Below are 47,419 nucleotides of genomic sequence, written 5' to 3' on the forward strand. Positions count from 1 at the left end.
CCCTGACACCATCACCCGCGTCTCGCCGTCACGGCACCAACATCGAAAACGTCATCGGTGGATCCGGGATAAGGCACCCGCTCGCCGTCGCCGCTGCGGCTCAGCCGCCCCCCGTCGACCTCGAGGCCCTGGGTGCGAGCCGACCCAGAGCGGGCTTGGCGAATATCGAGCAGGAAGCCCTGGCCATCACCGAGTTCGACCATCTGCGCGATCGACGCCGGCCTGCGCCGGGCCCAGGACACACCCGTGCGCAAGGTGGCAGCCGCTCCGGATGCGCTGTCGCGGAGAGAGATTCGTTGCACGATCGAGGCCAGCTCCGTGAGTGAGACCTGAGCACCGCATGAGCCGTAGACATCGTGACGGCCGACGTCGAGGGTGAAGACACGGCCGCTTCGGGCTCGGCCTCCGAGGGGTCCATGGCGCAACAGCAGACCGGAACGCAGGGTCATCGAACCCGTCAGCGGCGAGCCGGTCGCCCGGAGAAAGAAGTCGCGGCCCGCGCGTCGCGAAGCGTTCAGTTCCAGCTCCTGGCGGCCGGCCTGCACGACCGCGCTGCACACGGGCGCCGGGAGGGCGCTTGCGTCGGGCACGGTCACGCGCACGCTTTCGCCGGTGACAAAGGTTCGGATCGCCCTCAAGGCAGCGTCCTTCCGTATTCGTCGCGCACGATCGCGGCGACCGACGCGGGTCCGCCGACAACGGTCCCTCGGACCTCTTGGAGCCGTTCGAGGCCATCGGCGATGACGGCGGGGAGCCGACGCCCGCTCGTCAGCAGCAGCGGTTCGTGGCGTGCTCCGGCTAGGGCTGCGCCAAGGATGGCGTCGGGGAAGACTTCGCCGGAGGCCAGGTAGCTGCCCGTCAGGGCGCCAGTACCGAATCGGGCGGCCACCTCGGCCGACACGTCATAGCGATCGTCACCGCTGACGCGTGTCACGCTCGCGCCGGTCGCCCGCAGTGCGTCGAGGACCGCCCCGGAGACGGTCCGCGGCCCGCCGACGACGGTGATTGTGCGGGGTGCGAGCCGGCTGACTTCCGTGGCCACCACGGCTGGCAGTTCGTCACCTCGGGTCAGCAGCAGCGGGCTGGCGGGCGCGGTCTTGGTCGCCCCGGCGGCGAGCGGGGCCGCCGACAAGGCATCGGGGAAGACCTCGCCGGAGGCAACGAAAACTTCTCGTGAGCCGTCGGGGAAGGCGCCCTTGCTGAGGGCTGCTGCCACGGCATACCGATCGGGTCCGGTGATCCGGGTCACCGGACCCGGGGTGTATGCCGACAGCCGCGCCTGGAGCGCCGGGGAGACCGACGCAGGGCCACCGAGAATGACAATCTGCTTGGGGCGCAATCGATTCAGAGCGCGATCAACCGTCGCGGGGATCTCGTCCGGGTGGACGAGGAGGATCGGCGCGTGCCCCTTGGCGGCCACCGGGACGCCGGTCAGTGCGTCGGGGAAGTTATCGCCACGAGCGACATAGGCGGTGCGCGTCCCCGGGGGCGAAAGTGTCGGCAATCGCGGCGGACACGGCATATCGGTCGCTCCCCTCCACCCGCGATGTGGCGTTCGGGGCGCAGGTGAAGAGTTGGATGTTGTCGACATCCCAGCGCGCCGGGATGCCGGTGGTGCGGGTGTGCGAGAACCATGGGGTGAGCCAGCCGTCCTCGTCGTCCACGGCTGAGGTGATATCCGCGACGCGACCCGACCAGCCGCTGGACGGCGGAACGCTGAGCCGGAAGGAGTTCACGGCCATGATGCCGTGCCCGGATCGGAAGGATCCGCGCGAAGCGAACGCGAGATAGGTCGCGCCGCTGGCTCGGCGCGGGGTGAGGAACAAGTAGTCCTCCGGATCGTCGGCTGCGCCGCTGATCGACGATGAGGCAGCGCGCGCGCCCTCGGGCGCCGACGTCCCGATGCTGACCCATCCGTTGGCGAATCCTGGCTCGGGGATGCCGGATTCGAAGCCCTCGCGGTCGATGGTCGCGGTGCGGGACGCGCCCTCGGGGCAGGGTGCTTCACCGGAAGGGTCGGCGGCAAAGGGCGCCACCGGCTCAGCACTGGCGGGGGCGGTGGCGACCCCAAAACCCAGTGTCGAGACGATGACCACCAGCGCCCTGCGCTGTCCTCGCACGTAAAACCCCCGTTTGATCAGGCCGGACCGTCCCGACCCTTCCCAACCTAGGGCACCGGGTGGCCGCCATCCACGACCCCGGCGCGGCGAGTGTGACCGCGGGCGCGGGCTAGACTCATCCGTGGCGCCGCTTTATAGCGGCGCCCCGCAACCGCGAGGGGAAGCCGGTCGAAGTCCGGCGCTGACCCGCAACCGTAGGCCGCCTGGTGGCGGCGAGCCGGACCACCTCGTCGATCGCGGTCGTCCTGTCCACCGCCGAGGTATGCGGTACGCAGGGCCTGGCAGCGGCCCGGCTCGACGTAACGCGAAGGAGCCGGAGAGCCCGTGCAGCGCCTGCCTGTCACCGTCGCCGCGTCGGCTTCCTCCCTGGCCTGCGCTCTCGCGGTCGTCGGCGGCCTGCCGGTCGCGGGGGCGACCCGTGCCTGGGCTGCCACGTCCACCTCAACAGCCACCGGGTCCGGACCGACGCCGACCATCGGGGTCGGCGGTGACGGCGCAGACTTCCTCGTCCGGCAACTGGCCGCGGGCGACGGTCTCCTGGACTACCCCGGCACCGACCAGCCCGACCTCGGCGTGACCGCCGACGCGGTGCTCGGTCTGCTCACGGTGCGGTCCGGGCCGACCCAGGCGGTGGCGTCGGTTGTGGCGGTCGAAGCCCGGCTCGGTGACTATCTCGGGCCGAGCTTCGGCGCCACGGAGCTGTATGCCGGACCGGTCGCCAAGGTGGCCCTCCTCGCGGAATCCGCCGGCCGAGACGCACGCTCGTTCGGGGGGCGCGATCTCGTCGCCGACCTGCAGGGGCTCGAAGCCGCCGATGGGCGGTTCGCGGACCGCACGGCATATGGCGACACCTCGAACACTTTCACCCAAGCTCTAGCCATCATCGCCCTGCACCGCATCGGCGAGAAGCCCTCGGCGTCGGCTGTGGATTTCCTTCTGGCACAACAATGCTCAGACGGTGGCCTGCGTATGACGCCCGGCTCGGAGCCGTGCACCAGCGACCCCGACGCGGCCTCGCTCGGGGCGGTCGCCCTGCTCGCAGACGGCTCCCACGGCGAAGCAGCAGATCGGGCTCTGACCTATCTGACCGCGCGTCAGCAGCCGGATGGCGGGCTGGGCGGCGGGATCGGCGCGACCGGGGTGAATACGAACTCCACCGGCCTGGCGGGCATGGCGTTCAAGGTCGCCGGACGAGACGCACCGCTGCGTCTGGCCCGGGATTACCTCGCGTCCGTCCAACTCGGCTGCGATGCCCCGATGAGTGTGCGCGGCGCCATCGCCTACGACCGGTCCGCATACGACGCCCTGGTCGCGGCCGGCGCGAGCGCCACGGCCAGCGACCAGGAGCGGCGCGCGACCGCGCAGGGGATGCTCGCCTTCGGTGACGACAGCCTGCTGGATGCCGACATCACGCAGGCCGCCGAACCGTTGAGTACGTGTGACCCCGCCCCCACCCAGCCGCCGCCCACCACCGGCGGCAGCACAACGTGGTCGACCGGTCCGGGCTCGACCAGCACCACCTCGTCGACGTCCCCGAGCACGACCAGCACGAGCACGCCGGTGACGACCACTCCTAGCTCGACGGGGACCGGCACGTCCACAACCAGCAGCACGTCCGCGACGAGCAGCCCCGCACCGAGCCCATCGAGTACTCGGTCGGCGAGCAGCCAGCCGATGGGGCCGACCTCGACGCGCGGGCCCGCGCCGACCCCGACGACGACCGAGTCAGCCACGCAGTCCGCGAGCGACACCGCGTCCGTCCCCGCGACGGCCAGCACCACAACACCCGCCACGGCCGCCGCTCAGCCCGCCGCCGCGCAGCGCAGCAACACACCTGCCTTGCTCGGCGCCGCGGGTCTCGCCCTCCTGGGTGCGGCCATTGGTGCCCTCATCCTGCGACGAGAACGGAAGAACCCATGACCCGAGCCATTCCCACCCGATTCATGGCGGCATCCACGGCGGCCGCTGCGATCGGCTTCGGCTTGTCCGCCGGGGCCGGCGCGTCGGCGGGCAGCGATGCCTCCCTGGCGCGACCGGCGGCATGCCCACGCGCTAGTGGAGTGACCGTGGTCGTGGACTTTGGTGCGACGGAACGCATTTCGTGTGCCCCTGGCGACCCGACATCGGGCTTGGCGGCGCTCAAGGGTGCGGGCTTCACGGTCGCGATGGTGCAGCGTTTCCCCGGTGCCGTGTGCCGGATCAACAACCGGCCGAGCCCGACGGTTGAGGCCTGTGTCGTGATGCCGCCCGCCACGAAGTACTGGTCCTACTGGCATGCCCCGCGCGGCGGCAAGTGGACTTATTCGACGTCCGGATCGGGCAGCTACAACCCCAAGCCGGGCACGGTCGAGGGCTGGGCGTTTGGCGCGGGCAAGCCGCCGACAGTGGCGCCGCCGAGATGATCCGACACGCAATCGCCCTCGCGCTCGGCGTGGGCGCCTTTGTCGCTGCCCCTGCCGCCCAAGCCGCCACCTGCACTTCCGCCGACGGCGTGAGTGTCATCGTCGACTTCGGCGGCTCGGTCCAAAGCGGTTGCGCCAGTGGCGATCCCGCGACCGCATGGGCCGCCCTCGAGGCGGCCGGATTCCGACTGGAGGGCACGCAGCGCTTTCCGGGCAGCTTCGTATGCCGTGTCAACGGCTTCCCCGCCCCCGCGGACGAAGCCTGCGTTCAGACGCCGCCTGCCTCGGCATACTGGGCCATCTGGACGGCCTCAGCGGGGGGTAGCTGGAGCTACAGCAACTCCGGCGCCGCCAGCCTGAATCCGGCGCCAGGCCAGGCGATCGGCCTGGCCTTCGGCGCCGGTCGGAAGCCGGGGGTGGCGCCACCGAGCCCCCCCACCACCACGAGCTCCTCAAGCTCCTCAAGCTCGTCGACATCCTCTGCACCGAACAGTTCCTCGACAACACGCCCGCCGGCCAGCACTTCAACGTCGACCGCCGCGCCGACCCCGCCGGCCCTAACGCACTCCCCCACCTCACGCACCACGACGAGCACGTCCACCACGCGCACCACCACGGGGAACCCACCGACCGAGACCACCACCTCGAACGCGCCCGCGCCCGGCGCGAGCGACGGGACCAGCAACCCGGAGCAGGCGAGCAACGGCATACCCGCGTCCACGGGCTCGACACCCGCGGCCGCGATCCTCGCCGGCGGTGGAGCAATCGGGCTTCTCTTTGTCGGGGGTGCGCTGCTGGCGCGCCGGCAGCGGGACCGAGCCCGGCAGTAGTGGTCCGGCACCTGCACCCCGCGGCCTGGTGGATCTGGGCGCTCGCCCTCGCCGCTAGCGCGAGCCTGACGACGAATCCCGTTCTGCTGGCTGGGCATATCGCCGTTCTGACCTTTGTGGTCATGTCGCGCCGCGATGGGTCGCCGTGGGGGCGCGCATTCCGGCTGTATGCAGTCCTCGGCGCCGTCATCGTCTTGACCCGCGTGATCCTGCACTTGGCCGTCGGCCTGAAGTTTGGTCAGCATCGGCTCTTCCCCCTGCCTACGCTCGACCTGCCCTCATGGGCGGCAGGCATCCAACTCGGCGGAACCGTCTACCTCGAAGGCCTGCTGGCGGCGGCTCTCGAAGGCGCCCGGCTCGGCACGATGATCCTCGCCATCGGCGCCGCGAACGCGCTCGCCAGCCCCAAGCGACTACTCAAGGTCTTCCCCGCCGCCTTGCACGAGATCGGCGCGGCGCTCGTCGTCGCCGTGACGGTTGCTCCACAACTGGCGGAAAGTGTGCAGCGGGTCGCTCGGGCGCGGGCGCTGCGCGGCGAAACATCCCTGCGGCTCAGAGCATTTCGAGGGATTGCTATGCCCGTCCTGCAGGACACGCTGGACCGATCGATGGCGCTCGCTGCTGCGATGGACGGGCGCGGGTATGGCCGCCGGACCGCCAGCGCAAGTCGGCTCACGTCAGGGCTCACGCTGCTTGGCCTACTCGGTGCCTGCGTCGGCCTCTATGGCCTCCTCGACAGCACAAGTCCGGCAGCGTTCGGGGTCCCTGTGCTCGCCATCGGCGCTGCCCTGTGCATCGCGGGAATCTGGGCGGGTGGCCGCGCCGTGCCGCGGACGATCTACCGGCGCGACCCGTGGTCCGGCGCCGAATGGCTCACGGTGAGCTGCGGCCTGACAGCGCTCGCCGCGTCTATCGTCTCGCTGCGCACCTCCCCCGGCGCGCTGGCTATGCCGCTGCAGCCGCTGGGCATGCCGAGCTTGCCGATCCCGGTGATCCTCGGACTCATCGCCGCAGCGGCGCCCGCACTCGCTACCCCGGTTCCCCCGCTGACCAGCCAGCGCCCCGAACGCGTGCAGGCGGTGGTGGCGTGACGGCATACGAATCCCTCGGCGCCGCAGTGCGTTTCAGCAATGTCTCGGTGCACTATCCCGAGTCTGCAACCCCTGCACTGACCGACGTGAACCTAGAGATCGATGAGGGTGAACTCGTCCTCGTGATCGGCCGCACCGGTTCTGGCAAGTCGACCCTGCTCGGCACGATCAACGGGCATGTCCCGCACTTCACGGGCGGCCGCCTCTCCGGGCGCGTCGAGGTCATGGGTCGCGACATCGCCACCCACCGCCCACGCGACCTGGCGGATGTCGTCGGCGTCGTCGGCCAGGATCCGCTGGCCGGCTTCGTCACCGACACCGTCGAGGAAGAGCTTGCCTATGGCATGGAGCAACTCGCGCTCCCGCCCGCGACAATGCGCAAGCGGGTCGAGGAAACCCTCGATCTGCTCGGGATCGCCGACCTGCGCGCCGCGCCCCTGCGGGACCTGTCCGGCGGGCAACAACAGCGGGTCGCTATCGGCTCAGTCCTCACCACGCATCCTCGCCTGCTCGTTCTCGACGAACCCACCTCGGCGCTGGATCCGACTGGGGCAGAAGAGGTTTTGGCGACGCTGACCCGCCTGGTGCACGACCTGGGTGTCACCGTCGTCATCGCCGAGCACCGCCTGGAGCGCGTGGTGCAGTATGCCGATCGCCTCGTCGAGGTCGCCGACGGCCGAGTCCGCCACGGCTCTCCCGCCGAGATCCTCGCGGACAGCGCCATCGCGCCCCCCATCATCGAGCTCGGCCGGTATGCCGGGTGGTCGCCCCTGCCGGTCACCATCCGCGACGCCCGGCGCGCCGCGGCCCCCTTGCGTCGCGAGCTGGCGGGCGCGTTTCCCACGGTCGCGGAGGTGGCTCCCCCACCTGACGCACCGGCGTCACCAGCCCCGGGGGTGACGGCGCGCGGCCTGCGCGTCGACCATGGTCGAGTTCGGGCCGTCGCGGATGTCGACCTGGCCGTCGCGGCAGGCAGCGTGACCGCTCTCATGGGACGCAATGGCGCTGGCAAGTCGTCCTTGCTGTGGGCTCTGCACGGCACTGGTGCGAGAACATCAGGCAGGGTCCACCTCGCCGATGGCACGGATCCCGCATCGCTGAAACCACCGCAGCGCCGCAGCCGTGTCGGCTTGGTCCCCCAGTCAGCTACCGACCTGCTCTACCTCGATTCCGTTGGCGCAGAATGCGATCAGGCCGACCAGGAGTCAGGGCAGCCACCCGGCACCTGCTCCGCGCTGCTCGCGGACTTGGCACCCGGCATACCCCACCAGCGGCATCCGCGCGACCTCTCCGAGGGGCAGAAGCTGGCCCTCGTGCTCGCCGTACAACTCACCGCGCGACCCGAGGTGGTCCTGCTCGACGAGCCAACGCGCGGACTGGACTATCCCGCGAAGGACCGGCTCGCCGCCACGCTGCGTCGGCTGGCTCGCGACGGACATACGGTCGTCGTCTCAACCCATGACGTGGAGTTCGTCGCGATCGTGGCGGACGAGGTCATCGTCATGGCCGAGGGCGAAATCGTCGCCCACGGCCCGAGCGCGGACGTCATCGCCTCCTCCCCCGCCTTCGCGCCTCAGGTAGCCAAGGTGCTCGCACCCGTGAGGCTGTTGACCGTTGACCAGGTGCGGGCGGCCCTGCCGCGGAACGCCATATGACACCCACTCCCCACCCTGCCACCGCGGCGATTCGTCTGCGCCCCAAGGCAACCGCCGCCATCGTTCTCGTGTCGCTTGCTGGTCTGATCGCCTTCGGGTGGCCCCTGATCGTCGATCCCGGTTCCGGCATCGCGCACGGCGGTGACGCGCCCTTCGTCTTTGCGCTCCTCCTGCCTCTGCTCCTCGCGGTGGTGCTTGCCGAGATCTCCGAGGGCGGATTGGACGTCAAGGCGGTTGCGCTTCTCGGGGTGTTGTCCGCGGTGGGCGCCGTTCTGCGACCCTTGGGCGCGGGAAGCGCGGGGGTCGAACTCGTCTTCTTTCTGCTGGTCCTGGCCGGCCGGGTTTTCGGTCCCGGATTCGGCTTTGTCCTCGGCGCCACAACACTTTTCGCGTCCGCGCTCATCACCGGCGGCGTCGGCCCCTGGCTGCCCTATCAAATGCTTGGTGCCGCCTGGGTGGGCCTGGGCGCCGGCCTGCTGCCTCGTGCGCGCGGGCGGGTCGAGATCGCCCTGCTCGCGGCCTATGGCGCGGTGGCGGGGCTGGCATACGGCTGGCTCCTCAACTTCTCCTTCTGGCCGTTCGCCATCGGCTCGGGCACCGGTCTGTCGTTCGTCCCCGGCGCCCCCGCACTTGAGAATCTGCATCGCTTCGCGCTCTTCTCACTCGCGACCAGCCTCGGCTGGGATCTCGGGCGCGCGCTCACCAATGCCGTGCTCATCGCGGTCACCGGCACCGCCGTGCTCGGTGCACTGCGACGCGTGGCTCGGCGTGCGGCCTTCGACGCGACCGCGCAGTTCACCCCTGCGCAGGACCAGGCGCCACCCCCGATGGTAGAAACAGCCCCATGACGTCCCCCGACACCCAGAGCCAGGAGTCCTGGCTGAGCCAGGAAGAACTCACCACCGTGCGGGGGCGGATGCCGATCCTGTATGTCGATGCGATCCCCGTCCGCGTCGATGGCGGCGGTAGCGTGACCGCGATCGGTCTGCTGCTGCGCGCGTCCGACGGCGGACGCATCCAGCGTGAACTTGTTTCGGGCAGAGTGCTTTTCCACGAGCGTATCCGCGATGCCATCCTGCGCCATGTCGAGAAGGATCTAGGCCCCGTGGCGTTGCCGCAGGTCCCGCCGAGCCCGCTGCCGTTCACGGTCGCGGAATACTTTCCAACACCCGGTGTGACCGCCTTTCACGACCCCCGCCAGCACGCGGTCTCGCTCGCCTTCATCGTGCCGGTCGCCGGCGACTGTGCTCCGCAGCGCGACGCCCTCGACCTTGCGTGGCTGACCCCGGATGAAGTGCTCGACCCGGCGGTCCTCGCCGAGATGGACGGCGGGCATGGCGTCCTACTTCGTCAAGCCCTCGCCCACCTCGGTCACGCCATCTAAGACACCCCACGAAGTTCTCCCGCGCCGTGCGGGGTGCCTCAGAAGTCGTAGTCGACGCTGACAGGCGAGTGGTCGCTCATACGAACCCCATCGACCTCACGGTCCACCCACGCCCGGGTCGCCGTCCGGGCCAGGCCGGGCGACGCGAAGTGGTAGTCGATCCGCCAGCCGGAGTCCACGGCATATGACGTGCCCATCCACGACCACCAGGTGTACGGCCCGGGCTGGTCCGGGTGCAGCCGACGGACCACATCGACCAACCGGCGCGGCGAGAGCAGATCCTCGAGCCACGCCCGCTCCTGCGGCAGGAATCCAACCGCCTGCTTGGAGCGGCGCCAGGCCGCGACATCTAGTTCCCGGTGCGCGACATTGAAGTCGCCCATCACGATGAACTCCCGACCATTGGCCGCCGCGGCGCGACGCGAGCGATCGAGGTGGCGGCTCAGCCCGGCGGCGAAGCTCATTTTGTTCGCGTATGCCGCGCCGCCATCCGGCGCCTCGCGCATCCGGCCTGGCTTTTGCAGGTGCGCGGGCAGGCCGCCCTTGGGAACGTAGACGGAGGCGACGGTCAGCGGCCGATCCGCAAGGTCGACCTCGAGATAGCGGCCCTGGTCGGCAAAGGGGCGCAACTCGCGGGCGACGGGCACGGCATACCCATCGGGCAACAGGGTCCGCACCGCCGCCGGAGGCTCGCGGGTGAGGACGGAAACCCCGTTGCGGCCGGCGCGGGCCCCGGCATCATAGGCCGCGTGGTAGCCCCCGAAAGCGTCCTGGGGAAGATCCGCCTCCGGGCAGCGAACCTCTTGCAGCGCAACGACATCCGGATTCGTCACGCACAGCCAGGTGCCGAACCCGCGGCGCTGCGCGGCCCGGATCCCGTTGACATTGACACTCGCGATCCGCACCGCGCGATCCTATGCGGGGCGCGGTCGGGTCAAGAGTTGAACTCGTCGCGGGTGCGGGACATATCCCGCAGGTCGAGCGCGGCGGCCGCCTCCAAAGTGGGAGCGGTGCCGCCGAGGCGAGCCGGCAGGTAACGCAGGTCGTCGCCGGTCAGCACGGGGTATGCCGCCTGCTGCCGCGCGAGTTGCTCCTGCATCGCCGCGCGCAATCGTTCGCTGGCTTCGTCGACATTGCTGCCCTTGGGCACCGGGATCGGCTCGCCGACCTCGATGAAGATCGGGATGTGGCTGCGCCCGCGATTCTTCGGCACATCCTTGCTCCACACGCGCTGGGCACCCCACAAGGTGGTCGGCAGCAGCGGCACGCGGGCATCGCGGGCCATCCGCGCGGCCCCCGACTTGAAGGGCTTCAACTCGAAGGAGCGCGACATGGTCGCCTCGGGGAAGACGCCGACAATCTCCCCGGACTTCAGCGCCTGCAGCGCCTCGCGGTAGGACGCGGCGCCAGCCTGGCGGTCGACCGGGATGTGCTGCATGGAGCGCATCAGCGGCCCGGCGATCTTGTGCTCGAAGATCGACTGTTTGGCCATGAAGCGGACATAGCGCTTCGACGGCTGCGCCGCGAGCCCGGCGTAGGTGAAGTCGAAATAGCTCAGATGGTTGATCGCCATGACGGCCCCACCCGTGCGGGGCACATTGTCGGCACCGACGATCGTGAACTTCAGGCCCTGCGCGCGAAAGACCGTCCTGGCTAGCGCAATCACTGGTGCATACACCCGCTCCATGGTCATCAGGCTAGGGGACGGGCGGCGCGGAAGGGCGACCAGGAGGGGCTGTCGGTGCTGGAATCTAAGGTGACTCTCGTGAGCCTCCATCTGCACCGCGCGACGCGGACCGACCTCCTCGCTGAGGGGTTGGCCGGCGTGCTCGCGGTGCCCGCAGGCGATCCGTTCGCGCAGGAGTTGGTGGTCGTTCCGGCCAAGGGCGTCGAGCGTTGGCTGACGCAGCGCCTCAGCCACCGACTGGGCGCCATCTCGGGCGACGATGGCGTGTGCGCGGGCGTGCGATTCCTCTCCCCCAACTCGCTCGTCACGCTCTTGTTGGGGACCGATCGTGATGATCCGTGGTTGCCCGAGCAGCTCGTCTGGCCGCTCTTGGCGACGATCGACGAATCGCTGGACCTGCCGTGGGCGTCCCAACTCGCCGCCCATCTAGGTCACGGCGACGACAGTGTCGAGGGCCGGCTCCGGGCCGGGCGCCGCTATTCGGTGGCGCGCCGGATCGCCGGGCTCTTTCATGCGTATGCCGTGCAGCGCCCTGCCCTGCTGCTCCAGTGGTCCGCCGGCGGGGAGTGGACCGATGGCGCGGGTGGCGCCCTGGATGAGGATCTGGCGTGGCAGCCGCACTTATGGCGTTCGCTCACGGCCAGGGTGCCGGCGGCGACCCCGCCGGTGCGGCATCAGTCCACCGTGGCGGCGCTGCGGCGCGGCGACGCGGACCTGGACCTGCCCGCTCGGCTCTCGCTCTTCGGGCACACGCGCCTCGCACGCACCGAAGTAGAACTTCTCGGAGCGCTCGCCACACATCGCGAGGTGCATCTGTGGCTGCCGCATCCATCGCCGACCTTGTGGCATTCCTTGGCGGCCGTCACCGGTGGCGGGCCGGTCGCGAGGGCTGGGGACCGGTCTGTCTTGAGCGTGCGACATCCACTGCTTGCCTCGCTCGGACGTGATGTGCGCGAGGTGCAGCGCCAGTTGGCGCTCGCGGCGCCGTGGCAGGACGAGAGCGTCGCGAGTGATGACGCATCGAAGCCGGCATCGTGGTTGCACTGGCTGCAAGCCGATCTCATCGCAGACCGGGACCCGAGCCGGGCCGAGGCGGCTGGTCGCGGGATCAGCGCTGCGGATCGATCGATTCAGGTGCATGCGTGCCATGGCGCGGCCCGTCAGGTCGAGATCCTGCGCGAGGTGCTGCTCGGGCTCTTGGAGGACGACCCCACCCTCGAGCCGCGCGACATCGTGATCATGTGCCCCGATATCGACACCTATGCCCCATTGATCCATGCCACCTTCGGATTGGCCGATCTGCGCTTCGATGGGCCGGCCCATCCAGGACACGGCCTGCGAGTCCAACTGGCCGACCGGTCGCGAATCTTCACCAATCCGCTCTTGGCGATCGCCGCGCGGCTCGTCGAATTGGTCACCGGTCGGCTTACCGCCAGTGAAGTTCTGGACCTGGCCGCCACCGAGCCGGTGCGCCGCCGCTTCGCCTTCGACGACGATGCGATCGATCGGCTTGCCCAATGGATCGATCAGGCCAATATCCGCTGGGGACTCGACGGGCGGCACCGCGGGGACTTCTCGCTCGCGGACCTTCAGGACAACACCTGGCGGCTAGGCCTGGATCGCCTGCTGCTCGGCGTCACCCGCGCGGAGGAGCCGCACCGCCGCTATGAGCAGATGTTGCCGCTCGATGATGTCGATAGTGCGAGCATCGACCTGGCGGGCCGCGTCGCGGAGTTCGTCGATCGAATCGCCGCCCTGCGCGAAGCCTGCCTCGATGCATCGACCGCTGCCGGGTGGCTCGCTGCCCTGAGCGAGGGCATCGACGCACTGACGGAGACTCCGTTGGCCGACATCTGGCAGAAGGCGGAGCTCGATCGCGAGTTCGCGGCCGTGAGCGAGGCGGGTCATGGCGCGATCCCGCTCTCGCACAGCGACATTCGGACCCTGCTCAGCAGCCGGTTGGAGTCGCGGGCAACGCGCGCCAACTTCCGAACCGGCAGCCTGACCGTGTGCACGATGACGCCGATGCGATCGGTGCCGCATCGCGTGGTCGCCCTCATTGGTCTGGACGACGGGAGCTTCCCGCGGACCAACAGCCCTGATGGCGATGATGTGCTGGCGCGTTCCCCGCAGACCGGTGAGCGGGACTATCGCAGCGAGGACCGCCAACTCTTGCTCGATGCGATCCTCGCCGCCACCGACACCCTGGTCCTGACCTATACCGGCGCCGATCCGCATACCGGCGCCAGCCGACCGCCATCGGTGCCCCTCGGCGAGGTCATCGACGCGGCCCGGCGCACGGCCGGCCTGGATGTCGGAGCTGGCAGCCCGGTGCGCCGGCATCGCTTGCAGCCCTTCGACCCCGACAATCTCACCCCCGATCCGGTCACGGCAGCGCCCTTCAGTTTCGATCCCCACGCTCCAGACAGCGCTGCAGCCCTCGAGCGCAGTCGTCGAGAGCAGTCCACCTCGACAGATAACGGCCAGGGACGACGGGATAACGGCTTGGTCTTGCCGGGTTTGCTGCCGGCTCGGACCGCTGACGACCTCACGCTCGCCGACCTGACAGCCTTCTTCACCAACCCCACGCGCGGCTTCCTACACCACCGCCTTGATATCGCCTCCCCCTTCGAGGAGGAGATGCGCCCCGACAGCCTGCCGATCGAACTCGACAGCCTGCAGTCATGGGCCGTGGGCGAACGCCTGGTCGGCGACTTGCTCGCGGGCAAGACCACGGCAGAGGCCGGATTGGCGGAATCACAGCGCGGCACCTTGCCGCCCGCAGCCCTTGGACGAATCGTCCTGTCCCGGATTGGACCGATTGCCGGCACGATTGCCAATGCCACCGAGCGCCTCCTCGGCGAGTCGAACCCGCAGTCACGATCGATCGAGATCGATGTCGACCTCGGCGACGGCCGCCGGCTCGGGGGGATCGTGCCCGGAGTGTTCGGCACCAATTTCGTCGTGACGTCATATTCCAATCTCTCGGCCAAGCACCGCTTGGAAGCGTGGTTAGCACTGCTCGCCCTCAGCGCTGGGGCAGCAGGGCAGCCAACCGGCGATCACTGGACGGCGCATGTCGTCGCCAAGTGGGGCAAGGGGTCCAAGGTCGTCTCCTCGCGGACCATCGCCGCCGACCTCGCCCGAACATTCCTGCGTGACCTCGTCGACCTGCGCGACCTGGGCCTGCGCCAGCCGCTCGCCTTCGCGCCCAAAACGTCTTTTGCGTATGCCGAGACCCTGGCCCGCCGCCGCGTCGATGCCACGGCCATGACGGCAGCAGTCAATCAATGGATGGACCGTTCGGACAACAACGATGCGTCCATCGCCCTGCTCTACGGCCCGCACCCCGACCTGGACATCTGGCTCGATCCGCCGCTTGCTGAGCGGTGGCATGATCCGCAGGGCCTCAACCCCGGGCCAACCCGCTTCGCGCACACGGCGATGCGCGTCTGGGAGCCAGCACTCCACTCCGGGCTGGGCGCATGACGGCCTCCCGCGATTTCGAGATCAGCGCCGACATGCCCGCGGGCACAACCATCCTCGAGGCGAGCGCGGGCACGGGCAAGACCTGGGCCATCGCGGCCCTCGTCGCGCGCTTCGTGGCCGAAGGCACGCCGCTGGAGGAATTGCTCGTCGTCACCTTCGGCCGTGCGGCGACGCAGGAGTTGCGCGAGCGCGTCCGCGAGCGGTTGAGCCGCAGCGAGCGCTACCTCCAGGCACTCCTGGACGGCCGCGAGCCCGAGGTGGAGCCGGACACGCTGGAACGCACCTTGTCCGGGGAGGCGAGCGGGGCGGCATACGACCGCCCGGAATTGCAGGAGCGACACCGGAGGGTTCGGGAGGCCCTGGGCGCCTTCGACGACGCGACGATCGCGACAATCCACCAGTTCTGCCATGCCGTCTTGCGTGATCTCGGCACGGCGGGCGACACCGATCCCGGCACCACCCTGGTCGAGGACCTCTCGGACCTGCTCGCCGAGGTCGTCGACGATCTCTACCTCGCGCGCTACGCCCGCGCCGACAGCGCTCCCTTCGCGTATGCCGACGCCCGCGCCATCGCGGCCGCGGTCGTCGGCGACCCGGCCGCCACCATCGGCCCGATCGACGCCGATCCCCGCAGCGTGGATGCCGAGCGGGTGGCCTTCGGGACGGCCGTGCGATCCGAACTCGCCCTGCGCAAGCGGCGCCTGGGCGTCCTCTCGTATGACGACCTGCTGCGTGAACTCGCCGCCGCCTTGGAGAGCCCGGACGCCCCCGCCCGCGCCCGGCTGCGCTCGCGGTGGTCCGTCGTGCTCGTCGATGAGTTCCAGGACACCGATCCGGTGCAATGGGATGTTTTCGAGCGCGCCTTCCACGGACATGGCCGGCTCATCCTGATCGGCGACCCAAAGCAGGCGATCTATGCCTTTCGCGGTGGCGATATCAACACCTATCTCCGCGCCCGACGCGTCGCCGACCACCATCGGACGCTGGCGACCAACCGGCGCTCGGACGCCGGGCTCGTCAGCGCGCTCAGCGCTTGCCTGGCCGGGATGACCCTCGGCGCACCGGAGGTCGAGGTCGTGCCCGTCACGGCGAGTCACTCCACCGCACGCCTGGCCGGTCTGCCGGAGGCAGCGCCATGGCGGCTTCGGCTGGGCACGCGAGCGGACTTCCTCGGCGACGATCTAGAACCCGCCGGGAGCCCACCCACCGTGAAGGTTGGCATTGCCCGGCCGATCGTTGCCGCGGACTGCGCGGCAGATATCGCGCGGGTTCTGGCTAGCGGGGCAACCTTTGCTGGCCGAGCGCTGGTCCCCGGTGACATCGCGGTCCTGTGTCCGACCGGCGTCCAGCTTCGCGCGGTCCAGAGCGCGCTGCGGGCCGCTGGCATCCCTGCTGTCATGGCCACCGACGAGTCGGTCCTCGCGTCCCCGGCCGCCCGGTGGTGGCTGCAGGTGCTCGAGGCCATGGAGTCTCCCAACCGGTCGCGTCGCGTGCGCACCGCGGCGTTGACACCTTTCGTGGGCGAATCGATTGCCTCCCTCGACGCCCGCGGCGACGATGCCACCGACGAGCACGCCGCTCGGATGCGTCGCTGGGCCGAGCAGTTCGCGCTGCGCGGCATCCCGGCAGTGCTCGCCGCCTCGGAGGCGACGGGTTTGGATGCGCGCCTCCTCGCGCAGCCGGGCGGCGAGCGCCTGCGCACCGACGTGCACCACCTCGCCGAGCTGCTCCACGAGGAGGTTCTGCGGGACCAGCTCGGACTCAATGCGACCACGACCTGGCTGCGCACGCAGTTGGTCCAAGAGACCGGTCGAGCTCGGACCCAACGCAGCCGTCGGCTCGAAAGCGACGCTGCCGCAGTGCAACTCGCAACCATCCACGGCAGCAAGGGCTTGCAGTTCCCAATCGTCTATGCGCCCTTCCTGATGGATCGCCATGTCGATACGACCAAGCCTTTCCAGCGCTATCACGACCCGCAGGGCCGACGCACTCTCGACGTGGCGACCGAGCCAAGCGCTCAGGTGAGCGAGAGCGCCCGCGTCGAGGACGACGGTGAGAGCTTGCGCCTGTTGTATGTCGCCCTCACTCGCGCCCAATCCCAATTGGTGACCTGGTGGGCGCCGATGACCAACACCGCATCCTCGACGCTCCACCGCGCCCTCTTCGGCCGCTCCCCAGGGGGCGTCGGCGAACCGGAAAGCTTCATACCCATCCCCAGCGATCGCCTCGCCAGGGATTCGCTATTGGCGTGGCAGGCGGCCGGCGGCCCGCGGGTGGAGCCGATGACGAGCCCAGAAACCCCGCCCCGACCATCCCCGGCCGGCAACACTCGACGACTTCGCGCGCGTGCCTTCACCCGCGAGATCGATCTGGAGTGGCGGCGCACCTCCTATAGCGCGCTCACCAAAGCTGCTGAGGCCGACGCCGGCCTGGCGCCGACAACCGAGCCCGAAGTGCCTGTCAAGGACGACGAAGCCCCAGCCGCCGAGATCGTCGCGGCCCTGCCGGCGGCGCTCAGCGCCGATGAACTCGCCGCCCAGCAGGTGCCCTCCCCGATGGCGAACCTGCCGGTCGGGGCGACCTTCGGTTCCCTGGTGCATGCCGTGCTCGAAGAGGCTGATCCGGGCGCCGCCGACCTGCGGGCCGAACTCCTCGCCCGCATCCGGGAGCAGATCGTCCGCTGGCCGGTCGAGGTGTCCCAGGCCGACCTCGCCGATGCCCTGCTGGCCGTATGCCGTAGCCCCCTCGGCCCGCTCGCCCCCGGCATCACCCTCGCCGAGATCGGGCGTGCGGATCGTCTGTGCGAGTTGGAGTTTGAGCTGCCTCTTGTTGGCGGAGATCGTCGGACCGAGGCAGTCGACATCACCCTGGGCGAACTCGCACCGCTGCTCTTGGCGCACCTTGCGGAGGGCGACCCGCTCGTACCCTTTGCCCACGCGTTATCGGCGCCCGAGTTGGGCGGCCAGGTACTGCGCGGTTATCTCACCGGATCGGTCGATGTCGTCTTGCGGGTCGATGGCCGCTATCTCGTCGTCGACTACAAAACCAACTGGCTCGGCCCGCCGGACGCCGATTTGAGCGCGGCTGACTACTCTCCGCGGGCGCTCACTGCAGCGATGCAGCACAGCTCCTACCCCTTGCAGGCGCTGCTGTATGCCGTTGTCCTGCACCGCTTCTTGCGTTGGCGGCTGCCCGGGTACTCCCCCGAGCAACATTTCGGCGGCGTCCTGTACCTCTATCTGCGGGGTATGTGCGGACCGGACACCCCGATCATCGACGGCCAGCCCGCCGGTGTGTTCTCGTGGCGACCGCCGGTCGCCCTAGTCCTGGCCATCTCCGATCTCCTCGACGGGAGCCTGCCATGACCCGCACCGCCACCGGACTGGTGTCAGTGTCTGCCGTCGTAGACCAGCGGCGAGCCGTCCACACGACGGGCCATTGTGACATCGTCCCGGAAATCCCCCGGTCCCACACGGATCGCTCCGGGGATCCGGCCCACCTCTACGAATCCGACGCGGGCATAGAAGTCACCGAGCCCCGAACCGCTTCGGTAGCCCAGCTCGAGCAGTTCCGCGCCATCTCGTCGGGCGGCCCCAATCATCCCGGCGAGCAGGGTCGCGCCGAGATGGCGACCCTGACGGGCCGGGTCAATCATGAATCGATACAGCCAACGACCTTGCGCCAGAAGCGGATTCGGCACTTGGGTCCACCATCCCCAGCCGGTCAACGCGCCATCGGGATCGGTCAGGGACACGGCGAAGGCGTGGCCCGCGGTCATTTCCGCTTCATGCCCAGCCAAGGCTTCCGCGATGCGCTCCCGCGGGGCGCCAGGCAGAAAGCCCACCGAACCACCAGCATCTGTGACGCGTTGCCACAGATCGAGCAGGGACTCTCGCGAGGTCTCCGCGATCTCGTCGACCCGAGCGATGCGCGGCAACTCGAAGACCCAGGATGCTCCCGCCTCCGGGGGATCACCATCAAACTGGCGCTCGCCCACCGCGACCAGCCCGACGGCCTCCGCCGTCCGAACCGAAGGCCAGTGATCGGGCCGGATGACGGCCTCCACGACATGCTCCGGAAACCACTCGGTCGCGTGGGCGACGACCGCCCGCGCGGCTTCCCGGCCGAGCCCGCTTCCGTGCGTCACGGCGGCGAACCGGTAATACAGATTCAGTCGGCCGGCTGCCGCGCGGCGCACCCCGGCGACACCGATCGGGGCACCGCCCTCCGCCGCTTCCACGATGAAGTAGCCGAAGCCTTCGTCACGCCAGTGCTGACGCCACAGCTGCGTCGTCGCGTCCGAGATCGCGCGATCCGTCGTTCGGGCCCAGGGCGCGTGGGCCTACAGCTGGGGATCGGAATGCAGCGCGAAGAGGAAGTCATCATCGGCCGGTGTGGGCGGGCGCAGACGCAGCCGAGGCGTGCGCAGTACGGTGGGCACGGCGCGGTGATCCTCAGATGCTGGCACGCAGGCACGCTACCTGGGTGCCCACGATGAACTCGACCCCACAGGGAGAGGAGTTGGAGCGCTTCGACCGGCGCCGGGCGGCGCGGGCCGGCGGAGTGCTCGGCGAGGCCAACGAACGGGGAATCCTGCACGCCGCCGATGTCCACGTGGCCCGTCGCCTCAGCGCGCTCTCCGGTGAGCGAGACGTCGAGGCCGCACTGGCGCTGGCCCTGGCCACGCGGGCCGTTCGGACCGGTTCGGTGGCGGTCGACCTGACGCAGGTTCACCTCATCGACCCGGATTTTGCGTGGCCCGCCGATCCGCAGGCTTGGCTGCAGCAGGTGCGTGACAGTCGGCTTGTCGCGGCGGGCGTCCTCGTCGAAGACCAGGGGCTGCTGTATCTCGAGCGCTATCACGACCAAGAAATCCAGGTCGCCGCGACCCTCATCGCCCGCCGCGACGCACCCGCGCCCCCGGTCGACGAACAGGTTCTGGGCGCGGGCCTGGCCAGGCTCTTCCCACACGCGGACGACGCGGACCAGCGTGCCGCCGCCGCCCTGGCCACCCGAGAGCGCACGGTCGTCGTGACGGGCGGACCGGGCACCGGCAAGACAACCACGGTGGCGCGCATCCTCGCCCTGCTCGTGGAGCAGACGGCCGTGCGCGGTGACCGGACGCCTCGGATCGCGCTTGCTGCGCCCACGGCCAAGGCCGCCGCGCGGCTGCAAGAAGCTTTCGAGGGAGCCGCCGAGCGCTTACCCGCGCAGGATCGCGACCGTCTGCCGATGCCGGCAGCCTCCACCCTGCACCGGCTGCTCGGCTGGCGGCGGGGGTCCACGAGCCGCTTCGCTCATCACGCGGGAGCCCGGCTGCCGCATGACGTCGTCGTCCTCGATGAGGCATCGATGGTCTCATTGACGATGATGGCGCGCTTGCTGGAAGCGCTGCGGCCCGACACCCGCCTGATCATTGTCGGCGATCCCGACCAGTTGACCTCGGTCGAGGCGGGTGCCGTGCTCTCCGACCTCGTGACCGGCCTCGACCCGAGCCCGCGGCAGATCGTGGCACGTCTGGGGCGGACCTATCGATACGACGGCGCCATCCACGACCTGGCGCAGGCGATCCGGGAGGGTGACGACTCGGCCGCGCTGACATTGCTGGACTCCGGCGAGCCGGCCGTGGAGTTGATTCCCGATGCCACGCCGCGCCGGGCCTTGATGGTCCAAGCGGCGATCGATCTGCGTCATCACGCCCGCGCCGGGGACGCAGCCTCCGCCCTCGCGGCCCTCGGTGAGCACCGGCTTCTGTGTGCTCATCGCAGCGGACCTCGCGGGGTCGGCGCGTGGAATCGCCAGATCCTGCAATGGCTTTCGGAGGAAACCGGCGAGAACTTCTATGTGCCCAACTTCCCCGGACGCCCGCTGCTGGTCACCAGGAACGACTACGCCATGGATCTCTTCAATGGGGACACGGGGGTGGTCTTGCGCCGCGATGGGCGGCTCGTGGCGACCTTCGATTCGGGCGCTTGCCCCCGGGAACTGGCCGCAGCCCGGCTCGCCGACGTCGAGTCGATGTATGCCGCCACCGTGCACAAGAGCCAGGGCAGCCAGGCCCGGCGGGTGACAGTGATCCTGCCGGATATCGACTCGCCGCTGTTGACCCGCGAGCTCATCTACACCGCGGTGACCCGGGCCCAGGAGCAGGTGACGATCATCGGCTCGCCGGAGGCCTTCCGTCTTGGGTTGAGCCAGCGAATCCAGCGCGCTTCGGGCCTCGCCGCCCGGCTGCGGCCCTGACAAGCCGGCCTTTTCGCGCACGCGCCGAGCAGGGATATGTTGGGATGATGGACTCATTGGCCGGCGCCGACTGGCTCGGCGGCCTCACCGATGAGGCCATCCGTGCCCGCGTGGACGCGGCCACCTTTGAGCGGGGCCGGGGGTATGCCGAGTCCGGGATGATCCGCTCCCTTACCAGCGCCGACCGCGGCCGGATGCTGCTCGCGGAGATCGAGGGCTCCAGCGCGCGGCCATACCAAACGCTGATCACCGTCGGCGCGGGGACCCATACCGCGACCGTGTGGGCTTCCCGGTGTAGTTGCCCGGTGCGCACCGACTGCAAGCACGCCGTCGCGCTGCTGCTGCATGCCCGCCAGCGTTTCCGGGATGCTCACGCCGAGCCGACGACACCTGGCTGGGAACGCACGCTGCGCAAGCTCATCGAGGACAAGCAGGAGCCGGTCGACACCGGACCAGGACTCGGGCTGATCATCGACCCGTTGCCGGTGGCCGCCAATTACCGCACGATGATGGGCCCGCCGCGCATCGCGATTCGGCCCACCCGCCAGACCAAGACTGGCACCTGGGCCCGGAATTTCACGTGGGGCGAGATCGCGACGACGAACCCGCGGATGCCCATGAATCGCCGTCAGGCAGCCGCTTTGAAGGCCATCCACGACCTGCATCGCCTCACCGGCGGTCGGGACGGCTACTTCTACTCCCAGAGCGAGATCTACCTCGGAGCCCTCGGCAATCGGCTCTGGCCGCTGCTGCGCCAAGCGGCCGAGGCCGGGGTCGAACTGGTGCCGGGCGGCAATGTGGTCGGTGAGATCGCGCTCGCGCCCGAAGCCGCGCGCATCGTCCTGGATGTCCATCGCGACGACGGTGAGATCGTCCTGACCACCTCATTGGACACGGCCACCGCCTTGGGTGAAGTCCGCGGCATCACCGTGCTCGGTGACCCGCCCCACGGGCTAAGCGTCACGACCCGCGACGGCCTCGTGCTGGTCCCGCTCGAGACCGAGCTGGACCCGAACCTCGCGGAGCTCTTGGTCAACCAGCGCCAATTGCGAATCCCCGGCGCGGACACCGAGCGCTTCGTCAACCTCTATCTCCCCCGGCTGCGCGACCACGCCCGCGTCACAAGTCACGACGACAGCGTGTCCATCCCGGAGCAGCCGCGCCCCGTTCTCCGCATCCGGGTGGGGCAGCCGATGCCCACCCACCTCGAGCTGCGTTTCGATATCGCGTATGCCGCCCCCTCCGGCGCGCTGCTCACGGCGGACGATTCGATCCCCCTCCCCCGTGATCGACAACGCGAGCAGGCGCTCATCGAGAGCCTCGCTGTGCTGGACGCGATCCCCAGCGCGCGGCACCGGCGAGGGACGGCATACTCCGGCTATTGGGATCTGGCCAATCGCGTTGTCCTGCACGGGATGCCAGCCGTGCGCTTCACCACCGAGGTCTTGCCGGACCTGGAGATCGAACCCGATATTCACCTCATCATCGAGGACGAACTCACCGGCTATGAAGAGGCCCGCGAAGCCCCCGTCATCGACATCGGACTGAGCGACACGAGCGACGGACGCACCGATTGGTTCGACTTGCAGGTGCGCGTCAGCGTCGGTCAAGAGTCGGTGCCGCTTGAGCAACTGCTGCGTGCTCTCGCCGCCGGCGATGATGCCCTGCTGCTCGACTCCGGCACCTGGTTCCGCCTCGACGATCCGGCCCTGGACAGCCTGCGCCACCTGGTCGCTGAGGCTCGCCAGCTCGTCGATCCTGGTGCCCCGCTCCGTCTTTCGCGTTATCACGTGGGCCTCTGGGACGAGCTGGCCGAGATCGGCCTCGCCAATGTCGATAGCGCCGCGTGGAATGAGAGCGTCGAGCGCCTTCGCCGCCTGGCCGACGACGCGCCACCGCCGCCGCCCGAGGGTTTGCAGGCCACCCTGCGGCCATACCAACTCGACGGCTATGCCTGGCTCAACGCGATCTGGGAGGCCGGGCTCGGCGGCATCCTCGCCGACGATATGGGACTCGGCAAGACAGTGCAGACGCTCGCGCTGATCGAAAAGGTCCGTGCCGCAGGCGAGCTCACCGATCCAATCCTCGTCGTCGCCCCGACGAGCATGCTCGGCGTGTGGGCCAGCGAGGCGGCCCGGTTCGCGCCTGACCTGCGGGTGGTCGTTCTTGGGGAAACCACCAAACGCCGAGCCATCCCCGTGGGCGAGGTCGTGGCGGAGGCGGACCTGGTGGTCACGTCATATGCCGTGGCCCGCATCGATGGTGAGGAGTTCGCGGGGGTGGACTGGCGCGGGCTGATCCTCGACGAGGCGCAATTCGTCAAGAACCATCAGGCCAAGACCCATCACGTGCTGCGCACCTTCCGCGTGCCCTTCCGACTCGCGATGACCGGCACGCCGCTCGAGAACTCGCTGATGGACCTGTGGTCGCTGCTCGCACTCGTCGCGCCGGGACTTTACCCGCGCGCCGACCGGTTCACCGAGCACTATCGCCGCCCGATCGAGAATGGCGACTCCCCCGAACTCCTCGACCGTCTGCGCCGGCGGATCCGCCCGCTGATGTTGCGCCGCACCAAAGAGACCGTCGCGAGCGATCTGCCGGAGAAGCAGGAGCAGAGTCTCACCGTCCAACTCGGCCCTGCGCATCGCCGGTTGTATGACCAGTACCTCCAGCGCGAGCGGCAGCGCGTTCTCGGCCTGCTCGATGACCCGGTGGGCAACCGGGTGGCGATCCTCGCCGCGTTGACCCGACTGCGGCAGTTGGCGCTCGATCCGGCTCTTGTCGATCCGGAGAAATTCGCCAATGCGGCGCCGCCGGCCAAGGTCGAGGCCTTGGTCGAGCAGCTGCTGGAGTTGCAGGCCGAGGGACATCGCGCCTTGGTGTTCAGTCAGTTCACCTCCTTCCTGCATCGCGTCCAGGACCACCTAACCGACGCGGGGATCAGCACCGAGTATCTGGACGGCTCAACGCGAAACCGCGCCGAGGTCATCAATCGCTTCAAGTCCGGCGAGGCGACCGCCTTCTTGATCTCCCTCAAGGCAGGCGGCGTCGGATTGACGCTGACCGAGGCCGACTATGTCTTCGTGCTGGACCCGTGGTGGAATCCCGCAGCGGAAGCACAGGCGATCGACCGGGCGCACCGGATCGGTCAGACCCGGATGGTGATGGTCTATCGGTTGATCTCCGAGGGCACGATCGAGGAGAAGGTCGTCGAGCTTCAGCGCCGCAAGAAGGACCTCTTCGACCGGGTCATCGACGATGGCGGCTCGATGTCCGGGCAAATCACGGCCGACGACATCCGCGCTCTGCTCGAGTCTGACTGAGCGTGCATGGAGCCGAGTGGCTACCTGTCCTGGTGCGTGATCCTGACGGACGTCTTGGCTGCGGGGAGTACCGTCGATTCAAGATCCGCTGGGCCGTCAATGGCGACGAGAATTCGATCGTGAGGCGGCGAGGCCAGCTCTTCTTTCAATGTCGCGTAGGGACTTGATCCTAAATTCTTGACGGGCTTTCGAGGATCCTCGTCGGCGATGATCCACCATTCCAACGATCCAACGTCTCCGCTGTACGCGTGCGGCCCGGCGGGTGTCTTCGGGTCACCTGATAATGGAAACCCATCATTCCATCACTTACATCGACACAAGAGTCACGGAACTCTGCCGAGTGCGTGCTAGCCCCACCCATGGGTCAGAAACTCTTCAAATCCTAGTCAGTGCAGGTTTTGGTATCCCATCGTTCCTGATCGCTCAACCGGCGCTAAGTCACGCCTACTCGTGCACTTTCTCAAAGACTACTGAGGAAGACAAAGCGCGCCCGGAGCAGGACGGCATCCAGCATCGGCTCGGTCAGGCGCCCGGTGAAGGTGTTCTGCTGGCTGACGTGATAGCTGCCGAGCAGCGTAACGCTCACGCCATCGGCCCGCACCAGCGTTGCCTCGGCGCCGTGGCCGAAGCGCGGCTTGGGTCGGGGCACCTGCCACCCCAGCCTGCGGGCCGCCGAAAGCGTTGCATCCCAACCGATTCCTCCAAGCGCGACGATCGCGCGCACGCTGTCCGCGAGCTCGAGTTCGCGGTCGAGCCACGGTGCACACGTCTGCTTCTCCAGCGTCGTCGGCTTGTTGTCCGGGGGCGCGCAATGCGCGGTCGCCGTGATCCGGATGGCATGCAGCATCAACCCATCCCCCGCGGCCACAGACGTGGCCTGGTTGGCGAAGCCGGTGCGGTGCAGGGCCGCATACAACCAATCCCCGGAGCGGTCGCCGGTGAACATTCGACCCGTCCGGTTCGCGCCATGGGCAGCCGGGGCGAGCCCGACGATTAGGACGGACGGTTCGGGATCGCCGAAGGACGGCGCGGGCCGGCCCCAATAGGGCTGCCCTGCGGATGCGGCCCGCTTCTGCTGCGCGACCGCCTCTCGCCACGCGACGAGGCGCGGGCAGGCGCGGCATACCGACACCCGCTCGGCCAACTCCTCGACAGTGCCGCACCCACCTGCCGCGGTCAGCACCGCACCCCCGGTCGCGGCCACCGGCGTCTCGGCTGTCGCCGGATCCCCCGGCCACCCGGTCCCCGGCGGGACCGGCGACCGGAAGCCTTGCCCAGTCAGCGGGTGGGGCAGCACCTCGTCCATGAGCGCACCATCTTACGCCCACGGCGGCCCAAAACTGGTCGAGGGCACGGCATACGGGATGAAAGAATCGCGAACCATGACCACCCCTGCCCCGCAGCCCCCTGCCCTCCCCGAGCGGCCCACGCTCGACGGCCTGGAGGAGAAGTGGGGCGCCGTATGGCGTGAGCAGTGCACCTACGCATTCGACCGGGACGCCGCCCTCGCCGGGGAGCGCTCAAAGGTCTTTTCCATCGACACCCCGCCGCCCACTGCGAGCGGCAGCCTGCATATGGGGCACGTCTTCAGCTACACGCACACCGACTGCATGGCGCGGTACAAGCGGATGGCGGGCTACAACGTCTTCTATCCGATCGGCTGGGACGACAACGGCCTGCCGACCGAGAAGCGCGTGCAGAACTACTACGGCGTGCGCGGCGACGCTTCCCTGCACTATGACGCCGGCTTCGAGCCGCCGCACCGCGGCACGGCGACCTCGACCAAGGCCGCCGACGAGAAGCCGATCAGCCGACAGAACTTCATTGAGCTGTGCGACGAGCTGACGGTTAAGGACGAAGAGGCCTTCGAATCCCTTTTCCGCAGAATGGGTTTCAGCCTTGACTGGTCGATCAGCTATCGCACGATCGACGACCACTCGCGCGCGACGAGCCAGCAGGCGTTCCTGCGCAATGTCCAGCGCGGCGAGGCCTATCAGTCCGAGGCGCCGGGCCTGTGGGATGTCACCTTCCAGACCGCGGTCGCGCAGGCGGAGCTGGAGGCGCGCGAGTACCCCGGGCACTACCACCGCGTCGCCTTCCACAGCGCCAACGGACCGGTCTACATCGAGACCACTCGCCCCGAACTGATCCCGAGCGTCGTCGCGCTCATCGCCCACCCCGACGACGAGCGGTATGCCGCCCTCTTCGGCACCACCGTCACCTCACCCCTGTTCGGGGTCGAGATCCCCGTGCTCGCCCACCCGGCCGCCGAACCGGACAAGGGTGCCGGCATCGCGATGTGCTGCACCTTCGGTGACCTCACCGACGTGATTTGGTGGCGCGAGCTGCAACTCCCGACGCGCTCAATCGTCACCCGCACCGGCCGACTGCAGCAGGACACCCCGGCCTGGCTCGTGGGCACCCCCGGCGAGACGTTGTATGCCGAGCAGCTCGCCGGCAAGACCGCCTTCAGTGCGCGGGCGGCCATCGTCGAGGCGCTGCGCGAAAGCGGCGATCTCGACGGCGAGCCGACACCCACCAAGCGGATGGCCAATTTCTATGAGCGCGGCGACAAGCCCCTCGAGATCGTGACCAGCCGCCAGTGGTACATCCGCAATGGCGGGCGAGAGGCTGACCTCAACGCCAAGCTCATCGGCATGGGCCAGACCGTCGCCTTCCACCCGCCCTTCATGCAGGCCCGTTACAGCAACTGGGTCGCCGGCCTCAATGGCGACTGGCTGGTCTCGCGCCAACGATTCTTCGGCGTGCCGATCCCGGTCTGGTACCCCCTCGACGGCGAGGGTGAGCCGGATTACGACCACCCGATCCTGCCCGCCGAGGCCGACCTGCCCGTCGACCCGGCCGCGAACCCGCCAGCGGGATATGAGGAGGAGCAGCGCGGCATACCCGGCGGCTTTGTGGGCGACCCGGACGTGCTCGACACCTGGGCCACGTCCTCGCTGAGCCCGCAGATTGCCGCCGGTTGGCGCACCGCCGACGGCACGGGCAGCGACCCGGTCTTCGAGAAGGTCTTCCCGATGGACCTGCGTCCGCAGGCGCACGACATCATCCGGACCTGGCTCTTCGCCACGGTCGTCCGCTCGTTCTGGGAGCACGGCACGGCGCCGTGGACCAATGCCGCGATCTCCGGCTTCATCCTCGACCCCGAGCGCAAGAAGATGAGCAAGTCCAAGGGCAATGTCGTCACGCCCGAGGATGTCGTCAAGGAGCACTCCGCCGATGCGGTGCGTTACTGGGCGGCCAGCGGCCGGCTCGGGACGGACGCGGCATACGACATCGGCCAGATGAAGGTCGGCCGGCGCCTGGCGATCAAGCTGCTCAACGCGAGCAAGTTCGCCCTCGGCTTCGGAGAACCCGACCTCGCCCCGCGCCAGGGACTGGCGTCCGTGATCACCGAGCCGCTGGATCGCGCCATGCTCGCCACGCTCGGCAAGGTCGTTGCCGACGCGAGCGTGGGTTTCGAAAACTGGGACTACACCCGCTCGCTCGACACCACCGAAACCTTCTTCTGGACCTTCTGCGATGACTACATCGAGTTGGTCAAGGACCGTGCGCATGCCGGGGATCCGTCGGCGCGCGCCGCGCTGCGGCTGGCGCTCTCGGTGCTGCTGCGCCTGCTCGCGCCCTTCCTCCCGTATGCCACCGAGGAGGTCTGGTCGTGGTGGCAGGAGGGCTCGGTGCACCGCGCCACCTGGCCGAAGGCTGAGGAACTTGCGCTCGGCCAACCCGGCGATCCGGCCGTCTTGACGACCGTCGGCGCCGCCCTCGGTGCCGTGCGCAAAGCGAAGTCCGAAGCCAAGGTTGGCATGCGGACCGAGGTCTCGCAGATCCTCATTGCCGGCCCCTCGGCGACCCTCGACAAGCTGCGCGCCGGCGAAGGCGACCTGCGCGCGGCCGGTCGGATCACCGGAGAGGTGACCTATGCGGAGGGCGAGGAGCTCGCCATCCGCGATGTCATGCTGGTGGCCCCGACACCCTGACGATCGGAGGGGCGATGCCTCGCTCGCGCAGCACCGCGCTGTGGTCCCTGGGTGTCGTCCTGCTGCTGGCGCTTTCCCTGTGGACGGCTGGTGCCGGCAGTGTCTTCGTGGTCGGCAAGGCGTATGAGGCCGGTCAGGAGCTGTCGCCGCCGTCGCAATCGACAGCGAATCCGAACGACCCGCCGGCCACGCCGAGCGTCCCCGGCGAGGCCCGGCCAGCCGGAGCGGAGTTCCCCATCCGAGTCGTCTTGACCGTGCTTGCGGTGGCCGTGGGCTTGTGCGTCCTCGTGCTGCTGCTTCGCGAACTGCGCGGGCGCCGACTCCCGGAACCGCCTGTGCTGGAACGCCCTTCGGTTGCTGAGGCGGTGCTCGCGGGGGCTCCGGACCAGCTGGCCAGCTTGCGTGAGGACATCCCTAGCAATGCGATCATCGCCTGCTGGCAGGAATTGGAGAGCGCCATCGCGGCGGCCGGGCATCCGGCGCTGCCCTGGGAGACGCCGGCCGAGGTGACGCGCACCGTCCTGCGGCGCTTCGAGATCGACCAAGACGCCATCGAGGGGCTCGCCGAGCTCTACCGCGAGGCGCGCTTCAGCGGTCATCCCCTCACCGAGGCTGACCGGGCCCGCGCCATCGAGTGCCTCACCGCCATCCATGACGGCCTGCACGAGCAGGTTGAGGTATGACGCGGCGCATCCCGACCTGGCCACCCGGCCCCCGTCTGCCGCTCATCTCGCCGGCCCTCGTCATCGGGCTGCTCCCCCTCGGTCTCTTCGTCATGGCCATCGCGTGGTATTCCTTCGCACCGGCCCCGAACTTCCTGCTGCTCGCGGCGATCCTGATCGCCTCCTGGGTCCTGCTGTGGCTCGTGATCCGGGCCATTCCAGCGGGTCATCGACATAGCTGGAGCACCTACCAGGACCTGCCTCGGCGACAGCGCGGCCGCGACTCGCGCGTGGCCCTCCTGCGCGCCGCCCTCAGTGGCGAGACACCCGCCGATGTCGAGTCCCTGCAGCGGCTGCTGCGCACCCTCGTCGCCGACCGGCTGCGAAGGCGCGGGCTGAACCCGGACCGTCTCACCGAGGAAGCCCAGGCCCTCCTCGGACCCGAGCTGCTGACATACCTCCAGGCACCTGTGGGGTCCGCGCGCCGCTCGGCCCACGACATCGACCGCTATCTGCAACGCATCGAGAGGATCTAATGGATCTGCACGAGACATCAGCCCGGGCGGCCGCCATCCTCGACGAAGTCGAGAAGGCCGTCATCGGGAAGCGGGAGCCGCTAACTCTGCTCTTGGCCGGCGTGCTCGCCGGCGGGCATGTCCTGCTCGAAGATTTCCCAGGGCTCGGCAAGACCCTCGCCGCGCGCTCGCTCGCCACGGCGCTGGGCCTCGACTTCACCCGCGCCCAGTTCACGCCGGACCTGCTGCCGGCCGACCTGACCGGCTCCTTCATCTTCGATCAGCGCACGTCGACCTTTGAGTTCCGCGAAGGCCCGCTCTTCACCGGGCTCCTCCTCGCCGACGAAATCAACCGAACTCCGCCGAAGACCCAAGCCGCATTGCTCGAGGCGATGCAGGAACATCAGGTGACCGTCGAGGGACGAACATTCTTGCTGCCCAAGCCTTTTCACGTGCTCGCCACCGCGAATCCCATCGAATATGAAGGCACCTATCCGCTGCCGGAAGCCCAACTCGACCGCTTCCTGATGCGCCTGGGTTTTGGCTATCCGAGTGCCACCGAGGAGTGGCAGGTGCTCACCGATCGCCTGGGCCGCCGGACCGAGGACCACAGTCTGCAAGCCGTCACCGACCCGGCCGGACTGCTCGCCATGCAGCAGGCGGTCGAGACCGTCCGGGTCGACGACACCGTCGGGCAGTACTGCATCCGTCTCGCGCGCGCCACCCGGCAACACGCGCACGTCCTCGTCGGCTCGTCTCCGCGCGGCTCGCTCGCGCTGCTCCTGTGTGCCCGGGCGTATGCCGTGATCTCCGCCCGCGATTACGTCACCCCCGAGGACGTCAAGAAGGTCGCGCGGCCGGTCCTGGAACATCGCGTCACGCTGCGCCCCGAACTGTGGGCCAGTGATGTGACGGCGGCCTCCGTCATCGACGACATCCTGAACTCGGTCTCGACACCGACCAGCGGCCGCACGTGACGACTCCCGGCGACACCGCCGACGGCCACGCCGACTGGCGCCCCACCGCGGCCCAGGTCCGAGCTGTCACCATCGGCGCCCTGGCCCTGCTCATCGGGGTGCTGAACCGGCGGCTCGACCTAATCGTGTTGGCCGCGCCCTTTGTCATCGCGGCGGCCTGGGCGGCGCGCACTCGACCCGCGGAGGTGCCCACCGCGCGGATGACGTTGACGCCGTCCGTCGTGACCGAGGGCGATCTTGTGACCTGGCAGGCAGATCTGCGGGTGCCCCCGGGTGCGCGCGATGTCGTCGCCGTGCTGGCACCGACACCCTTTGTCGTCGCGGACTCGCCCGCCGGCGAAATCGCCGCGCTCACGCTCGGGGCGGGGCAACGGCATACGTCCTCGGTGCGGATCTCGACGACCCGACGCGCCCGCCGTTGGGGGCTTTATGACACCGGCGCCGCCGTCCTGTCAGCGACCACGGTGCTCGGCGCCTTTCGGTGGACGCCGGGACAGATCCGGCCGACTCCGCTGGTCGTGCTGCCGGACAAGGCCGGCTTCCGGGCGCGCACCGGCATGCCGCACCCCGACGGCGTCGTTGGCCTCAACCGAGGCCGAGCGCGCGGCGAGGGCAGCGACTTCGCGACGCTGCGCGCCTATGGTCCCGGCGATCGGCTCTCCCGCATCAATTGGCAGCGCTCCACGCGCTCTGGCGAGTTGCAGGTCAGCGCCACCCATGCCGACCTGGACACCCACATCACGATCATCGTCGACGCCTTCCACGACATCGGCCTCGCCGACGGGATCGGTTCGGCCAGTAGCAGTTTGGACACCTCCGTGCGGGCGGCAACGGCGCTGGCCGAGCACTATCTGCGCGCGGGCGAGCGCGTCGGACTGCTCATCCTGGGATCCAAGGGCGCGCTGCCGCTTCGACCCCGAGCCGGCCGGGCGCAGGTCCGGCGCATCCAGGACAACCTGGCCCGAATCCGGCCGGGCACCCTCGTGATCACCGACGACGAGGCGACGGCGACCGCCATGGCACAGGTGCGGCCCGGCGCCGTCGTGCTGATCTTGACGCCGGCCATCTCGCGGGCCGCACTGGCGCAGGCGATGCGGCTTGGGCAGCGGGGCACCACCGTCGTGGTGATCGACACACTGCCGCCGAGCACCCGCCAGCCGCTCGCACTGACCGAACGCGATCTTGACGCCCTCGCCCCGATGCGCACCCGACGCGACCTCGCGATCACCCGAACGGCGTGGCGGCTGCGGATGCTCGAGCGGGACGGCGAGATCCACCGGTTGGTGCGAAGCGGCGTGCCGGTGGTGCCGTGGGTTCGACACGGCTCGCTGGATGAGGTGCTGCGGCAACTGCAGCGGCGGGCTCGCGCCCCGCGGGCGGCCCGCCGATGATCGCCTGGGCGCTCAATCCCCTGCGGCGTCAGGGGTCGGTCCGGCTTGTGTTGATCTTGCTTTTTCTGGTGGCGCACGCCGGCGTGACCGTGCTGGTGCCGAATGACGCATGGTTGACACTCATCGCGTCGGTCTGGGTGCTCGTCCTGGTCGCCGTCGCTCGCCCGGACGGCGCCGCGCCGCTGATGGCAACGCTCGGCCAGCTGACTGTGTGGCTGGTTTGGGTGCCTCGCCCGGAGCGGGCAGCCGATCTGCTGCCGGCCTTCGCAGCTGCCCTATTGCTGCTCATGGCGCACGTCTGCGCGTCCGCGCTCGGCGTATGGCCGCCCGCCACCGTGGTGCCGAACCGGGCCCGCATCACCTGGGCGCGCGATTTCGGCCTGCTCGCTGCGGCGACGGCCGGGGTCGCCGGCGTCGGTGCCCTGGTGCTCTCCGCGCGCCTGCCGGGCAGCACCTGGCTCTCGCTCGCCGCGCTCCTGGCGCTCGGGGTGGCAGCGGTCCAGGTGTGGCGGCATACCGCCTGATCACCGCCGTCGGGCACAATGGGCCCGATCCCCGGCTCCCCCCGAAAGGCCGACCCATGCCCTCCGTGCACTTCTACGGCTCTGCCCTGGCCGTGGCCGTCGGCCTCTCGATGGCCGGTTCCGCGGCGACTTCGACGCCCGCCGCCCCTCTGAAACAGCAGGCGGCGGCGAGCACCGGGTGCACCGGAACTGCGCACGTGTATGGCGTGCGGCGGGACGGCACACTGACCTACGCCCCGATCAATGCGGCGACCAACACCAAGGGCCGCGGTCTCGTGGGGGCGAAGCTGCCGTGGCCAGTGCGCTCGCTCGCCGCGCTGAGCCACGACACCCTCCTCGTCACCACGACCGGGGGCGCGCTCTATCGGGTCGATATCACCAGCAAGACCAAGACGTTGAAGTTCGCCACGCCAGTGCCGATGGCCTACACCGGTTGGACCTACGACAAGCTGGCCACCGATGGCGCCGGGCACCTCTTCGCCACCCTCGGCACGAATGGCCAACTCTTCCGCTGGGATCTGCTCGCCAAGAAGCCGACCGGCGGCCAGATCGCCAACAAGGTCCGGATGGGCTCCGGCGTTCTCGTCTCCACCCTGACCGGCGTCGCGGGCAGCAGGCTCATGGGCACGACCACCTCCGGAAAGTTGATCGGCATCAACACCCCCGGTGCGGGTCGAATCACCCAGAGCACGCTGGCCTCCACTGGGTATGACGGTGTGGGCGGCCTCGCCTCCGCCGGCGGCGGCCTGTTCTTCTCGCGCACCGCCGCCACCGAGGCGCTGACCACCCGCAAGGACGCCAATATCGCCGACGGCGTCGGAACCGACATCAGCCTTATCGGCAGCGTCGACACCTCGGGCTGGACCCAAAAGCTCATCAGCGCCGCACCACGCAATGTCGTCTGCCCCAGTGGCGGCATCACCTACGACAACCTCGTGACGATGTTCGGCCAGAGCTGGGTCGGCGAGCGGTCAACCGTCGAAGCCGGACTGCCTTCGCTGCAGGCCGAGATGGTCAAGGGCCAGGTCAACAATCCCGCGCGCAAGGCGGCCTTCCTGGCCACCCTCGTCAGTGAATCGGCCATGCGTTACAACGCCGACCAGGGCGGCAGTTTCACCTACCGCGGGCGCGGCTATATCCAGCTGACGAATGACTTCAACTACAAGGATGCTGGCAGCTACTTCGGCATCAACCTGCTGTCGAGCCCCGACCTGGCCAAGTCGCTCCAATACAGCGCGCCGATCGCCCGGTGGTACTGGACGGTCGCGCGCACGACGACCAACACCTATGCCGACAATCACGACATGAATGGTGTCAACCGCAATATCGGCTTCGCGTGGAACTACGAAGAGGCCACCAAGCGCTGTGAGCGGTTCAAGTCCGCATACAAGTTCTTCACCGGCTCCTACCCCTCCAACACCATCTGCTATCCCGCCCGCCTCCCGGCCCCTGGCGACCGTGAGTGGTACGCCCACCCGGAGCGCTCGGCGTCATGACAGCCGCGCCGTCGCCGAGCGAGTTGCCCTTCGGCACCTGGCCGTCGCCGATCACGACGGCGAGCCTGACCGCCTCGGAGGCGCGACTGGACGACGTCGCCGTCGACGGCGCGGATACCTACTGGATCGAGGGTCGACCCTGGGAGGGCGGTCGCTGTGTGCTGGTGCGCCATGACGGGGCGACCGGCGCCACGGTCGATGTCACCCCTGCACCGTGGAATGTCCGCTCCCGCGTCCATGAATATGGCGGCGGGCCATATGCCGTCCGCGACGGCCTCGTCGTCTTCAGCGACTTCGCCGACGGACGGTTGCGACGGCTCGACCCGGGATCGTCCGAGCCGGTCGCGATCACCCCGGAGGGGGCGGTGCGCTTCGGTGGGCTGGTCCTCCAGGGCGATCATGTGTATGCCGTGCGCGAGGACCACCGCTTAGGCGGGGAGCCGCGTAATGAGTTGGTGCGCTTGGATATTCGCGGTGAGAATCCCGACTTCGGGCAGGTGCTCGCGACCGGGACGGACTTTGTGTCCCGCCCGGCGGTGTCCGATGACGGCAGCCGGATCGCGTGGATTTCGTGGGATCACCCGAATATGCCGTGGGACTCCACCGTGCTGCGCCAGGCCCGGCTAACCGAGTCGGGCTGCACCGATGAGCAGATCGTCACCGGCGGGCCGGGCGTTTCGGTGTCCCAGCCGATCTATGACGCCGACGGGCGACTCTGGTTCTTCAGCGACCAGACGAACTGGTGGAATCCATGGATTTGGGATGACGGTGAGGCGCGGCAGGTCCTTGCCGTCGCTGCCGACCTGGCCACCCCGCAATGGGTGCTTGGCAAGCGCGATATCGCGATGCTCGCCGACGGCCGTGCGGTGCTGCGCGATCCGTCGGGCCAGGGCTTGATGGTGGTGGATCACCGCGGTGCGCGCACGCAGCTCGCTCTCGGGGCGACCGGGACAAACCAGGTCTGCGCCACGGGCGCACGCATTGCCCTGGAGCGTGGCTCGGCCGACCGACTCCCCGACATCGTCACGATCGACCTGGCAACCGGGCGCACCGATGTCTTGGCCGCCGCATCTCCCACGGCACCCAACCCCGCAGATGTCTCGCGCGCAGAAGAGGTCAGTTGGACAAATGGGGCGGGGCTGACGGCATATGGCAACTTCTATCCGCCGGCGAACGCGCGGGTGACCGGGCCCGCCGACCAGGCCCCACCGTTGCTCGTCCTCGTCCACGGTGGCCCGACCGCACAAGCCGAGCGATCCTTCCAGACCGGGATTCAGTTCTGGACGACTCGCGGTTTCGCGGTGCTCGATGTCGACTATGGCGGCTCGACGGGTTACGGCCGCGAGTATCGCGAGCGTCTGCGCGAGCAGTGGGGCGTGGTCGATATCGATGACTGCGTCACCGGGGCTGCCGCGATGGCCCGGGAGGGCCGCGTCGATGGCGCGCGCCTGGCCATTCGGGGCGGCAGCGCGGGCGGCTACACCGTCATGCGGGCCTTGACGACGAGCACCGTCTTCGCGGCCGGCACCAGCTACTACGGCATCAGTGATCTCGCCGCGCTTGTCGCCGACGACCACAAGTTTGAGTCGCAGTACACCTTCGGCCTGATTGGGCCGTGGCCCGACGAGACGGGGGTGTATGCGGACCGCTCCCCCATCCATCACATCGAGGACCTGCACGGCGACCTGCTGCTCCTGCAGGGCACTGACGACCTCGCCGTGCCGCTCGCGCAGGCGCAGGGCATGGCCGACGCCATGCTCGCCGCGGGCAAGGATGTCGAGTTGGTCGTCTACCCCGGCGAGGGCCACGGCTTCCGCGCCGCCGCGACGATCGAGGATGCCTACACCCGCGAATTAGCCCACTACCAAAGGGTTTTCGGCCTGCTTGGGTGAGTCGCCCTAGGCCGGCACGGCGTCCGCGGGCCAGTCGAAGACGCGCTCGCGCAGCTGACCGGTCGGCTGGACGCAGAACCACGGGACATCCCAGCCGGCGATCGCGATCCGGCGGGCGACGAAGGCGGCGCGGGTCAGCTCAGTCACCGACCCGGCATACGGATCGTAGATTTCCAGATTACCGTCACCACGGTCCGGCAGGATCAGCAGAACATGCCGCGGCAGCTTAGCGTCACCGACATACAGCAGCCCCGGCTCGCCGTCGGAAACCAGTCGCAGCAGCCGATCGAAGTGCTCCCCCAGCCCGTCGGTGTCGAGATGGCGCAGGACCTCGATGTCGTATGCCGTCCCCCGGCGCGCCGCACCGAACTCCAGTTCCTTCTTCGCCCCCCACGGCGGGGTGCCGAAGAATCGGGGCCAGGGCAGGTTGAGGCGACCGCCGCCGGCATACAGCCCATTAGTGCGGGTGTGCACGATCCGCTCATAAGCGGCGAAGCGGAGCGCGAGCGTCGGGCCGTCGCTGACGCCCGGGCGGGGGCCTTCGCCGGTGAGCACCCACCGCGCGAAGAGCGGGTCGACGAGCATCCGGGCGACGGTCAGGCAGGCGGAGCCGCAGGTCACCTGGCTCTGCTGCTTGGGCGCCTGGTCGCCGCTGTGCAGCCGGTATGCCGTGGGCACGCCGCCTTCTCCTCCTCGCCGCTGGCGTCGGTCAGGCCGAGCGCTTGCGGGGGGCGCGCTTGCGCGGCTGCGGCGAGGGCGCTTGGCGCACGATCGTCGGCAGGACATTGTCGAGGACGGTCTCGCGGCTGACCACGACGCGGGCGATGTCGTCATCGCTCGGCACATCGAACATCACCGGCATGAGGACTTCTTCCATGATCGCCCGCAGGCCGCGGGCGCCCGTGCCGCGCTTGAGGGCCTGCTCGGCGATCGCGTCGAGGGCTTCAGGGGTTAACTCCAACTCCACGCCGTCGAGCTCGAACATCTTGGCGTACTGCTTGACCAGGGCGTTGCGCGGCTCGGACAGGATGCGCACGAGTGCGTCGCCATCGAGCGGGCTGACCGTGGTGATGACCGGCAGGCGGCCGATGAACTCGGGGATGAGCCCGAACTTCATCAGGTCTTCGGGCATGACCTCGCTGATCGACTCGGCGAGGTCCTTCGGCGTGTGCAGCTCGGAGCCGAAGCCGAGGCCCTTCTTGCCATTGCGCGACTCGATGAGTTTCTCGAGGCCGGCGAAGGCGCCGCCGACGATGAAGAGCACATTCGTCGTGTCGATCTGAATGAACTCTTGGTGCGGGTGCTTGCGGCCGCCCTGCGGCGGGACGCTCGCGGTCGTGCCTTCGAGGATCTTCAGCAGCGCCTGCTGCACACCCTCGCCGGAGACATCGCGGGTGATCGAGGGGTTCTCGGACTTGCGGGCGATCTTGTCGATCTCGTCGATATAGATGATCCCGGTCTCGGCCTTCTTGACGTCATAGTCGGCGGCCTGGATCAGCTTGAGCAGGATGTTCTCGACGTCCTCGCCGACATAGCCCGCCTCGGTCAGCGCGGTGGCATCGGCGATCGCGAAGGGGACGTTGAGCATCTTGGCGAGGGTCTGCGCGAGGTAGGTCTTGCCGCAGCCGGTCGGGCCGATGAGCAGAATGTTGGACTTGGCGATCTCGACGTGCTCGGCATCGCGCCGGCCACCGGCCTCGCCGGCCTGGATGCGCTTGTAATGGTTGTAGACCGCGACCGCGAGCGCCTTCTTGGCGGTCTCCTGGCCGATGATGTAGGTCTGCAGGAAGTCGAAGATTTCCTTCGGCTTGGGCAGCTCATCGAAACCGAGGTCGCTGGACTCGGCCAGCTCTTCCTCGATGATCTCGTTGCACAGATCGATGCACTCGTCGCAGATGTAGACCCCTGGCCCGGCGATGAGCTTCTTGACCTGCTTTTGGCTCTTGCCGCAGAAGGAACACTTCAACAGATCGCTGCTCTCGCCTACGCGTGCCATCTGACTGCCTCGTCCCTTCGTGGCTGACTTGGTGCTGCGGCGCCGACCCGCTGTCGGCCGGGCGCCTCTGGTGGTGACGCTACCTGCCGGCACTCCCGGATACGACCATTGAACCGGACATGTCGCCCCCGCGGCGGCGGTTCCGCTGACAGCCGAATCAGTCGTTGATGGGTCGGCGTATGCCGTGCGCCCTGCGGTCCGGCCAGGTCGGCGGCTTAGTCCAGGAGCGGGGGTGCGACGGAGAGGTACGTGTGGCCGGTGGGGGTGGTGACCTCGGTGGCATGGGTATGCGGGCCGGCTCCGTGCTCTTGCTGCGGCTCAAGCATCCGGGTGGTGAAGCCATCGAGTTCTTTGGTGTAGTTGCAGCGGGCGCAGAGTCCTTGTCCGTTGTGCAGTGAGGTGGGTCCGCCGTCGGCCGCTGATCGGATGTGGTCGGCGTGGCGGATGGTGGCGTCGCAGTATGGCGTGCGGCAGGTGTCGTCGCGCAGGATCAGGGCGGCGCGGAGTCGGGGTGGGAAGAGCCGGGCGATGGCGTCGAGCGCGAGGAGGTCGCGGCCGTCGGGGCTGGTAAAGACCCTGGTCAAAAAGACGTGCGCCGGTTCAGATAGTCCAGTGCCGCCCCGGGTGGGGGTCGGCGGTGGCGAGTCGTGTTGGGGTGACGCGGTTTTCACTGGGTCGGGTGGTTCGCAGCCGTGGAGCAGCAGGCGCCTGGCGAGCGCGGCCGGGAGTATGCCGTGTCCCGGGATCCGGGCGGGTGTCTCGGTGCTCCGCGGCCCGCGCGTAGCGGTAAGTCCTGGAGTCGGGTGGACGCTGTACGCCGGGTCAGGCTGGGCGCCGGCGCCGCTGGTGGCCCGGCCGGTTGCGGTCTCGTCGCTCGTCGCGGTCTCACCAGTGGCGGCGGAGTCGGTAGTCGTTGTGTTAACGGTCGCGGGCTGCGTCGCGAAGAGGCTTTCGGCGGGCATGACGAGGTTGAGGGCGACGGGGCAGGCTTGGCCGGGGGTGAGTCCGGCGAGCCAGCGCAGGGCGGCGTCGGCCATCACTTGGGCGTGGGTCCGCTCATCCAGCGGATCCGCCGGCGTGTCGGGGGTGTCGGTTTCGTGATGGCCGGCGACCACCGCGGTGGCGTGCCGGTGCAAGGACGCGTACGCGCCGACGATCCCCGTCAAGGGTCCGAAGATCGACAGGTACGCCATCCCGTCGGGTGCGGGGCGGGTCCACACACCCCGTTCCGACATTGCGCGTTCGTGTTTGGCCACGACAGCGGCGGGGTCGAGTTCCGCGGCGTAGCGCGCGGCGGCACCGGTGAGTTGTTTCAGACTCGATGTCGCCAGCCGTGGCGCGATCAACTCATCCACCCGGGCCCGCAACTCCGGGCTGAGGACATTGGTTTCGCGGACGATCGCGGCGGCGGATCGTTCGTCGATGATCCCGGCAGTCAATGCCGCCTGCGTGTGCGGCATGCCCGGCAGCGCCCGCGCGAGCCCGAGGTGCCGGTCCGCGGTCGCAGGCGAACACCGCCGAGCCAGCGCGATCTGTGGCGCGATGGAGGATCGGGCTTTCGGCAGCGAGGCCCGGTTCGCGAGCGCCTCCCGCACGGTCGCCCGCCCGAACTCCGCCGTCGCGCGAGCCTGCGCCGCCGCGATCGCGCCCTTGACCTGCTCCAGCCCGGCGATGAAGTCGATCAACTCCGCCAGACCCAACTCGGGCCTGGGGTTGCCCGCCGGGTCGGCAAGGTCGGGGTTGCCCTCCGGTGCGAGGGTTGCGAGCCAATCGACGAGTTCCCGAACCGCCGTAACGGGTGAGGCATGGCCGGCCGGCAGGTCGCACCAGCGGGGTTCAGTCACGGCGAGCGCCCACGAGTCCCGCTCGTCGGCCTCATCCACGTCATCCCAGCCGAGTTCGTCCTGCCACGCCTCGAAATCGGCGACCAACTCCTCGACATCCAACGGCGGCCACCACGCGTCATCGAGCGGAGTTAACCCCTCACGAGCACCGGTGGGGCGCAGTCCGGCAGCGGGCCCGACAAGCCCGTCTGTGGGGTGCTGCGCCATTGCTGTCATCTTCAAATGGTACACCAGTTCGATCCACAGAGCAAGGGGTTGAGTGATGAAAAATATTGGTGGGCAATCAAATTCGCTCGAAAGGACAGGCTCCTGGTCGAGCGCTCTTGTCGCGTCGGAGCAGCTTTTTCGCAGCCGAGCAGCGCTATAACGCGGCCCCGCGGCAAGACCTCGTCTCCGCTACGAAATCAACGCTCAGCTGCAAGATCAGCGCTCGGCTGCGACATCAACACGCCCGCCGCCCACAACTCGCGCTCGGTTCCGGCAACCTGCCAGGAGCTCATGAGCGAACGCCACCGAGGCAACCACCCTCAGGCCTCGGCGTGGGCGATGTGGGTGAGTTGGCGCCATACGAGCAGCAGGGTGACTCCGGACCCGACGCCGGCGAACCAGAAGGGCGCGGTCAGCCCCCACTCCTGGGCGATCCCCCCACCCAGCACCTGACCGACGACGAGGCCACCGAACAGCGCCACGACATACACACTGGACACCCGCCCCTGGAACTCGGTGGGCACCGCCCGCTGCCGCACCGCCGTCGACAACGTCCCCCAGACGAACGCGTACGCCCCGAAGATCACCATGATGGCGATCGCCAGCGCCCCACTGCGGTTGAGCGCCAGCGCGAAATGCGTCACCACCTCCAGCGTCAGGCAGGCCCGCATCAAGGTGGCCAAGTCGAAGCGCTTTTCGAGCCGGCCGTATGCCGCGGTGCTCACCACCCCGCCCACGGCGGCGGCCGTCGTCAGCAGACCGAAGCCGATCTCCCCCATGTGCAGATGGTCCAAGGCATAGAGGACGAGCACCGACCACGCGGCGCCCCAGGTGACATTGAACGCGAGGATCACCAGCGCCAGCGTGCGCACCGGCGCGTTGCCGAGCAGCCACCGCACGCCCTCGGCGATATCGCGCCGAACGTGCGTCGGCTCGCGATCGGGGCGGGCGAGCGTCGGCGTGGCGATCCGCAGGATGAGCACCGCCCCGAATGCCAGGGTCACCAACTGGATGACGAACGGCCACGCCATACCGGCGGCGAACAGGAAGGCCCCAACGGGCGGACCGACGAGCTGGTTGCCCGTCAGGAATCCCGCCATCAGCCGCGAATTTCCCAGTCCCAGATCATCTTTCGAGACGACCATCGGAAGCAAGGTCGAGAAGCTGGTGTCGGCGAAGATCTCCGCACATCCGAGGGCGAACATCGCCGCCAAGACGATGCCGATTGAGACGTGGCCCGTCGCGAGGGTGGCGATGAGCACTGCCAGCACGAGCACCCGCGCGCCATTGGCCAGCACAACCAGTTGCGTGCGATTGTGCCTATCCGCGACGGCACCGGCAATCAGCCCGAACAGCAAGGTTGGCACGCGCTGCAAAGCTGCCGCCAAGCCGACGAGGAAGGCATTACGGGTCTGGCTCGCGACGAGCAAGGGACCTGCGGCCAACGCAATCCCGTCGCCGATCTGCCCGACCCAGGACGAGCCGAGCAGCCAGCGAAAGTCGCGCCCCAGCCGCGCCGGCGCGATCGCCTCCCCCAGTTTGCTCACAAGGGCGAGAGCCTACCGATCCCCGGGTCCTCAGAGTCCCTTGCCTGATCGCCGCCGTGACGCGAGGTCCTGACTGCCTTGCACCCTGCCTCCGCGCGCGACAGTAAATAAGGTCTGAGGGTTGGCACCGTATGTGGTGCCAACCCTCAGACCTTAGGTGCGAGCTCAGTTCTCGAAGGACGCCTTGCGCGAGGCGAGAACCTCATCGATCAGGCCATACTCCTTGGCCTCGGCGGCCGAGAGGATCTTGTCGCGCTCGATGTCTTTTCGGACCTGCTCGACGGTGCGGCCAGAGTGCTTGGCCCAGGTCTCCTCGAGCCACTCGCGCATCCGCAGCACCTCCTTGGCCTGGATCTCCAGGTCGGAGGCCTGGCCGTAGTCGCCGCCCATGAGCGCTGGCTGGTGGATGAGCACCCGCGCGTTGGGGAGGGCGAAACGCTTGCCCGGCGCGCCGGCGCTGAGCAGCACCGCCGCGGCCGAGGCCGCCTGGCCGATCACGAAGGTCTGCACATCGGGGCGGATGTACTGCATCGTGTCGTAGATCGCGGTCATCGCCGTGAACGAGCCGCCGGGGCTGTTGATGTACATGAGGATGTCGCGGTCGGGGTCCTGCGACTCCAACACGATCAGCTGGGCGATGATGTCGTCCGCGGACGCGTCATCGACCTGCACCCCGAGGAAGATGATGCGGTCCTCGAAGAGCTTGGTGTAGGGGTCGAGGCGCTTCATCCCATAGGACGTGCGCTCCTCGAACTGCGGGAGGATGTAGCGGCTGCTCGGGCCCGGCACGTGGAGGCGACCGGTCGCCATACCGTCGAAAGTCATTGTCGTTTCAGTCCTTTTCGATCCGTATGCCGGGTTCAGTCGGTGACCGGGTTGTCGTCGGTGCCGGCCTGCTCGGCGCGCAGGAAGACGTGGTCGACGAAGCCATAGTCCTTGGCTTCCTCGGCGGTGAACCAGCGGTCGCGGTCGGAGTCGGCCTCGATCTGCTCCAGGCTCTGGCCGGTGTGCTGGGCGATCAACTCGGCCATTTGCTTCTTGATGAAGAGCATCTGCTCGGCCTGGATCTTGATGTCGGAGGCGGTGCCGCCGATGCCGCCGGACGGCTGGTGCATCATGACGCGCGCGTGCGGGGTGGCATACCGCTTGCCCTTGGTGCCCGCCGAGAGCAGGAACTGGCCCATCGATGCGGCCATGCCCATGGCGACGGTCGCGACGTCATTGGGGATCCAATTCATGGTGTCGAAGATCGCCATGCCAGCGGTCACCGAGCCGCCGGGGCTGTTGATGTAGAGCCAGATGTCGGACTTGGGGTCTTCGGCGGCGAGCAGCAGCATCTGCGCGCAGATGGCGTTGGCGTTGTCGTCGCGGACATCGGAGCCGAGGAAGATGATGCGTTCCTTGAGCAGCCGCTGATAGATGTGGTCGTCGAGGCCGAACTGGCCACCCTGTGCGGCGGCGCTGGGGTTGCTCACGCTTGTCGTCTCCGTCGTGCGCTCGTGCGGATAGTTCATGGTGACCCTAACGCGCGCCCTCTCCCGGACAATCCCGCCTCGGGCCGCTGTTCACTGTCAGCGCACACCGAGGGCCAAAGCCCGACCTACGGACCCACCACGAACGGCGTGCATCATGTCATCATTCCTGGTGATGCTATGATGCGTCATGCGCACCACGATCACCCTTGACCCGGATGTCGCTGCCCTCCTCGAGAAGGAGATGAAGCAGCGGGAGATCGGATTCAAGGTGGCCGTCAACGACGCTATCCGCCGCGGGCTGGGACAGTCCCCCACGGTCGATATCGCTTGGCCGACTTATGACCTCGGCAGTGTGCGGGTCGACCTCGACGACGCCAGTCGGATGGCCGCCGAACTCGAAGACGAAGAACTCCTGCGCAAGCTGGCCTGGGGCGTCTGAGGTGTTCGTCGTCGATACCAATGTGCTGGTGTATGTCGTCCACTCCGGGTCCGCGCATCACGAGGCGGCCCACGCGTGGTTGCGCGAGCAGATTTCTGGGAGTCACGTGGTGGGGATGCCGTGGGTATCTCTGCTCGGCTTCATTCGCATCAGCACCAACCCGCGCGCCTTCGCCAAGCCACTGACAGCCACCCAGGCGTTAGACATCGTCGAGACCTGGCTGCGCCAACCCGCAGTGACAGTGCCCGAGCCGACCTCCCGGCATTTCGCGCTGCTTGCCGGCCACCTCAGCGCCTCGGGCACCGCGGCCAACTTGACCACGGATGCCCACATCGCCGCGCTCGCGCTGGAGTATGGCGCAACCGTGGCGACCTTCGACCGAGACTTCGCCCGCTTCCGCGTTCCAGTCCTCATTCCGGGCGAAGCCTGATCAGGCGTCGCACCACAGCAGCACCCGCTCAGCGGGGTCCTGCGCACGCTCTGAATGAATGACGTGACGAGGGCATCAGCACGTGTCGCGTTCGGGCCGCGGAACTGGACGAAGAAGAAGCCCGCGCCGCAGTCGCCGACGAACGCTCGGACCGATGGGCCGGACGGTTCGTCGTAGCCCACAACACCCTGGTATCCGATGGGGGTCGCGAGCGGCACCGTCGTCACATCGGCCGCGTCCACGCCCCACGCCTTAGCGAATTGCATCCGGCCAGCCATGCCCGGCAGGCGTGCCGAGACGAACCCGCAAGGAGAACAAGTATGACGCTCAGGCCGACCCGGAACGGCAGTTCACCCATGAACGACAGGATCGCCCGGACGGGGGCGTCACAGCGCGCGGCGCGCCGGTTCCCTGACGGAGGGCAGGGCGGCATACGCGAGCACAATGAGGGTGCCCACGGCCAGGAGTGCGCGCAGCACGCCGTAGTGGTCGCCGAGGAAGCCGATCAGCGGCGGGCCGGCGATGAAGGCGACATAGCCAACGGTCGCGACGACCGACACCCGCGCGTGCGCGCGCGCCGGGTCGTCGGCGGCGGCCGACATGCCCACGGGGAAGCCGAGCGAGACGCCGAAGCCCCACAGGGCCGCGCCGGGGTATGCCAGCGCCGGGCCGCCGAAGACCACCATCAGGGAGCCCGCGAGGGCGATGAGCAGCATGATCCGCAGCACCGGCACGCGGCCATAGCGGTCCAGCAAGTTCGTGCCGAGGACGCGGCCGATCGTCATGAAGCCGAGGAAGGTCGCGAAGGCGAGCACGCCGGCCCACGCGGGCAGGTCGTAGCCCTCGACGAAAGCCACCGAAACCCAGTCGTTGGCGGTGCCTTCGGTGAAGGCCGCCACGAGGACGACCAGGCCGATCAGCAGGGTGCGCGGCTCGGTCCACGCTGACCGCGAGCTTGCCGCAGCCAGAGGAGCGTCGCCCACCGCCGCATCCTGCGGCTCCTCCTCGAGGGAGCGCGGCAAGTAGGGCCGGGTGATGACGCCCGAGGACAAGACAAGGAACGCCGCCACGACGGCAAGGTGCGCCCACACGGGGACCGAGAGGGCCGCCATACCCGCCCCCACGAGCGCCGCGAAGACAGTCCCGCCGCTGAAGGCGGCGTGGAATCGCGGCATGATCGAACGCTCCAGCAGCCGCTCGACATTCGCGCCCTCGAGATTCATCGCCACATCGCAGGTGCCCATACCCAGGCCCAGCAGGAACAGACCCGCCGCGACGCACCAGCGGTTGCCGACGATGTCGACGCCGAGCCCGACGACCGACAGGCCGACGCCCAAGACCGTGAGGGCGATGGCGCAAGTTCGGGCGGCCCCGATCCGGTGCACGATATGGCCAGCCATCGGCAGCCCGACAATCGAGCCGGCCGAGGCGAAGAGCAGCACAACGCCGAGTTGCCCCGGGCTCAAGTTCAAGGTGGCCTTGGCGTCCGGGATCCGGCTGGCCCATGAGGCGAACGCCAGTCCGTTGACGGTGAAGACGGCATACACCGCATTGCGGGCCGCGAGCAGGCGCGGCCGGTCCAGTGCCGGCGTGGTCATGTGGGTCCACTCCCCCAGGCCGTGGTCGGGCGTTCACGCGTATGCCGCACGGCCCCCTCGTCGGGGCCGCGCGGCATACGCACTGGTTCTGGGTGCCGCACCCGGACGCGGGGCGGCGGCGGCGATCAGGCCTTCGGGGCGTCCAGGTCCTCACCGGCGTGGCTGCCGGCGTATTCCTCGGTCGCGGCGGCGTCGGTGGCCTCGTCCACCGGCTCAGCGTCGGCGGCGACATCCTCGACGACCTCGTTGGTCTCGAGCGTGTCGTCATCGTCCTCATCGGGCGCGAGTTCGGCGAGGTCGACCTCGTTGCCGGAGGCATCGGTGATCTTGGCGCGGTCGAGGACACCGGCGAGGGCCTTGCGGCGGGCGACCTCGCCGACCATGCCCGGCACCTGGTTGTTGGCGTCGATGGCCTGGGCGAACTGGTTGGGGTCCATGCCGTACTGCTGGGCCTGCATCAGGAGGTACTCAACGAACTCCTGCTGCGAGACCTCGACCTCGTCCTGCTCGACGATGGCGTCAAGGATGAACTGCGCCTTCAGTGCGCGGGCGGTCGATTCCTGGACCTCGGCGCGGTGCTCGTCGTCCTCCAGGCGGCCCTCACCCTCCAGGTGCGCGTTGACCTCGGCGTCGATGACGCCCTGCGGCAACTCGAGGTCGACGGAGTCGAGGAGGTGCTCGAGGATCTTGTCGCGCGCGGAGACGCCCTGCTCGAACTTCTTGGCCTGTAGCGCCACCTCAGAGACATTGGCCTTGAGCTCTTCGAGGGTGTCGAACTCCGAGGCGAGTTGCGCGAAGTCGTCGTTGAGCTCGGGCAGTTCGCGCTCCTTGACGGCCTGCAGGGTGACGGTGCAGTCGGCCTCCTGGCCCGCCCGGTCCCCACCGGCTAGTGGCGCGGTGAAGTCCTTGCTTTCGCCGGCCGACATACCGATGAGCGCCTCGTCCATGCCGGGCAGCATGTTGCCCGAGCCGATCTCATAGGAGATGCCGGAGACCTCGTCGATCGGCTCGCCATCTATGGTCGCGGACAGATCGATGCTCACGAAGTCGCCATCGACAGCGGCGCGCTCGACGGTGACGAGGGTGCCGAAGCGGGTGCGCAGCTTCTCCAACTCTTCCGCGACGTCCTCGTCGGTCAACTCGACGTCATCGACGGTGACGGCGATTCCGTCGAGGTCGGGCAGGGTGAAGGCCGGGACGACATCCATCTCGGCGGTGAAGTTGAGGGTCTCGGACTCGTCCACCGGGACGGCCGTGATCTCGACCTCGGGCTGGCCGATCGGGCGGACCGCGGACTCCTCGACCGCCTGGGCGTACAGGCCCGGCATCGCCTCGTTGACGGCTTCCTGCAGGACGGCGCCCTTGCCCATGCGCTGGTCGATGATGCGCGCCGGCACCTTGCCCTTGCGGAAGCCGGGGATCGTCACCTGGCTGCCGATGGTGCGGTATGCCGCGTCGATGCTCGGCTTGAGCTCCTCGTAGGGGACCTCGACAACGAGCTTGACTCGGGTCGGGGTGAGGTTCTCGACGGCACTCTTCACAGCAGGCACTCCAAAAGTGGATATTCGGTGGTGGATCAGGTTGCGGGCTGGGCGTGCGGGCACGCGAACACCAGCCAGGCTCCCCGCATCTTACGCGGCGGGGCAGCGCACGCCCAAAATGACAGTGCCTGCCGCGCGGTGGTGTTGACCCCGTTTGACGGACATCCTGACTGGCCAGCTTCGGCTGGCGGGAGAGGATGCCCTTATGGGTGCTACTCGCAGGAAGTTCACCCCGCAGTACCGGCGTGATGCCGCGCGTCTGGTCATCGATTCGGGACGCACGGCGCGTGCGGTCGCGGACGAGATCGGGGTCGGGGAGCAGTTGCTGGGTCGGTGGGTCGCGAATGAGCGGGCTCGGATGGAGGATCCGCCGCCGGCGGTCGATATCAACGAGCGGGCCGAGTTGGAGCGGTTACGGGCGGAGAACACGCAGCTGCGGATGGATCGGGAGTTCCTGAAAAAAGCAGCGGCCTTCTTCGCAGCGGAGAACGCGTCGAACCCGACACAGCGTTCGCGGTGATCCACGCGGAGAAGGCCACTCTTAGGACGGGGCCGTCGGTGACGGTCTCACGCATGTGTGACCTGCTCGGGGTGTCTCGGTCGGGGTATTACGACTGGGCCACGCGACAACACGCCGGGCCCGGGCCGCGCGAGGCACGG

38 protein-coding genes and 1 pseudogene are annotated in these 47,419 nt (G+C 68.7%); 21 read left to right on the forward strand and 18 right to left on the reverse strand.

The window, feature by feature from the left end; genetic code table 11:
• Positions 1-11: 11 nt before the first annotated feature.
• Genes ABD225_RS12705 through ABD225_RS12715 form a run of 3 tightly spaced genes read right to left on the reverse strand, consistent with a single transcriptional unit; the run spans position 12 to position 2,120 of the window.
• Entirely contained in the window at positions 12-638 is a 627-nt protein-coding gene (locus ABD225_RS12705; protein ID WP_344085895.1) for a hypothetical protein, read from the reverse strand.
• The gene (locus ABD225_RS12710; protein ID WP_344085898.1) at positions 635-1,522 is read right to left on the reverse strand and encodes a cell wall-binding repeat-containing protein; all 888 of its coding nucleotides are present in this window, start codon (positions 1,520-1,522) and stop codon (positions 635-637) included. Before ABD225_RS12710 ends, ABD225_RS12705 begins: the two co-directional genes overlap by 4 nt.
• Complete coding sequence (locus ABD225_RS12715) at positions 1,449-2,120, reverse strand: hypothetical protein (protein ID WP_344085900.1); 672 nt, start codon at positions 2,118-2,120, stop codon at positions 1,449-1,451. Before ABD225_RS12715 ends, ABD225_RS12710 begins: the two co-directional genes overlap by 74 nt.
• Positions 2,121-2,444: 324 nt before the next feature.
• On the opposite strand from ABD225_RS12715, the gene ABD225_RS12720 reads away from it, so the two are divergent.
• On the forward strand, positions 2,445-4,040 hold the full coding sequence (locus tag ABD225_RS12720) for a prenyltransferase/squalene oxidase repeat-containing protein (protein WP_344085903.1): 1,596 nt from the start codon (positions 2,445-2,447) through the stop codon (positions 4,038-4,040).
• Complete coding sequence (locus tag ABD225_RS12725; RefSeq protein WP_344085906.1) at positions 4,037-4,522, forward strand: hypothetical protein; 486 nt, start codon at positions 4,037-4,039, stop codon at positions 4,520-4,522. The genes ABD225_RS12720 and ABD225_RS12725 overlap by 4 nt, the downstream gene beginning before the upstream one ends.
• Positions 4,523-4,853: 331 nt before the next feature.
• On the opposite strand, the gene ABD225_RS12730 is transcribed toward ABD225_RS12725, so the two are convergent.
• Entirely contained in the window at positions 4,854-5,231 is a 378-nt protein-coding gene (locus tag ABD225_RS12730) for a hypothetical protein (RefSeq protein ID WP_344085908.1), read from the reverse strand.
• A 120-nt stretch (positions 5,232-5,351) separates the two neighbouring features.
• On the opposite strand from ABD225_RS12730, the gene ABD225_RS12735 reads away from it, so the two are divergent.
• From ABD225_RS12735 to ABD225_RS12750, 4 genes are read left to right on the forward strand one after another with little or no spacing between them, the layout of a single operon-like run.
• On the forward strand, positions 5,352-6,443 hold the full coding sequence (locus ABD225_RS12735) for a CbiQ family ECF transporter T component (RefSeq protein ID WP_344085911.1): 1,092 nt from the start codon (positions 5,352-5,354) through the stop codon (positions 6,441-6,443).
• On the forward strand, positions 6,440-8,098 hold the full coding sequence (locus ABD225_RS12740; RefSeq protein ID WP_344085913.1) for an ABC transporter ATP-binding protein: 1,659 nt from the start codon (positions 6,440-6,442) through the stop codon (positions 8,096-8,098). The genes ABD225_RS12735 and ABD225_RS12740 overlap by 4 nt, the downstream gene beginning before the upstream one ends.
• Entirely contained in the window at positions 8,095-8,946 is an 852-nt protein-coding gene (locus ABD225_RS12745; RefSeq protein WP_344085916.1) for an ECF transporter S component family protein, read from the forward strand. The genes ABD225_RS12740 and ABD225_RS12745 overlap by 4 nt, the downstream gene beginning before the upstream one ends.
• Positions 8,943-9,482, forward strand: coding sequence for an NUDIX hydrolase family protein (locus tag ABD225_RS12750; RefSeq protein WP_344085919.1), 540 nt, complete (start codon positions 8,943-8,945; stop codon positions 9,480-9,482). Before ABD225_RS12745 ends, ABD225_RS12750 begins: the two co-directional genes overlap by 4 nt.
• Before the next feature lie 38 nt (positions 9,483-9,520).
• Here the strand turns inward: ABD225_RS12750 and ABD225_RS12755 are convergent, their stop codons facing one another.
• Together ABD225_RS12755 and ABD225_RS12760 are read right to left on the reverse strand one after the other, a co-directional pair.
• Positions 9,521-10,387: an exodeoxyribonuclease III gene (locus ABD225_RS12755; RefSeq protein ID WP_344085922.1), complete on the reverse strand. Its 867-nt coding sequence runs from the start codon at positions 10,385-10,387 to the stop codon at positions 9,521-9,523.
• Between the two features lie 29 nt (positions 10,388-10,416).
• Positions 10,417-11,169, reverse strand: a complete 753-nt coding sequence (locus ABD225_RS12760) for a lysophospholipid acyltransferase family protein (RefSeq protein WP_344085985.1) — start codon at positions 11,167-11,169, stop codon at positions 10,417-10,419.
• Positions 11,170-11,247: 78 nt separating this feature from the next.
• Here ABD225_RS12760 and recC point away from each other — a divergent pair, with 78 nt between their 5' ends.
• Both recC and ABD225_RS12770 read left to right on the forward strand, forming a co-directional pair.
• Positions 11,248-14,658, forward strand: coding sequence for an exodeoxyribonuclease V subunit gamma (recC, locus tag ABD225_RS12765; RefSeq protein ID WP_344085925.1), 3,411 nt, complete (start codon positions 11,248-11,250; stop codon positions 14,656-14,658).
• A complete protein-coding gene (locus tag ABD225_RS12770) occupies positions 14,655-18,023 on the forward strand; it encodes a UvrD-helicase domain-containing protein (RefSeq protein WP_344085928.1) in 3,369 nt (1,122 codons plus the stop codon). The genes recC and ABD225_RS12770 overlap by 4 nt, the downstream gene beginning before the upstream one ends.
• Positions 18,024-18,046: 23 nt before the next feature.
• On the opposite strand, the gene ABD225_RS12775 is transcribed toward ABD225_RS12770, so the two are convergent.
• The 3 genes and pseudogenes from ABD225_RS12775 to ABD225_RS18745 all read right to left on the reverse strand — a co-directional run bounded on the left by ABD225_RS12775 (position 18,047) and on the right by ABD225_RS18745 (position 19,099).
• Positions 18,047-18,436 (reverse strand): GNAT family N-acetyltransferase, encoded by a 390-nt coding sequence (locus tag ABD225_RS12775; protein ID WP_344085989.1) that lies wholly within the window; start codon positions 18,434-18,436, stop codon positions 18,047-18,049.
• 237 nt (positions 18,437-18,673) lie between these two features.
• A pseudogene (locus tag ABD225_RS12780) lies at positions 18,674-18,979 on the reverse strand (GNAT family N-acetyltransferase); the annotation flags it as partial.
• A gap of 21 nt (positions 18,980-19,000) precedes the next feature.
• The gene (locus ABD225_RS18745; protein WP_425564416.1) at positions 19,001-19,099 is read right to left on the reverse strand and encodes a GNAT family N-acetyltransferase; all 99 of its coding nucleotides are present in this window, start codon (positions 19,097-19,099) and stop codon (positions 19,001-19,003) included.
• 53 nt (positions 19,100-19,152) lie between these two features.
• Between ABD225_RS18745 and recD the strand changes: the two genes are divergently transcribed.
• Positions 19,153-20,901 (forward strand): exodeoxyribonuclease V subunit alpha, encoded by a 1,749-nt coding sequence (recD, locus tag ABD225_RS12785; protein WP_344085992.1) that lies wholly within the window; start codon positions 19,153-19,155, stop codon positions 20,899-20,901.
• A gap of 47 nt (positions 20,902-20,948) precedes the next feature.
• The gene (locus tag ABD225_RS12790; protein ID WP_344085931.1) at positions 20,949-24,224 is read left to right on the forward strand and encodes a DEAD/DEAH box helicase; all 3,276 of its coding nucleotides are present in this window, start codon (positions 20,949-20,951) and stop codon (positions 24,222-24,224) included.
• A 460-nt stretch (positions 24,225-24,684) separates the two neighbouring features.
• On the opposite strand, the gene ABD225_RS12795 is transcribed toward ABD225_RS12790, so the two are convergent.
• Entirely contained in the window at positions 24,685-25,530 is an 846-nt protein-coding gene (locus tag ABD225_RS12795; protein WP_344085934.1) for a uracil-DNA glycosylase, read from the reverse strand.
• A gap of 76 nt (positions 25,531-25,606) precedes the next feature.
• Between ABD225_RS12795 and valS the strand changes: the two genes are divergently transcribed.
• Genes valS through ABD225_RS12835 form a run of 8 tightly spaced genes read left to right on the forward strand, consistent with a single transcriptional unit; the run spans position 25,607 to position 35,682 of the window.
• Positions 25,607-28,225 (forward strand): valine--tRNA ligase, encoded by a 2,619-nt coding sequence (valS, locus tag ABD225_RS12800; protein WP_344085995.1) that lies wholly within the window; start codon positions 25,607-25,609, stop codon positions 28,223-28,225.
• Between the two features lie 14 nt (positions 28,226-28,239).
• Positions 28,240-28,908, forward strand: a complete 669-nt coding sequence (locus ABD225_RS12805) for a DUF4129 domain-containing protein (RefSeq protein ID WP_344085937.1) — start codon at positions 28,240-28,242, stop codon at positions 28,906-28,908.
• Positions 28,905-29,423 (forward strand): hypothetical protein, encoded by a 519-nt coding sequence (locus ABD225_RS12810; protein ID WP_344085940.1) that lies wholly within the window; start codon positions 28,905-28,907, stop codon positions 29,421-29,423. Before ABD225_RS12805 ends, ABD225_RS12810 begins: the two co-directional genes overlap by 4 nt.
• Entirely contained in the window at positions 29,423-30,379 is a 957-nt protein-coding gene (locus ABD225_RS12815) for an AAA family ATPase (RefSeq protein ID WP_344085943.1), read from the forward strand. The genes ABD225_RS12810 and ABD225_RS12815 overlap by 1 nt, the downstream gene beginning before the upstream one ends.
• Complete coding sequence (locus ABD225_RS12820) at positions 30,376-31,770, forward strand: DUF58 domain-containing protein (protein ID WP_344085946.1); 1,395 nt, start codon at positions 30,376-30,378, stop codon at positions 31,768-31,770. The genes ABD225_RS12815 and ABD225_RS12820 overlap by 4 nt, the downstream gene beginning before the upstream one ends.
• Positions 31,767-32,294 carry a hypothetical protein gene (locus ABD225_RS12825; protein ID WP_344085949.1) on the forward strand — a complete coding sequence of 176 codons (528 nt, stop codon included), beginning with the start codon at positions 31,767-31,769 and terminating at the stop codon, positions 32,292-32,294. Before ABD225_RS12820 ends, ABD225_RS12825 begins: the two co-directional genes overlap by 4 nt.
• Positions 32,295-32,350: 56 nt before the next feature.
• On the forward strand, positions 32,351-33,790 hold the full coding sequence (locus tag ABD225_RS12830; protein WP_344085952.1) for a glycoside hydrolase family 19 protein: 1,440 nt from the start codon (positions 32,351-32,353) through the stop codon (positions 33,788-33,790).
• Positions 33,787-35,682 (forward strand): alpha/beta hydrolase family protein, encoded by a 1,896-nt coding sequence (locus ABD225_RS12835; RefSeq protein ID WP_344085955.1) that lies wholly within the window; start codon positions 33,787-33,789, stop codon positions 35,680-35,682. Before ABD225_RS12830 ends, ABD225_RS12835 begins: the two co-directional genes overlap by 4 nt.
• 6 nt (positions 35,683-35,688) lie before the next feature.
• Here ABD225_RS12835 and ABD225_RS12840 read toward each other — a convergent pair whose 3' ends face one another.
• The 6 genes from ABD225_RS12840 to ABD225_RS12865 all read right to left on the reverse strand — a co-directional run bounded on the left by ABD225_RS12840 (position 35,689) and on the right by ABD225_RS12865 (position 42,790).
• On the reverse strand, positions 35,689-36,360 hold the full coding sequence (locus ABD225_RS12840) for a hypothetical protein (protein WP_344085958.1): 672 nt from the start codon (positions 36,358-36,360) through the stop codon (positions 35,689-35,691).
• Between the two features lie 31 nt (positions 36,361-36,391).
• Complete coding sequence (clpX, locus tag ABD225_RS12845) at positions 36,392-37,678, reverse strand: ATP-dependent Clp protease ATP-binding subunit ClpX (protein WP_344085961.1); 1,287 nt, start codon at positions 37,676-37,678, stop codon at positions 36,392-36,394.
• A 215-nt stretch (positions 37,679-37,893) separates the two neighbouring features.
• The gene (locus tag ABD225_RS12850) at positions 37,894-39,738 is read right to left on the reverse strand and encodes a DUF222 domain-containing protein (RefSeq protein ID WP_344085964.1); all 1,845 of its coding nucleotides are present in this window, start codon (positions 39,736-39,738) and stop codon (positions 37,894-37,896) included.
• Positions 39,739-40,049: 311 nt separating this feature from the next.
• Positions 40,050-41,276, reverse strand: a complete 1,227-nt coding sequence (locus ABD225_RS12855) for an MFS transporter (protein WP_344085967.1) — start codon at positions 41,274-41,276, stop codon at positions 40,050-40,052.
• A gap of 165 nt (positions 41,277-41,441) precedes the next feature.
• Complete coding sequence (locus ABD225_RS12860; protein WP_344085970.1) at positions 41,442-42,101, reverse strand: ATP-dependent Clp protease proteolytic subunit; 660 nt, start codon at positions 42,099-42,101, stop codon at positions 41,442-41,444.
• Between the two features lie 35 nt (positions 42,102-42,136).
• Entirely contained in the window at positions 42,137-42,790 is a 654-nt protein-coding gene (locus tag ABD225_RS12865) for an ATP-dependent Clp protease proteolytic subunit (protein WP_344085973.1), read from the reverse strand.
• A gap of 148 nt (positions 42,791-42,938) precedes the next feature.
• Between ABD225_RS12865 and ABD225_RS12870 the strand changes: the two genes are divergently transcribed.
• Together ABD225_RS12870 and ABD225_RS12875 are read left to right on the forward strand one after the other, a co-directional pair.
• Complete coding sequence (locus ABD225_RS12870; RefSeq protein WP_344085976.1) at positions 42,939-43,190, forward strand: CopG family transcriptional regulator; 252 nt, start codon at positions 42,939-42,941, stop codon at positions 43,188-43,190.
• A 1-nt stretch (position 43,191) separates the two neighbouring features.
• Positions 43,192-43,620: a TA system VapC family ribonuclease toxin gene (locus ABD225_RS12875; protein WP_344085979.1), complete on the forward strand. Its 429-nt coding sequence runs from the start codon at positions 43,192-43,194 to the stop codon at positions 43,618-43,620.
• A gap of 386 nt (positions 43,621-44,006) precedes the next feature.
• Here the strand turns inward: ABD225_RS12875 and ABD225_RS12880 are convergent, their stop codons facing one another.
• Both ABD225_RS12880 and tig read right to left on the reverse strand, forming a co-directional pair.
• Positions 44,007-45,218 (reverse strand): MFS transporter, encoded by a 1,212-nt coding sequence (locus ABD225_RS12880; RefSeq protein ID WP_344085982.1) that lies wholly within the window; start codon positions 45,216-45,218, stop codon positions 44,007-44,009.
• 125 nt (positions 45,219-45,343) lie between these two features.
• Complete coding sequence (gene tig / locus ABD225_RS12885; RefSeq protein WP_344085998.1) at positions 45,344-46,759, reverse strand: trigger factor; 1,416 nt, start codon at positions 46,757-46,759, stop codon at positions 45,344-45,346.
• A gap of 205 nt (positions 46,760-46,964) precedes the next feature.
• Between tig and ABD225_RS12890 the strand changes: the two genes are divergently transcribed.
• Positions 46,965-47,279 (forward strand): transposase, encoded by a 315-nt coding sequence (locus ABD225_RS12890; protein ID WP_425564418.1) that lies wholly within the window; start codon positions 46,965-46,967, stop codon positions 47,277-47,279.
• The last annotated feature ends 140 nt before the right edge of the window (positions 47,280-47,419 follow it).

The organism is Nostocoides veronense, from assembly GCF_039531185.1.
In the GTDB taxonomy this organism is placed as follows: Bacteria; Actinomycetota; Actinomycetes; order Actinomycetales; family Dermatophilaceae; genus Nostocoides_A; species Nostocoides_A veronense.

Coding starts and splice junctions, on each gene's coding strand:
- ABD225_RS12710 (WP_344085898.1), bottom strand. CDS start 1,522: ATGCCGTGTCCGCCGCGATTGCCGACACTTTCGCCCCCGGGGACGCGC.
- ABD225_RS12725 (WP_344085906.1), top strand. CDS start 4,037: ATGACCCGAGCCATTCCCACCCGATTCATGGCGGCATCCACGGCGGCC.
- ABD225_RS12730 (WP_344085908.1), bottom strand. CDS start 5,231: ATGCCGTTGCTCGCCTGCTCCGGGTTGCTGGTCCCGTCGCTCGCGCCG.
- ABD225_RS12745 (WP_344085916.1), top strand. CDS start 8,095: ATGACACCCACTCCCCACCCTGCCACCGCGGCGATTCGTCTGCGCCCC.
- ABD225_RS12750 (WP_344085919.1), top strand. CDS start 8,943: ATGACGTCCCCCGACACCCAGAGCCAGGAGTCCTGGCTGAGCCAGGAA.
- ABD225_RS12760 (WP_344085985.1), bottom strand. CDS start 11,169: ATGGAGCGGGTGTATGCACCAGTGATTGCGCTAGCCAGGACGGTCTTT.
- ABD225_RS12770 (WP_344085928.1), top strand. CDS start 14,655: ATGACGGCCTCCCGCGATTTCGAGATCAGCGCCGACATGCCCGCGGGC.
- ABD225_RS12775 (WP_344085989.1), bottom strand. CDS start 18,436: ATGACCGCGGGCCACGCCTTCGCCGTGTCCCTGACCGATCCCGATGGC.
- recD (WP_344085992.1), top strand. CDS start 19,153: ATGAACTCGACCCCACAGGGAGAGGAGTTGGAGCGCTTCGACCGGCGC.
- ABD225_RS12790 (WP_344085931.1), top strand. CDS start 20,949: ATGGACTCATTGGCCGGCGCCGACTGGCTCGGCGGCCTCACCGATGAG.
- ABD225_RS12795 (WP_344085934.1), bottom strand. CDS start 25,530: ATGGACGAGGTGCTGCCCCACCCGCTGACTGGGCAAGGCTTCCGGTCG.
- valS (WP_344085995.1), top strand. CDS start 25,607: ATGACCACCCCTGCCCCGCAGCCCCCTGCCCTCCCCGAGCGGCCCACG.
- ABD225_RS12805 (WP_344085937.1), top strand. CDS start 28,240: ATGCCTCGCTCGCGCAGCACCGCGCTGTGGTCCCTGGGTGTCGTCCTG.
- ABD225_RS12810 (WP_344085940.1), top strand. CDS start 28,905: ATGACGCGGCGCATCCCGACCTGGCCACCCGGCCCCCGTCTGCCGCTC.
- ABD225_RS12815 (WP_344085943.1), top strand. CDS start 29,423: ATGGATCTGCACGAGACATCAGCCCGGGCGGCCGCCATCCTCGACGAA.
- ABD225_RS12825 (WP_344085949.1), top strand. CDS start 31,767: ATGATCGCCTGGGCGCTCAATCCCCTGCGGCGTCAGGGGTCGGTCCGG.
- ABD225_RS12830 (WP_344085952.1), top strand. CDS start 32,351: ATGCCCTCCGTGCACTTCTACGGCTCTGCCCTGGCCGTGGCCGTCGGC.
- ABD225_RS12835 (WP_344085955.1), top strand. CDS start 33,787: ATGACAGCCGCGCCGTCGCCGAGCGAGTTGCCCTTCGGCACCTGGCCG.
- clpX (WP_344085961.1), bottom strand. CDS start 37,678: ATGGCACGCGTAGGCGAGAGCAGCGATCTGTTGAAGTGTTCCTTCTGC.
- ABD225_RS12850 (WP_344085964.1), bottom strand. CDS start 39,738: ATGACAGCAATGGCGCAGCACCCCACAGACGGGCTTGTCGGGCCCGCT.
- ABD225_RS12860 (WP_344085970.1), bottom strand. CDS start 42,101: ATGACTTTCGACGGTATGGCGACCGGTCGCCTCCACGTGCCGGGCCCG.
- ABD225_RS12865 (WP_344085973.1), bottom strand. CDS start 42,790: ATGAACTATCCGCACGAGCGCACGACGGAGACGACAAGCGTGAGCAAC.
- ABD225_RS12870 (WP_344085976.1), top strand. CDS start 42,939: ATGCGCACCACGATCACCCTTGACCCGGATGTCGCTGCCCTCCTCGAG.
- ABD225_RS12880 (WP_344085982.1), bottom strand. CDS start 45,218: ATGACCACGCCGGCACTGGACCGGCCGCGCCTGCTCGCGGCCCGCAAT.
- ABD225_RS12890 (WP_425564418.1), top strand. CDS start 46,965: ATGGGTGCTACTCGCAGGAAGTTCACCCCGCAGTACCGGCGTGATGCC.